This window comes from Proteus hauseri, assembly GCF_040139125.1.
Classification (GTDB): Bacteria; Pseudomonadota; Gammaproteobacteria; order Enterobacterales; family Enterobacteriaceae; genus Proteus; species Proteus hauseri_B.
Genome location: NZ_JBEEUB010000015.1, coordinates 1 through 46,870 on the forward strand (window position 1 = coordinate 1; position 46,870 = coordinate 46,870).

Genomic DNA, 46,870 nt, shown 5'->3' on the forward strand with positions numbered 1-46,870 from the left:
ATAATCCAATTGAGAACTTCACTATTAATAGTGAATATATAAATGTTCAGGTTAAGTTTATCAATAATAGAAACTAACCTTGTGGGGGAGTTATCCCCCGCAATTTTCTAAGCAAGTTATTACGTTTTAATCTAAGCACCCAATTTTATAATAAGAGGTAACGAATTCATGTTAGCTCTTATTTTATTCAACACGCCACTTAAAAAATCAATTATTTTATTTAAATAATAGAGAGTAATAGCTTTATTTATTATTAATAATAAATGTGTTGCTTCAATATCTTATTTTGTTATTCTCTGCGCGGGTGCTTGGATCAATCTGGTTCAAGCATTTCGCAAACGCCAGAAAGAGAAAAGCCCCGGAAAATATATTTAATATTAACCGAGGCGGAACTCAAACCTGAGAACTTGATTCTGCCTCCTTATAGAGGAACTGTCAAGGAAATGAATAAATATTCTCTGACTAGTGTGATTATTATTAGTATAAATATCACTGTATTACTGATTACTTTATTCTATAATAATCCAATTGAGAACTTCACTATTAATAGTGAATATATAAATGTTCAGGTTAAGTTTATCAATAATAAACACTAACCTTGTGGGGGAGCTATCCCCCACAATTTTCTAATCAAGTTATTACGTTTTAATCTAAGCACCCAATTTTATAATAAGAGGTAACAGATTCATGTTACCTCTTATTATTATAGTAAACATAAAAAAGCCGACCCTATTTTTTGGTCGGCATCCTAGATAGGAAAATATTGCGCGGAAGGCATGTAAAGCGCAAGAAAACAACAAAGCGTCAATATCAAAGTTCTAGCAATTTTACAAAAGATTTAAAACTTCACTTCCTGCTAATAAATAAGCACCAGCACCATAATCCATATTATGTTCGAACTTCACTTCACGAGGGTTAAATGCCGGAAGTTGAACCCAACCTATCATGCCATTGTCATGAATACAGGTTTGTAATGCTAACCATGCTCTGTTTAATACGGGGAAGTACACATCTTTCTCTAATATTCCCTGATTAATTCCCCACGCAAGTCCATAACAAAATAGCGCTGTTGCTGAACTTTCTGGTGCAGGAAAATTATCAGGATCGAGTAAACTTGTTCGCCAAAAACCATCTTCATGTTGATAATCTAGGATGGAAGTCGCTAGTTCTTTAAATAATGTGATATAACGTTCGCGACCATGATAATCATCAGGCATATATTGCAAAATACGAGGGATAGAGGCTAAAACCCAACCAATGCCACGGCTCCAAAAAACTTTTTCACCATTAGCTTCCCGTAATTCATTTCCCTGACCATCTGGAATATAGCGATGATCTCGGTAAATTAAACCCGTCTCAGGATCACGTAAATGATCTATCGCATCCCAATAAGCCGTATGCATATAATCCAAATAACGTCGCTCATCTGTAACTTCAGCTAATGCAGCAAAACCAGGAGGTGCCATAAATAACGCGTCGCACCACCACCAATCTTCACGACCAGCTTTAGGTTCATTAAGCATAATATCGAATGCTTTGATCGTAGGCTCAAGAATTTCAGATTGTTCAAACAGCGGGCTAATGGCGAGATAAGCTTGCGCACAAACATGATCATCAGCAAAACGTGCATTAGGTCCCGTTCTAAACCCTGTATGCAATGTGTAATTTAATACACCATTAAGGTATTCTTCATCTTGTGTTGCAAGCCACACAGTACTGACACAACTCCATAGAACACCACGTTCCCAATCTGTGTCTTTAATAAAACGTGTTTTGCCACTACGTCGAATAACACTGCGGACTTGATTAGCTGATTGATAACGATAAACGCGTTTCATATTTTGCAACACGGTATCTCTTTGCAAAGCCCCTGTATTAGCGTGTTCCATCCTATTTCTCCATGAAATTAACGAGCTAACCAACCACCATCTACTGCAATGGTATAACCATTAATATAATCACTGGCACTCGATGCTAAGAAAATAGCAGGACCGGCTAAATCTTCAGGTGTTCCCCAACGCGCCGCAGGAATTCGTTCTAAAATAGCCGCATTTCTAGCTTCATCAGCACGTAGAGCCGCGGTGTTATCCGTTGCCATATAACCTGGTGCTATCGCATTTACGTTAATATTGTATTGAGATAACTCCGTTGCTAATGCGCGGGTTAATCCCATTACCGCTGATTTACTTGCGGTATAAGATGGAACACGGATACCACCTTGATAAGAGAGCATCGAAGCAATATTAATTATTTTTCCACCATTACCTTGTTTGACAAACTGGCGAGCTACTTTTTGTGATAGGAAAAAGAGTGTTTTCTGATTAATATCAATAACGTCATCCCAATCTTTTTCATTAAATTCTAATAAGTCTTCACGACGAATAATACCCGCATTATTTACCAGAATATCAATACGTCCCATGACTGAAACGGCTTCATCCACCAGCGCTTGTAATCCATCTTGTTTCATTAAATCTTCTGTAATGTTATGGAAGCGGCGACCAAGGGATTCTACTTGTTGGCGAGTTTCTGGCGCATCTTGAATGCCAACACCGACAATATCAGCACCCGCTTGGGCTAAACCAATTGCCATCCCCTGACCTAAACCTGTATTGCAACCCGTTACTATTGCCACTTTGCCCGTTAAATCGAATAAATTCATCATAGAAGCCTCTATGATGTGGCAATGACTGCCACATCATTTTATATGTAGGGTAAAAATGTAAAATGCTATTTAGAAAGAGGTAGTTACTTCAGATCTTTCATTGCAACATGATCCATATCGTGGAATACCTGATTTTCACCAACCATTCCCCAAATAAAGGTATATGACGCAGAACCAACACCAGAGTGAATAGACCAACTAGGGCTTATGACGGCTTGTTCATTACGAACCACTAAGTGACGAGTTTCTGTTGGTTCACCCATATAATGGAAAACTACGTTGTCATCTTTCATATCAAAATAGAGATACACTTCCATACGACGCTCATGAGTGTGACATGGCATGGTATTCCATAAACTTCCAGGCTCAAGTACGGTCATTCCCATTGATAATTGACAGGTAGGTAGAACGGAAGGATGCAAAAATTTATAAATAGTACGCACGTTACAGTTTTCAGCATGACCAATTTTTTCTGGCGATGCTTGCTGTTGCGTAATTTTACGTGTTGGATAAGTATGATGAGCAGGTGCGCAGTTCATATAAAAACGTGCGGGTGTTTTTGCAGAATCACTAGTGAATTCAACCGTTTTAGCGCCCATTCCAATATAAATAGCTTCACGAGCGCCAATTTCAAACACTTCACCATCAACGGTAACTTTACCAGCACCACCGATATTGATCGCACCTAATTCTCGTCTTTCTAAAAAGAAATCAACACCTAATGCTTTACCCGCCATTAATGCTAAAGGCTGAGTTGTTGGAACAATGCCACCGACGATAATACGATCAATATGGCTATAAGTGAGATTCATTTCCCCTTCACAGAATAGGTTTTCAATCAGGAACTCCTTACGAAGTCCTTCTGTATCAAGCCTTTTAGCGTGTTCACTATGAATTGGCTGACGAATTTCCATTATAAATACCTCATTTTTACTAATGGGCGCATAACGATAAGGTTATGCGTTATCCCCGGATACAGAGTAAATATGCTTTCCTCTGATGAATGTATCGGTAAGATGAAAACACTCATCCACCACGGCAAAGCTAGCTTGTCTGCCAACTTTGATATAGCCTAATTTATCGCCAACACCGAGATATTCTGCTGGTATTGCTGATGCCATTTGAACAGCTTCCCATTCCGGCACATGAGCCAGTTGCACCATATTGCGCAATGCGCTATCCAAGCTACAGGTGCTTCCAGCCAAAGAACCATCCGCGGTTTTGGCTTGACCTTGAGTAACAGTGACGATTTGTGCGCCTAGAGCATAATCACCATCAGGTAATCCACCAGCACGCATACAATCTGTTATCAATGCAATTTTTTGATACCCTTTCATGCGATACGCTAATTGCATCATCACAGGATGGACATGAATGCCATCAGCAATTAGTTCAGCCAATACATCGTGATACAACACTGCACCGCAACATCCCGGTTCACGATGATGAAGCCCTGTCATGCCGTTATATAAATGCACACCACAATCAGCACCGTGTAAAAAAGCTTGCTGTGTTTGCTTATAATCGGCAGCAGTATGTGCCACACTTGGTTTAATTCCTTGAGTAACTAACCAATCTATCGCGTCAATTGCCCCTGGCGCTTCAGGTGCTACAGCAACACGCAACAAGCTATCACCCGCACTTTCTAGTAGGCTTTCCAACTCAGAAACCGTCGGTGCTTTTAAAAATTTCACAGGATGCGAACCACGATGGCGCTCGGTGAAATAAGGACCTTCAAGAAAACTACCAAGTAACAGAGCACCTGAAGTTTGTGGTTTAGATAAAAACGCTCGAACTTGTGATAACGCGAGGCGAATATCATCCATCGGCGCGGTAACCGTTGTTCCAACCCATGCAACAACGCCCGTTTTCACTAATGCATCTGCAATAATTTGTAACCCTTGTTGTGTTGCATCCATCACATCAGAACCTGCTCTGCCATGAATATGAATATCAACAAAACCGGGCAATAAAGTTTTACCTTTAAGTCGGATGATGGGGCAATCGCTGGGTGCTTCAGTGGTAATCGATTCTATTTTTTCATCGTTAACACGCACATAGCAGAGATAACGAATGCCATCTGGTGTAAAAGTTCTATCCGCTAAAATGGCATATTGCTGACTCATAAGCCGTCTTCTTCTTTTGCATCAGTACTGTCTATTTGTGCGAGTTGTTCACGGATATCTTGAATACTGTCATGACCGATTTCACGAAGTGTTTGAACAAGTTCTAATGTTGAGCACCCTTCTCGTTCAAAAGCGGCATTAACAATCATCGGTAAATTCACGCCAGCTAAAACCTCGACAGCAGGGTTTTGCATCATAATTGCCATTGCGCGATTGCAAGGGGTTCCACCAGGTAAATCAGTTAAAAATAGGTATTGCTGACAATCCATTGAATCGATAGCTTGGCGCATCTGCTTTTCAAGCTCATCAGGTGAAATTGATTCTACAAAATCAATAAAAACGATATCTTGCTGCTCTCCAGCAATAGCTTTTACTGCTGATGCCATACCTGATGCAAAATTAAGATGCCCTGAAACAATAAGACCTATCATGAGTCACTCCTTAACACAGGCAGCAGAACGCTCTCCTGCCTGTTTATAGCAAGTTAATAATCTATTACGGTTATCTATGGGTACGTTAAAAAGTGATTTTTATAAAAATCCTAATACATGCCCAACCACACCAAATGCGAGGGTAGAGAAAATCAATACTGGTGGCTTACCCCAAAATCCTGTGCTCTTAACCATCTTGTACATCAAGAAAACTAAACACAGAGGCAGTAAGTTCGGCATGATTTTGTCAAATAGCGCGCTTTGCAACTCAACCACCTTCCCGCCAAGTTCTAGCGAGGCGGTGGTTTGAACCTTGATAAAGGTTGCCGATAGCGCACCGATAACAAAGATCCCCATAATATTTGCCGCTTTAGCAAGCTTTTCAGTTGCATCGCTCATGTTAACCATCGCGGCGGTTCCAGCGCGGTATCCCATGAACATCAGGCCGAAATACACTAAAAAGTGCACGATTTGATATAAGAAGAAGAAAACAAAAGGACCCGCAATTGAGCCTTCCATTGCAATAGATGCACCTAATGCCAATGTCAGCGGCATCAATGTCATATGGTCAATGGCATCACCAATACCACCCGTCGGCCCCATACCAGCAACTTTCATTACGTTTACAGTAGAAGGTTTTTCTTTGTTCTCTTCCATTGCAACCGCAGTACCTAATAAGAAGGTAAACAGTTTTGGGCTAGCATTAAAAAATTGCAGATGGTTTTTCAGTGACGTGGCATAGTCTCGTTTATTATTTCCATGAATTTTTTTCAGCGCAGGAATAATTGAGAATGCAAATCCACCACCTTGCATACGTTCAAAGTTAAAGTTACCTTCCATAAACAGTCCACGGAATGCACACTTCCAAAGATCACCCTTGGTGATAACTTTCCTGACAGTGGTATCTTGGTACTCATCAATGCCATCAATCAAAGAACCTGTTTCTGGTTTATCCTGCGTTTTCAATGCGGTGTTGTTATCAGATACCATCTTCGAAATCCTCATTCTGCTGACTTGTATTTTTGTTATTACCACTAAAGAAGAAGTAAAGCGCTGCTGCTGATGCGCCTAAAATAGCCACTGCCATAATTGGAAGTTTCAAATAAGTCGTCATCACAAAACCAATAAAGAACACACCCGCAACTTCTTTCGACCACATAATTTTCAACAACATTGCAAAGCCGATAGCAGGAACCATCTTCGCGCCGATACCTAAGCCTTCGAGTAATACTTTTGGTGTATTCTCATCAATCCATTGCGCTGCATGTTCACCGAAATAGACCGTAACAAAAGCGACCAATGCATACAGGAGCGAACGAACTGTAATAGTTATTATCAGTAACCTAGAAATACCAGAGGCATCGGCTTTTTCGGCACAACGATCTGCTTTTCCCATGGTGAAAGCACTGACAGCAAAAAAACCAATAATCAGCATTTGCATTAATACAGCGATAGGCATCCCAATACCCATAGCAACTTCAGGGGATTGATTTGTCATAACAGCAAAAGCAACTGCGGCAATAGTACCTAACGTTACATCAGGTGGTTGTGCACCGGCATTTGGCACTAAACCTAACCATGCAAGTTCTAATGTTGCACCTGCAATTAACCCAATTTGCATATCACCCATAATCAAGCCAACAACAGGTCCTGTTATTAAGGGGCGATGAATGTTTAGTGCAACGTCATACTTATCGATACCGCAAAAAAAGGCCCATAAAGCCACTAAAGAAGCTTCAAAAATCATAAATAATCCTCAAACCTAAATTATTATTTAGGTTTTTTTTGCTCAGGAAAATATCAAGCTGTTGCCAGTGCTAGCACATCAACAGGTGACTGATCAGGGGTGTTTTGAATGGTGCATGTCACGCCATTTGCAACAAGGCTCTTAAAAGCCTCAATATCTTTCTCATTCACTGAGACTGTTTTAGCAATTTGGCGCTTACCCTCATGAAAATGCATATTGCCGACGTTACAGTGAGTAATCGGCACACCGCCGTCCACTAAACGAGCAACATCAATTGGGTTATTGCACAGCACAAAAATTTTCTGGCGAGGAGAAGCTTTACTAATCACTTCTATGGTTTTTTGAATAGAAAAAAAGCGCACAGCATATTCACCGCCTGCTGATGCTTTCATTCCAGCTTGCATGAAGGCGGAGTTAGGACCTTCTGCTGCATCATCATTAGCAACTAAAATCAGGTTAGCTTCAGTATGTTTACCCCAAGTAATGCGGATTTGACCATGGAGTAAACGCTCATCAATGCGGGTCCAGACAATATTAGGTGTGTTCATGATTAGCTCTCTTATTATATTTTATTAACTTAAAGCAGACTGTGTGTCGTCTTTTTTGTATGAGAACGGATAAATAGTGACGCCTTGTACAACCCGGTTTATCTCTCCTGTTGGAGAAGGGTTATCAGGCGTATTCCCCAGTGCAATAGAACTGTGAAACGCGAATGATTGCGCCAACATCAAGTACGGAAACAATAGCGCCACATCCGAACAGTTCTCTAGAGCAGGAATATAAACAAAACTCTCTTTTGAAAAAGAATTATCATTTCGTGCGGTGATCGCGATCACCTTGCCTGATGCATTATCGTGAATAATCTCTCGTAATAAGTCAGTCTCATATTGACGCGTGTAGGGATCGTTAGAGAAAAACATAACGACTAACGTTTCTTTATTTACGATAGATTTAGGACCATGTCGAAAGCCCAATGGGGTATCAAAACTAGCAACAACTTTACCCGCCGTTAGCTCTAACATTTTTAATGATGCTTCTTGAGCTAAACCCTGTAATCCACCACTGCCAAGATAAATAACGCGCTTAAATTTCCCGGCATATTCATTGCGAATAACAAGATTTGCTTTTTCAAATTGGGTTTTATAGTCAATAAAGAAAGGGGCTATTGCGTCACGAAAAACACTATCACCCAAAAAGATGGTTACCGCAGCCATCATCATGGATGAAAAACTTGAAGTCATTGCCAAGGAGCGATCATTAGACTCTTCAGGCATTAACAGTGCCAATGCACTCTGATTGTTTTGGCAATATTCGTACAGTTTGCCATTAGGATTGCACGTCAATACTAAGTGATAACATTGGGATAAACATTCAGCCGCAACATCTAATGAGGCAACACTTTCTGGACTGTTACCCGAACGTGCAAAAGAGATTAATAATGTTGGTACATCTTCGGCTAAATACTCTTGTGGATCGGCAACTAAATCAGTTGTTGCAATAGCATCAACACGGCGTTTTGTATGACCACTTAACATCGGCGCTAATGCTCTACCTGCAAATGCGGAAGTACCAGCACCCGTTAGAATAATTCTGGCATTAGGCGCAGCGAGCGCCTTATTAAGAAATGCTTGAATATCCGCACGTTTTTCTTGAATTGACTGCCATGTTTTCTTCCAGCATTCTGGTTGTTGCTCAATTTCTTTCGCTGTCCAAAATGCATTCAATTGCTCTAATTGAGCGGTCTGATAACTTAAATATTCCATGGTTTCCCCTCAATTAATGGACATAACAAGCATCGGCATAAACCGACAACACGTCGCGAATTTTCGCAATGACAAAGGATTCTGGAGTGCCGTCGATCACGCCTTCTCTTAATTGAGTAAATTGATACGGCAAATATTGGCTAAGCAGGGGCAATGGAATTGGCTTTATCGATAAATTATCCATTAATGTATCGATAGCGGCATTAATTTCAGCATCAGGCCAATAATAACGAATGCGATCACTAAAGCTGTAAACTCGAGCAAAGGCTTGCTGACGCTCTTCACCGTGGTAATACTTTTGCCAAAATTCCGGCTCACGGCACATCAACTGTTCCATTTTTTCGCGTAAATTTGAACACTGTTCTGGCATAAATAGCGTCTCTTCAATGGCGCATAATGCATATAGCCCTTCACGCATCGCAAACGTTAGTGCAGGTCCTACTTTTAAAATGGCAAAGTGATCATTTACAAGCTGTTTATAAGCACCTTTTGTTTGATAGTCGGTAGAGTGTGCTTCAAAAATAAGATGAGGATAATCATTAACAACTTGGCTTAATGCCTGTGCTTTTTCAGTTTGATAATCAATAACACCAGTGTGATCAAATTCAACGCCGGGTTGAACGACTAAACCAACAACGCGAGTCCAGCACGCCCCCACGCCTGCATCATAAAAAGCTTGGCGGTGGCACTCTAAGGTTTTTCTGGCGGCTTCTGGTGAAGTCACTTCTACGGTATCTAACTCTTCAGCTGCGCCACCGGGAACAGGCACTTCAGTACCAACAACATATACAATGTCGCTAGTGCCGAATGTTGCTTTAGCTGTATTTTCAGCGATAACCGCTAAACGAGCAGCACGTGATGCAACAATTTCATCTGTTAATGGAGTGGGATCACCAGCACAAGACATACTGCAATCGAGGTGGATTTTTTTAAAGCCCGCAGCAACATAATGTGCAATGAGCACATCTGCATTTTTCATCGCTTCTTCTGCAGTGAGATGTTGCCAACGATTGGGACCGAGATGATCGCCACCAAGAATTAACTTCTCAGTAGAAAAACCGACATTTTCAGCTTGTTCAATGACATATTGGTAGAAGTCAGCAGGGGTCATACCGGTATAACCACCAAACTGATCAACCTGATTAGAGGTGGCTTCAATCAGCAGAAAGGAATCATTATCCAGCGCTTGTAATAAAGCTGCTTCTATTACTAAAGGGTGGGCAGAACAAACAGAATAAATACCATTCTGTTTGCCTGATTTATGTTGCTGAACAATCTTTTCTAAAGGATGCATTTAAATACTAACTCCATAATCAACACCGGCGGTGCTGCTAATGGAGTTAGCAAATTACGATGCCTTATCGTTGACGATAATCACTTCGATTTTGTGATCTTTCAGCTCCTGAATATACTCTTCAGGAATACCAGAATCGGTCACTAACACATCAATTTCACCAAAATCTCTGATCATATGACAGCTGCGTTTACTGAATTTCGTAGAATCTGCAACCGCAATAATCGTTTCTGAGATATCACACATTAAACGGTTAAGACTGGCTTCCTGTTCATTGTGAGTGGTAATACCGACACGTAAATCAAATCCGTCAACCCCTAGAAAAACCTTATCAAAACGGAAATTTCTAAGGCTATTTTCAGCTTGCGAGCCTGAAAAAGACAAAGCACTTTTGCGCAAAACACCACCGGTCATTAATACTTCTACACCTGTGGTATTTGCTAACTCCATTGCGACATCCAGACCGTTTGTCATGACCACTACATTTTCGCGCGACTTTAAATGTGTCGCTATTTCGCGAGTAGTTGTCCCCGAGTCAAGAATGACGGTGTCTCCATCCTTTATCAGCGTTGCGGCAGCTTTCCCGATTAATGATTTTATGCCCGCGTTTTGTCCACGTTTTTCGTGGATACTCAGTTCAGCAATAAACCCTGTATTAGGAATTGCTGCGCCATGAGAACGGACGATATAACCATTTTTCTCAAGAAAACTTAGATCGCTGCGGATGGTGACACTTGAGACTTTAAATAATTCAGCGAGATCTTCGACTCGGGCTTTACCTTTTTGGTTTACCATGTCGAGGATTTCCATACGCCTCTCAACTGCCGCTTTCACTTTCGTCTCCTTACGAAACCAAAGGACTTAACTTTCGATTGGTTTCGAATGTAGTTTACTACGCCAAATTTAACCGACAACGCAAAAAAACAAAACTTTTGATCTCTTTCACAAACTTTCGATTTATTGTCGGTTGCTTACGAATATTTTCGTGTCGAATCAATAATAGCCTTGAGGCAATCAGTTTCCAATCAATAAAATGGTATAACCCAACGCTATACTTATGATTACACTATATACAGAAAGACAAAACACAAAAAACCAGCGTTAACCCCCCTATATTTCACCATAAATAGATTAAAAATCTTTTTCGTTAGCTGCTTTCGAATTATAAATAAAAACAAATAGCTCAAAAAATCAAAAAACAATGAAATAGTGTCATATTGAAAGTAACTAAAGTGAAAACTATCACTTTATTCTTTCGAAAAATACTTTCATTTACTTTCGTTATTTTGTATTTGTGATTTTAATCTCTTTTGTTTTTATAAAATTTGCGTAATGTAAAAGAATAAAAAGAGACTAGGGAAATGAACCAATGGCACAAAATCAACCTGCCTATTTTCATATGATGGCAAAACCTACAAGCTACCACTGTAATATTAAGTGTGAATACTGCTTTTATCTTGAAAAAGAAAATATTTTTCAAGACGACGTAAAAGAGGCAGGACATATCGTTATGGCTGACGGTGTGCTACGTCGCTATATTAAAGATTATATTCAATCTCATAGCGGCGATCAGGTTGATTTCTCTTGGCAAGGTGGAGAACCAACGCTTGCTGGACTCTCGTTCTTCCAACAAGTTGTTAAATACCAGAAACAGTTTGCACAAGGAAAAACCATTACCAACAGCGTGCAAACTAATGCGATAGCAATTAACCGTCAATGGGCTCAATTCTTTGCAGATAACCATTTTCTATTAGGTGTATCTATTGATGGACTTGAAGCTGTTCATGATAAATATCGTATTTCAGTTAACGGAAGCCCTACATTTGAAAGAGTAAAGCGCGCCATTCAGTTATTAATTGAATACGGTGTTGAATTTAATACGTTAACTGTTGTTAATGACCAAAACTGGAACAAAGGCAAAGAAACCTATCAAGCGTTAAAAGAGCTAGGTTCCGTTTTCTTTCAATTTATTCCCATTGTCGAAGTAGACCGACGCTTTCCACATACTCATGGTGGACATTATGCTCCGGGTCCTAATGCTCAATTAGCCCCTTTTTCAGTACCTGCTGAAGGTTATGGGCAGTTTATGACCGATGTCTTCAATGAATGGGTTCGCCAAGGTGATATTGGAAAAATCTATATTCGTTTATTTGATAGCTTATTGGGCACATGGATGGGATACCCCGCCTCTACCTGTATTCAATCTAAAACCTGTGGTCAGGCATTAATTATTGAATCTAACGGTGATGTCTATTCTTGTGATCACTATGTTTATCCTGCTAATAATTTAGGCAATATCCATCAAAATAATCTTGCCCGTTTAGTCACCTCAAAACAGCAACAACGTTTTGGTCAGAATAAATACGACAAGCTCACCGATCTTTGTAAACAGTGTGAAGTACAAAGCCTATGTTATGGCGGCTGCCCCAAACATCGCATTATTGCCGTTGAAGGTGAAAAGTATCGTCACAATTACCTTTGTCGCTCTTATAAAGAAATATTTCACCATACAGCAATGGGAATGCAGCTAATGCATCAGGCAATCTCTCGTGGAGGTTTAGCCAGCGACGCCCTTCCCGCTCTGCAAAAAAACTATATCAAATAATGTTGAATATCTAATTTTACTCATTTGGAGACAATCCGTGACGCTACCTTTTATTAAAAAAAATTTACTTGCTGGGTTAATCGCAACATCTTGCCTCAGCATACCTTTAGCAGCTAATGCAGGAGGAACGCCTGAAAAACCGAATGTTCTGCTGATAATAATGGACGATTTGGGTACGGGGCAGCTCGATTTTGTACTTGATAGTTTAGATGTTGAGGCATTATCTCAAAGACCAACACCGTCGCGTTATAACGGTGAGATAAATAAAATGGTAGAAGCTGCGCGTATTGCCATGCCAAATGTCAGTGAGATGGCAAAGGGTGGTGCAAAAATGACCAATGCATTTGTTGCCCATCCGGTTTGTGGTCCTTCAAGAGCGGGTATTTTTACAGGACGCTCTCCGGCAAGTTTTGGCACCTATAGCAATGACGATGCTATTTTAGGTATCCCTCAAGATATCAAGCTATTACCTTCTCTTTTTCAAGAAAATGGCTATGCAACGGCGAGCATTGGTAAATGGCACAACGCCAAAGTAATAAGAAAACCGAAAATTGATGCAAGTAAACAAACTCGTGACTATCACGACAATATGATTTCAACCCCAGAAGCAGGTTATGCCCCTTATGAACGCGGTTTTGATCATGATTTTAGCTACTATGCTTCAGGTGTTGCTTTATGGAATTCTCCCGCTTTTTGGCGTAATGGCGTTAATGTAGCTGCACCGGGTTATACCACGCACCTTCTTACAGATGAAACACTGACATTTATTGATGAACATAAAGATAAACCATTCTTTATTAATCTCTCGTATAGCGTTCCTCATATTCCTTTAGAGCAAGCATCTCCAGCTAAATATATGGAGAAGTTTGATACTGGCAATGTAGAAGCAGATAAATATTTTGCAGCATTAAATGCAGCTGATGAAGGTATAGGTCAAATCCTTGCTAAATTAAAAGAAAATGGTGAGCTAGAAAATACGCTTATTTTTTTCTTATCAGATAATGGTGCTGTTAATGAATCACCTATGCCAATGAATGCAATGGATAGAGGCTTTAAAGGACAAATGTTTAATGGCGGTGTCAGAGTACCTTTTATTGCTTATCGCCCTAATCATATTCCAGCAGGTACAAAAAGCGATGTAATGATTTCCGCGTTAGATATTTTACCGACTGCATTACAAAGTGCTGGTATTGCTATTCCTGACAATCTTAATGTTGAAGGCAGAGATATTATGCCGTTGCTAAAAGGCGAAACTACAACACCGCCTCATCAATATTTATTTTGGGCAGGTCCAGGAACAAAGCATTACAGTGAAGAAAATCAAGAATTTTGGCATGGTTATCATCAATGGATAACCTATCAACGCAAAACACCACCAACAAATCCTAATTTAGAAAAACTCTCCAAAGGCGCTTGGGCGGTTCGCGATGGTGAGTGGGCACTCTATTTTTATGATGATGGTAAAAATCAGCCACAGTTATTTAACGACAAAGCCAATCCCGATGAATCCGTTGATCTTGCCAAACAAAATCCACAAAAAGTACAGGAGTTAAAAAATGCCTATTATCAGTGGATAAAAGATAAACCAAAACCGGTTTTATGGGGTCAAGATCACTATCAAATATTAGTGGACTCGGCAAAACCTTAATACTCTATTTCCGTTTTGTTTCGCAAGGATGCGTCTTTTTTCTGAGATACGAAAATGGCTATTGAAATTGCGTCTTCGCCACGCCCAAAATTACCTTACGAACACCCTAACGTAAAAATTTATCAGCGTTTGTTTAAAGAAAATATTATTCGGCGATTAGTCAGAAAATCGGCTTATCGTCGCAATGATAAAACGATTGCTGATTGCTTTAATGATGATACTCAGTCTCTTTTTTCTTTATGTGAAAGGCTAACGCAATATGTCACCGAATCCTTTCATCACTATCAAGTATGGGGATATTCTCATGCCTATTATCCCGGCAGCCCAGGACAACAAACGGTAAGAACCGATGCGCTTGAAGGCGTTAGCCGTGTACTTCCCTTATTAGCGGCATGGGTTGTAAATAGTAAAAAAAGCACATTAACGGGGCTTAATCAGCAAGTCTTTAATTTACCATTAATTATTAAGCAGAGTTTTATTCATGGAACAGATCCCCTACATAAAGGTTATTGGGGAAAATTAGAAAACTATGACCAACGCATTTGTGAAGCATCTGATTTAGCGCTCACGCTATGGATGAGCCGCGAATGGGTTTGGAATACACTAAATCCAGCCATAAAACAGCAAATTATCACTTGGTTTGAACAAGTCAATCAATGTGAAATTGTTGATAACAATTGGCATTTTTTTCCTTTAACAGTGCAATTTGTTATCAAGGCACTTACAGGGAAAGATACTATTGCACACTGGCGTTATGAACGATTAAAAGCGTTCTATGTCGGTGATGGTTGGTTTCGTGATGGCGCCAAAGGAAACTATGATTACTACAATGCTTGGGGATTTTACTACTCTCTTTACTGGCTAAATCAAATTGATCCTGATTTTGAAACAGAGTTTATTACTCAATCACTTAATCATTTCAACCAACACTATTTGCATTTTATTACACCGACAGGTATCCCTTTTTTTGGTCGCAGTGCTTGCTATCGCCTTGCTGTTTCAGCGCCGCTACTTGCAGGTGTCGATTTACATTGTCCGTCAGTAAAGGTTGGTGAAGCTAAACGAGCCTTAGAAACAAGCTTACGTTATTTCATTTCGCAAGGCGCATTAAAAAACGGCTCACCTACACAAGGGCTTTTTGGGCATGATGCACGCCTTGTTGATAACTACAGTGGCCCTGCTAGTAGTTTTTGGTCATTACGTGCAGTGATTATTGCACTGTATTGCGCAGAGCGGATCCATCTTTGGCAAACACCAAGTTTACCTTTACCTATAGAAAAACAAGACTTTCGTTTCGAAATACCAGCAATTAAAGCTTACGTAGTTGGAACGAAAGCCACACAAGAAGTAAATGTTATTTTTTGCGAAGAATATACCCAACAACAGTCCCCCAAAAGCCGTTGTTTAGAGAAGCAAACATTCTCACAAAAAATCACTGAAATAGTTATTGGGCAGTCTAGAAGGCCCAAAAATAATCTATTGCGCAAAGGGATCACCAGTTACAGTTCTAAAATGTCACACTTTTTCTAGTTTCTTTCATTTGCTTTCAGTGCGAAGGGAATAAAAATGTGATTTAGATCTTTTACCTTTCCTTTGCTTTCGTTTATTATGATTCGTAATTAAACGAAAGATGAGAGGCAAACATGTATCTGGTTTCTACTCGTAATATGCTAAATAAAGCACAGCGTGGCGGTTATGCTGTACCTGCTTTTAATATTCATAATCTGGAAACCATTCAGGTTGTGATGGAAACAGCCGCTGAAATGGCATCCCCCGTCATTTTAGCGGGCACACCAAGTACGTTTGCTTATGCAGGTAGTGATTATTTAATCTCTATTTGCCAACAAGCCGCTGAGCACTACCGTATTCCAGTTGCTCTGCACTTAGATCACCATGAAGATATTCCTGATATCTGCAACAAAGTGATTTCAGGTGTGCGATCCGCGATGATTGATGCCTCTCATTTCCCATTTGAGGAAAATATTCGGATCGTCAAAGAAGTTGTCACATTCTGCCACCACTGGGATTGTACGGTAGAAGCTGAACTTGGTCGTCTAGGTGGACAAGAAGATGATTTAGTCGTTGATGCAAAAGACGCACTGTTTACTGATCCCGATTCTGCGGTTCAATTTATTAAAGCAACTGGCATTGACTCACTTGCCGTTGCAATAGGTACAGCGCATGGCATGTATAAACATGAACCTAAATTGGATTTTGATCGTTTAAACATTATTCGTCAAAGAACAGATATTCCATTAGTTCTTCATGGCGCATCGGGTATTCCTGATGCAGATGTTCGTCATTGTATTGATTTAGGTATTTGCAAAGTCAATGTTGCAACTGAACTAAAAATCGCCTTTTCCAATGCTATTAAGCAATATTTCTTAGATAATCCAGATGCCAGTGATCCTCGCCATTATCTTGTCCCCGGTAAAGCAGCAATGAAAGCCGTGGTTGCAGATAAAATTCGTGTCTGTAAAAGTGATGGGAAACTGTGAAAATAAATAGAACTGTCGCCATTATTGGTGAATGCATGATAGAACTTAGTGGGCAACCATTTCAGCCACAACAGCAACGCTTTGGTGGTGACACACTAAATACGGCACTCTATTTATCGCGATTAATACCGGCTCTCCATCCTGCTTATATCACAGGGCTGGGCACAGATAGCTATAGCAATCTAATGCAACAAGCTTGGCAAAAAGAGGGGATCAATTGCCAAGCAATTATTACTATTCCTGAAAAACGACCAGGCTTATACGCTATTGAAATCGATGCTCAAGGTGAACGCAGTTTTCATTATTGGCGTAACGATGCCGCAGCGCGTTATATCGCAACAGATAAACGCTTCTCTACACATCTTAGTAATTTACCTGACCACTCAGTTATCTATCTTAGCGGGATTTCTCTGGCGATTTTAACCCAAGCAGGGAAAGAAGCTTTACTTACACATTTATCTGAGCTTAAAAAACGAGGGATCACATTAATTGTTGATTCTAATTATCGAGCTCGTTTATGGGACTCTATTGAAGAGGCTCAAGTGTGGTTTGAAAAGCTATACCAATTGAGTGATATCGCACTGGTCACTGGTGATGATGAACAACTACTTTGGCAACAAGAATCGCTCTCAGAAAATGCGATAGCTCAACGGCTACATCAGCAAGGCAATCACAGTGTAATTGTAAAACTAGGCTCACGTGGGGCTTTTTGGTCTAAAGATGGCAGCTCTGGTTATAGCATCCCAAAACCTATTAGCAACGTGATTGACACAACCGCTGCTGGCGACTCTTTTAATGCCGCATTTATCGCTGCATGGTTACAAAAACAGAATTTATCTACTTGTTGTTTATGGGGAAATACCCTCGCGGGGCTCGTTATCCAACATCATGGTGCCATTATTCCTCATGCAGTCACCGATTCATTCCACTTACTTATCAAGGACAATTATGACACAGTCAATTGTTGATACTCTTTCATCTTTGAAAGTGATCCCCGTGATCCAAATTAATCGCGCTGAAGATGCAATTTGGCTGGGTGAAATTCTAACCCAAAATCAATTACCTGTTGCCGAAATTACCTTTCGTACTCCTGCGGCAGCTAAAGCTATTAAACTAATGCATGAGCACTTTCCTGAGCTTATTCTCTGTGCGGGTACGGTATTAACTGCACGACAAGCCGATATGGCAAAAGAAGCAGGCGCAAGCTTTGTTATTTCTCCTGGTTATAACCCAAGTACTGTCGATTATTGCCTTAATAATGGCATTGATATTGTGCCCGGAATTAACAATCCAAGCCAAATCGAGGTTGCTCTTGAAAGAGGTCTAACCTTACTTAAATTCTTCCCCGCAGAAGCGTCTGGTGGCGTAAAAATGCTTAAAGCATTGGCATCGCCTTATGCTCAAGTACAGTTTATGCCAACGGGGGGAATTAGCTTAAATAATGTCAGTGATTATCTTGCGATCCCGCAAGTTATTGCTTGTGGTGGCAGTTGGATTGCCAGCGCTGAATCTATTGATAAACAAGATAAGAAAACTATTGCTAATCATATTCAAAGCATTCATTCATTACTAAAAACAATTAAGGGATAAATGAGATGAAACAGGTTGCCGTTTTATTAGCTGATGGCTTTGAAGAAGGCGAAGCCGTTGTTTTTATTGATATCATGCGCCGTCTTGATATCCATGTTGATGTTCTTTCTTGTATGGATACAACCGTTCTAAATACCTATTTTGGCACTAAAATTAGTGCTGATTATTTATTAACAGAAAAGTACACACACAGTTATGACGCAATAATGATGCCGGGTGGTCCTAAAGGGACCGACCGCTTATGTGCAAATGAGCAAGTGATTGGCTTTATTAAACGCCATATTACTGAAGATAAATATATTTGTGCTCTCTGTTCTTCTGGTGCAAAAGTATTAGCGGCGCACCACCTGCTTGAAGGACGTAATTACAGTACTGGCGATAAACTGGCAGATAAATATGATGATGGTAATTATCTTGATCAAGACGTTGTAATTGATGGTAAATTTATTAGTGCAAAGGGCTTAGGTGTTAGCTTTGAATTTGCTTTTACTGTTGCACGCCATCTGTTAAGCGACAATACCGAAAAAGTAGATTGGCAAGCTAATCATATCTATTTTAAACATTGGCCGTTGTCTTATCTTGCCTAACCGTTTCTATCTTTATTAAGTAAAAAACAAATTAATCGATTAAAAAATAAAAAATGCCCTACTAAATAAGTAGGGCAAGCTTTAATAATATGTAACTTAGTCTATTAATGCTTAATGCTAGAAAAATCCCACTCTTTTAACGCACTAATCGCGCTTTCGTCTTGATATTTTGCCGCTAACTGTAAATTGTCATACGCTTTTTGCAGATCTTCTTGGCTCTTAGTACCAATCAAGCCTTCATAATACATATAAGCGAGTTTATATTTTGCTAATCCATGATGCACACCCTGAGTTAAATCAGTTTGCTCATAATATTGAGCCGCTTTAATATAATCTTTCTCAAGTTTTGCTTGACCTAAATACAACATATCTCCCGCAAGGTGAGCGGTATTACTATCACCTAATTGAGCACCTAAATCATAATAATAGAGTGCTTTTTTACCATCTTGCTTAATGTTGTGGTCTTTTCCCTCACGATATAATCGACCCAATGCATTATATCCCCAAGGGTTACCAGACTTACCCGCTAACTCATAAAAATAGAGCATTTTAGCGGTATCTTTAGGAATAACGTCATCTTTAGAATAAAAGTTTGCTAAAAAATAAGCCGATTTTCCATCACCAGCTTCAGCTGCTTTTGTTTCTTTTTCTATCATTTCACGATAGGGTTCAAATTTTAACGCTTGACGATAATCTTCTACTCGTTTTTCTATCTCATGTTTCTCATTTTCACTGAGTTCATTCATCAGCTTATTATCTGGTACTTTATCCTCTTGTAATAAAGCATAATAATAGGCCTCTTTAGCATCACCTTTCTCTAAATATGCTTTATAAAGCCCATCAAAACCCATTGATTGGTTATATTTTAACGACTCTTGATACCAATATATTGCTTTATCAAGTTCTGGTTCTGCCTTACAGACATTATATAAATAAGCATCACCTAGCATATTCATCAACACGCCAGCATGATAGTTTAATCCTGTTTTTGATTCGTCATTTTCTTGGCTTTTTTCTAGCCATTTAGATAAATATTGAGAAGCTTTTTCAATATCACTGTAGGCATTACATCTGTTTATTGGCACGGTAAACTCAAATAATCTACGTGTTGCCGTTAAACTTCCTCGCTCATCTGCGGTATATAAATAAGGTAATGCTTTATCAATTTCATTGACTGCATAATAATCAAACAAGCGAATAAGTGCTTCATTACGATTATTTGATTCGGTTTCTAATAGATTTAAATATTTTGGTATATCTTTTAAAATAATCGCTGTTCTATCTTTGTTAGATGTTCCTCTTCCATAGAGATCAGCCAACGCATCAAAGGCTAATAAAGATAATTGATTATCACTATCTCGTAACCCTTTTTCTAAATACTCAATAGCTAGTTTATAATTAGCTGAATCTATAGTTGTTTCTGGTTCAAATAAATAAATTTTAGCTAATTGAATTTCAGAATAGAGATCACCTTTTTTAGCACCTAAAATATACCATTGTCTCTTTTCTTTATCGTCTTCAGTAATATCAGTTAAACCCTTAATTGCGGCTAAATTACCTGTATTTAAACTTTTCTCATACCACAATTTTGCAGCAAAGAGTTTTCTATCATCACGATACTTATTCGCTACCGCTAAAATAGCATCAGTGTCCCCTTTTAGAGCAAGAGTCACTGTTGACTCATAAAACTGAATTTCTTTATTAAACTGATCTTTATTTGGATATTTTTTTAGCCAAATAATTGCTTCATTCCAATTCGGCTCAATAACCCATTTTTTGGCATTCTCATCATAAGAACCTGACATTAGCAACTTAGCATAAGCATAAATAGCATCTTTGTGTCCCTGTTCACTTGCCGCTTTTAAATAAATAAGCGCTTTAACTGCATCTTGCTTAACACCATTACCTGCTAAATAGGCATTACCTACCTGATATTGGGCAATAACACTTTCATTAGAGAGTTGTAAATTAAGATCAAACTCATCCATACGCCTTAAGTAGTAGTTATCACTCTCATTCATCTTAATAAAATAGGCTCTTGCTTTAGCTCTATTTGCTTCAACAAGTAAGCTACCTTGCAAATATTGTTCAGCTAAATCTCTTGTATATCTTCGATTACCTACATTAACCAGTTGCTCATAATACTTAAGTAATTTAGCTTTATTGGTTTTTATTAATTCATCTTTACTATAATAATCAATACTCTCTTCTAATGCTTCTTCGTAACCTGCATTTGCACTTTTTTCTAAATAAGATAACCATTTTTTATCATCTTGTTCTAATCCTAACCGTCCATATTTATAGGCTTGAGAGAATTTATAATAGGCTTGTGCATCACCATTTTCTGCGTCTTTAATAATATCATTACGTTCATTAATGCCTTTTTTAATTTCATCTAGACGCCATTTTAAGAAACTAAAATCAGGATCTTTTATCTGATTATAGTAATAAAGAGCCTTATCAAAATCAGGCTTAATATCATAGTTTCCTTTCTGGTAAATTTCCCCAAGATCATACAAGCATTGCGGCTCACCCGCATTGGCACATTTTTCATACCAGTTAATAATCTGATTAGGTTGAATACCTGTTAAATATCTAAACTTGTCTTTAAAGTACAGATTACCACCGATATAGTTGGTATTATTAAGATTTTCAATCACATATATTATTGCATCAGCATTATTTAAATTAGCCGAAGATAAAATATAATCATAATAAGATTTCAGTTTTTCATCTTTAACCGAATCAATATCTTTTATTCTGTTTATATTTGCTATCGCATATTCATAAGCAATAATAGGATCTTTATCTAACAATGAATCAACTAATTTTTGTGCCTCACTATTATTCTCACTTAGTGCAAAATAGACCCAATATTTTTTCGCCTCATCATTATCAGCGCCATATTTGAATAATATTGATTTAACATCTTCTTTTTCTTGTTTAGTCAAAGAGTTATAGTATCTCTCTTTAGATAAGATATTAACAATAACATTAATTGCTTCAAGCTTTTGATCTTCTTTATATTGAACAATGGCTTTTGCATAATGAGCCAGAGAATTATACGACTCTTCATTAGCTTTTAGATAGATATCAAATGCTTCACTCTTATTTTTCTCAGCATTTTCTTTTAGTAATTCATCGGCATAGTAATATGCAAAACGGTAATCATTTTGATTTTCTATATCATTTTTAATAAATGACATAATCTCTTTTTTATCAATATACTTATTAATATCATAACGATAATATAGAACAATAAGATTTTTATGATATGACTTTCTAATATCATCCTTATTTATTAATTCTTTATATAAGGTTACTGCTTTTTCTAAATCTTGTTTAGTGCCTAAACCATAGCCATACTTATATGCAAGCTCACTTTTATTATAGTCATTTGTTGATAACTCACTTGCTTTTAAATTTAATTCAAAGGATTTATTTAAATCATAAAGCGCACTATCGCTATTCTCACTATAGACCAGACTTGCTAACATTAATGCTTTAGCATCATTAGAATAGTTTTCTAATAAATATCCTGTATATTTTTCAAGTAATTTATCTAACTCTTCATCTTTTTCATCATAATAACGTCTTAATCCATTATTAATAATCCCAAATAACGCCTCTTTATGTTTTAAATCAGCCGCTATTGTTAAATACTTATCAGCTAATTCCATATCATAATCAAGTTTTTCATCAAGATAGGTATTCGAATATATCTGATAAAGACGATAGACAGCATCAGGATAATTTTGTTTCGCAGCTTCAAGCAGATAATCGGTATTCTTTTTTGTTGTTATATAATGCAAATAGAGTGCTTTAGGATCTTTTTTATCAATCAGAGGTTGAAGATAAGAGAGTGCTTTTACCTCACTTTTTTTAACACCATCACCCGTGGTATATTTTTCAAATAGTGCATAAATCGCATTCTCATTACCTTTATTAGCCAGAAGGACAAGATTATCAATAATTTTTTGCTTTTCTTCTTCGGTTTGATAACCATAAAAAGAGAGTGCGGTTGGTTCTAAACTTGACATCACATCAAACATATTAGAAAAGTACTTAATGCTAAGCATTTTGTATTTTTCTGCCAGAAAATCATCTTTTTCAACACCTTTTCCGCCATCTTGATAAATACTCGCCAATAAGAGTGCTGGGAAAGGAAATTCGGGTGTTAATAGCTTTTCAGATATCTCAATTGCTTTTTTAGCATCATCCTCATGCTTATAAGCAATAGCAGCAAGCGCTAATTTAGCAATTTTTGAATTTTGTTCCGCGGCTTGAGTAAATAAGGCTTTTGATTTTGGTATGTTGATTTCAACTTTATTATCATCCCCCTCGAAATACTTTTCACCTAGAAGAACTTGAGCGTTAACAAGACCTAACTCTGCCGCTTTATTAAGTGAAACCAATCCATGTAAATCTTCCGGCGTGTCTTTTAACTTATCGTGATAACGAAAATAACCTAAATTATACAATGCATTTCGGTTACCACTGTTTGCCGATTTAACTAACCAATATTCTGCTTTTGATTTATCAGCAATGGTATTTTCCCCATCCCAATAGATCATTGCCAAGCTAAACGCAGCTTGAGCATTATCATCTGCTTTTGATAAAAAATAGTCATGAGCTTTTTGATACTCTCCTTGCTCATAAAAATCGTATCCTTTTTGAATATTATTCATAGAATTAAATGAACTATTTTTAATAAAAAACACACCAGCAGAAATTAGAATAATTATAAAAAAAACAAGCCAAAGTTTAATTTTTCTAGTCATAACATCCCTTTGAAATCGTTTATAATAAATAAATTGCCTTTGTTAAGTAATAATACCTAATCAGTATTCAAGGTTACCAATGAAAATACTACCAGTTCTTTCTTAAACAACAGTTTTACGATATTCAACTATCTTATTATTTTTATATTACTCAAAAAAGTGAACAAAATAGTATCAACAACCTGTTTTAAATGAAAGTCACGGTTAGTTTGATTAATCTTATAATCGCACTATTAATACTTATTTTGTGCAGTAAATTCCACTTTTACTCATCGTATTATGACAATGGAAGTAAAAACAAAAAATTTACTCCTCTTCCTTTTAGAGAAATAAATTTTTAATATGCTGAATAATAGAAAATGAAAAATTTAACTAAACAATATTTAACGATAAATAATCGTAAATCCCATCGTAGTTTGAATTTTTCCTTCCCGTATTTCTTCATCAACTTGGTAATAGCGCCCCGTAACTGAAAAAGTATAAATACCTCTTAATGCTTGATTACTATAACCAACTAGGTCCCATTGTGTATCGTCATCAACATAAGCATAGCTATCATTTCCTAACGGTTTCACCTTATTATCAATCAGTACTTGAACGCCAATTCCTTTCGCCGCATTTTGATCTTTTAAATTATTCATTAACACACCTTGGCGTCTTAATTCTTGACTCGCTGGTGTTATTTCTTCCGATTCAAAGATAGAGGCTCTGATATTGCGAATAAATAATGAATTATTACAATCAATGGTAATATCTACTTTTTTATGCCCATTATCACCATATGCTGTACTACCGATCCCTCTAAACTCACCTGAACCCACTTTTCCCAGATTTAATAGATGCTCTTTATTATTAAATTGATAACGACAAGACTCTTTCATATATTTAACAGCAACATTACTTGTCTTTTTCAATACTTGAGTAAACTCCCCCACTAACACTAAATTATTTTGGTTATCATATATTTGAAGTGAAGAGGGAAACGGTGTTGATACATTAATAGGATGATAATTTACCGCCCTATCATCTTCTATATTTTCATTTGTTCTTACCAGCGTAACCTTAATTGACATTGTAAATTCACTGCCAGAAAGACAAGGTATATCAATATTAGAAGCACCAAAACTACTAACAGGCACCCACGATTGAATTTTTGGGTTAGTATAATTACCACTAATTAACGCACCAATATCCAATCGATAACCGATACCAGGGAGATCAGATTTAATAATGGCATAACCATCTTTTTCACCCAATACAACGCCAATACCTTCTGGAGAAATAACACCTCGATAAGTTCCATTTTTATCGCAACGAAATCGAGGTGTTGATCTAGCCAAATGAAAATGAGGAATATATTCAGTTTCTATTAATTGCCCTGTTGTATCTCGTATTAGCTCACCAAATTGATATGTACCTGGCAATATTGCACCTATTGTAGCTTGTATATTTTTATTTCCTCGCCAAATAGGTGCCACATGACCCGTTGAATCCGTTACTGTGCTATATGAATACGAACTAAGACTAGTGAGTAGCAAAGAAAAAAAGAGAATTAGTTTAATTAAATAGTTTTTTTTCATTATTGAATTGCCTCTTCACAAGATACTTGTAGCGTTATTATTTTTTCATTATCACGATTATTTTTAATAATATTCTCTAAATTAACTATACAGATATCATCATCGCCATAATTAGTATAAATATAAATATTTTTTAGCTTATCATTGAGGTTTAAGAATATCTTTCCACCCTGACCAACAAACGTTAATGATTCATCATTATTACTATAAACTGTCGCGCCAAGAGGTAAGAAGTCGTTATCTTTATCTGTTACTTTTAATATTATTGGTGTGCCAATTTGGGTTTTTAAATTGACAAAAACAGCACTTCCTGATCGAGGAATTACCCTATTTTGGGATTCTTCTAACGTATAATTTTGCCCTAAGTTTCTAGTATCTACACCGACAAAATTTTTACGATAAGGTACTAAATTAGGCTGTATTGCATAACCAGAAGCATTCGTTTTATTATCTCCACCCAATACTTGTGCATCCTCAACACCATCTACTTTTACTATCGCAAAGGTATTACCCAATGTATTTGATAATAATATTCCATCTGAATGCACGACAATCGCGCCAGAGCCACTAAAGTTTAGAGTTTTAGAATCTTGATAATGACTATAGTCAACCGATAGATTAGCAATAGAGGTTCGATAACCAAGACTGGCTGAACCATGATCTATTTTTTCGCCTTCAGATCTATCTTGCCCAACAGAAACAGAATAGTCGATATCTTCCCCCAGACCACCATTAACACCAAGAGCAAAGTTATCCATTTTATTTGCAGATAAATAATTTGAAGTTAAATAGGCACTATAGTTATCTGAAAATAGAGGGATACTTGCTGATAATGAAAATAGCGTATCATTGGTGAAACGATTATTTATTTTTTGTAGTGACGTAATTAAACCAACACTATGGATATTAGTTGTATAGGTCGCTGTATATTGCTTGCTGGTATCATCAGCATTCCAGTAATTAGCTAATGAACCACTTAAGCTAATGCTTCCATAATCATAAGGAAGCCGTTGGCTCATAGATAATGTATATTGCGTTTTTAATTTATAATTATTGCTTTCGTCTTCAGTATCATAATGGTAATTGCCATTATTAATCTGCATTGCATTATATATGGGCAAGTAATTCTTAGTATCATACTGAATAGATGAGAGGTTAATGTAAGTATTTGTTTTTGAAAATGATTTACTGTAACTTAGCTTATATGATGTTCCTTCTACAGTTTTATTATCATTCACAAGTTTCGCCTTTGCACGAATAACTTCAGCATTAAAAGCACCTACATTTGTATTTACCGTTAATCCCAATCCATTAGATAAATAGTCTTTACTTGCCACACTGCCAAACGAGCCTGAAAGGGCATTATTAATGCCATAACGTAAAGAGGCATCTAAAATTGGTTTTCCAAATACACTATTTTTGTAACGTAATTTTCCGATGCCAATATCAAAATCGAATTGCCCTGGGCGAGTAAAAGATAAACCACTCTGAACAGGAACAATCATCGTTTGGACTTCACCATTTGATTCAATAATTTCAACAATTAAATCGCCAGAATAGTAGATGGGTAATAAGTCATTTATCTCAAAGGGACCCGCAGGAACAACGGTATTATAAATTTCACTTTTTGAGTTTGATAAATACACTTTTACTTGGGCTTGTGATTTTGCAATACCTTGGATTGTTGGTGCAAAGCCTGATTCTCGTATAGAAAGCATACTGTTATCATTGCGAAAACGAAGACCTCGCAATGAACTACCATTAGAAAAAATCGAACCCGAATAAAAATCACCAACTAATACTTTTCCTTTAACAGTATCAATATCTCGTTCAAGGTAGGTCATAATTGCAGTATATTCATTATCATAAAGCTGACTATCGTGACGAAGCCGCCATTTAAAGAAATTAAAACCAGAATTTAAATTTAAAGAATTAAAAGTATTATCTTTACCATCAACTCGTGAAGTATAACGATTGAAATAGTAATTACTGTATAAAACTGTTTCACCTTCATTCCAATTAATAGGATTATTTTCAGGTAAAATAATTCGTAGTAAGTCACGTTGAGGAATAGAAATAGAGAGTTGCTGTTGAGAGAAATTGAAATCAAAAGATGAATCAGGGATCAAGCTATTAAGAAAGATACATTGATCATCATTGTTTTTTTTCTGCTGCTCTAAATAAGACTTTTTTATTTCGTTAGAGAATTCGACTGAGTTGACCATGTCCTCAGATAAACAAATCTGTAATTGATCTGCTTTTTTCTCTAGTTTGACGAGGAAGTTTCCAATATCTTGACCATTAATATCAATATCTAAGCTATATAATCCAGCAGGATTATCACCATCATTAGTAAAAACCTTTAAATCAACAGAGCTACCTGTTGCATAACTTCTAATAAATGCGGGATCGAAATCATAATCTTCACTTTCTTCAGCTATAGCTATGCTAGAAAAAAACAAAAGAGTAATCAATATTAAAATAGCTTGTGATATAGCCTTTTTCATCTAAGATACCAGATGTTGCTAATTAATTATTTTTTGTGAGTTAGTACTCCCACCAGAATCATTAATATAACTAAATTGTATTTCTAATTTTTGATTAGGGAGAGTGTTTAATTGTTCTACTTTACTGCTCGTCGTTCCACTAAATGGTTCCATCATATAAAAATTGGGAGATACCAAATACTCTTTTTCTTGTATAATTATTTTTGCTTTATTTAGCGTTATATAAAAACCACTATTATTTTTGGCAAATAAATAAATTCCATCAGATTGTTTTTTTATTATCCATTCTATTTTATCAATCGCCATAGAAGCCTGTTTTTCAATTTCCACAGGTCGATAAAAAAATTTAAATTTGGATAAAACAGAAATTTGTAAGTTATTTTCTACCTCTTTACTCTTAGGTGGAATATCAAGAATATTTAATGTGAAAATTGTTTCTCGATCTCTGGCTAAAGCTTCTCCTGTATGAAGAACTCGCACAGTCTGAACATTGCTAGGTTTTATTTTAAATAATGGAGGAAGCACAATAAAAGGAACGTCTTCTATATCTGCCCTTGTCGTTTCTTTATCTACTCGCTTCTCTGAAAATCCTGTAGTCAACCATATCTGACTCAGTGCAGTTTTTTCTCCCGTATTTTCTATATTAATAGAAATTTCTTTATTTTCAGATGGATATATAAAACGAGTACCAGTAACGACGATACTTGCATAGGTAGGAATAGCAATACAAGAGATAAGTACAACAAAAAATTTTTTGATCATCGCAGATTTCATTTTATATGATAAATAGATAGGAATAAGTTAATTAATAATCAACTTATTCCTAAGAAAATATATAAATTAGGCTTACTTATAAATAACCTCAAAATCGACATTAGTTTCAACAAGACCTGGCTTAGATTCATCTAATGCATAATATTTGGCAAAATAGTTTAATTGAGCTTTATCACTAGTAATTTTGGTATAACTCACATTTTGACTTTCATGCTCTAAACCTAGTTGAATAAAAGAATCATCTTGATTATAGAGTGCAATATTTACATTTTCAGCAGTTGTTCCACCGATTCCCGCTGTATTTAATGTTTTTGTCGCTAAATCAATATTAGGACCTACAAAACTTAAACCAACATCGGTTATTGTTTCACTTGCATCACAATTAGAAAGTTCAATAGTAAAAGGTGTTGTTCCTGTTATATCACCGAGTGCTTTTAAAGATGTAGAACTTACTTTTGGTAATGAAACCTTTTTATCTTTGTCACCACTATCTACTGTACAGCTCTGTTTTACAACTTCACCAGTAAAAGTAATTTTACCATCAGCAGCCATTATATTAGTTGAAGCAGCAGTGAATAATAATGCAGTTATTAAACTTATTTTTCTCATGAGGTTATTTCCCATTCATTTAGTTCAAGAGAGATTGATTAAGATTAGAATAAATATTTTTGTATTAACTAACTCTAGCACAATAGAATTAATTTATTATTTAACTAAAAATCAACTTTAGACACAAAACAGAACAAAAAACCAAATAAGTTAAATTGATAAAATTATCAATCACAACAAAATAGATAAATAAAAATAAACGCCAAATAAATCAAATAATAAAATTTTTTATCCAAAATAGGAAATAATACTCTTAATTAGGACAGAATATTAATTCCAATATTAAAATAAAAGCTATAAAAATAGAATTTCATTTAATTTAATTAATCAAAAAAACGACTACACTTAAATTAAAAACCAACAAATAACATTACTAACTGATTTTTAAGGGTTTATAAATTAAAAATAACATCAGATTAATATTATCAATATAAAACAAGTAAAAACACTAATATACCAAAGAAGCAATTCATTAACGAAACTAAACCAACAACAAGTCAGAAAAAGAGCGATTACTCTTATTATGTTTAATTATATGCTTTAAAATATACTCATTATTTGAATAAAATAAATCTTTTTATGACATACCTTTAATGAAGTTAATTTTATTTTTTCTTCTCATTTAAATTATAAATAAAAATAATTAGCACTATTTTTAAATCAAAATGTGATTAAAAATCACTTAAAAACGCTTTTTAAGCGTAATTAAGCAATATAAAAAAGATAAAAATATGCATAAATACTTAGTTGTTATCAAATAAATTTTATTACTTTTTTCATATTAAAAATGGAACAATTTTAATTTTATTGATTCTGTTTTCCTTCCTTTCCACACTACGTTTTATTACTTATTTTTAATATAAGTATCACTCTCTTTAGCTATCTATCTCACTGTATTTCTATCAAATTATCTAACTGCATCAAAAAAATACGTAAAATTTAGTAACAAATAGTTATTGCAACATATAGTTATAAATTAATATAACTTCTAGGTGTATATACTCATGAAAACAATAACAAAAGATGAAACATCTAAAAACACAATAAAAGAAAAATAATAACAAAGAGAAAGTCTAATTATGACTATGTTTTTAGATTATAATCACTGAATAGATAATATCTATTAATGTATATTACATTTTATTTTTCGAGATGCCTCCTAAAAAAGTTAAGATAAATTGATTTATTCAGCTTTATTTAATATAAGAAGGAATGGCTTAAGTTAAATTTCTTGGGATGTACCAATTGTTCACTTGTATCACGCTCAAGAGCACTTTTATCCGTTTCAATATAAGGATTTTGTTATGTCGGATAGCTTTCAAAACGAAGTTCCTAAAGCTCGTGTAAATATCAAGCTCGATTTACATACTGGTGGTGCTCAGAAAAAAGTTGAGTTACCGCTAAAACTGCTAGCGATAGGTGATTACAGCAATGGGCAAGATAAACGTGTCCTTTCAGAAAGAGAAAAAGTAAACATTAATAAAAACAACTTTAATAATGTTCTTACTGAATTATCTCCATCGATCAATCTCACCGTAAAAAATACGTTAACTAAGGATGGCGCTGAAGAAAGCATTAACTTGTCATTTAAAGAGATGGCAGATTTTGAGCCAGAACAGGTCGCTCGCCAAATTCCTCAATTACGTGCAATGCTGGCAATGCGTAATCTCTTACGTGATTTGAAATCCAACCTACTCGATAACATTACTTTCCGCCGTGAACTAGAAAATATTCTAAAAGATCCCGCATTGAGTGATGAATTACGCGAAGAGTTAGCTCAGCTAGCGCCTAAAAAAGACTAATTGGATCTTTAAATTACAGGATTATGCTTATGTCAGTTAACAGCGAAAGTATTGCAAAAAATACCACTACCGTACTTGATGAAGCGGGAAACTCAGGTGTCTACGCCTCATTATTTGAAAAGATCAATCTCACTCCTGTCACCGAAATCAGTGATATAAACACTTTTCAAGACAATGGAGCACTTGCTGATGCAACGGCAGACGAACGCGTTACTGTTGCTGTTCAGGTTTTTCTAGACTGCCTGAAATCTTCAGGACAAAAAGTTGAACGTTTAGACAGAAACTTACTTGATCATCATATTGCTGATTTAGATAGACAAATTAGCGAACAACTTGATGAAGTTATGCATCATGAAAATTTTCAAAAAATAGAATCCGCATGGCGTGGATTAAAGTTTCTTGTTGATCGTACCGATTTTCGCCAAAACGTAAAAATAGAGTTACTTGATATTGCTAAGGATGATTTACGCCAAGACTTTGAAGATTGTCCAGAAACTATTCAAAGTGGTCTTTATCATCACACCTATATCGAAGAATATGACACCCCCGGTGGTGAACCTATTGCCGCGATTATCTCTAACTATGAATTTGATCGCAGCCCTCAAGATATTGCTCTACTGCGTAATATCGCGAAAATATCAGCCTCTGCCCATATGCCTTTTGTTGGCTCTGTTGGTCCTGCTTTTTTCGGTAAAGCGTCAATGGAAGAAGTTGCCGCGATTAAAGATATTAGTAACTATTTTGATCGTGCTGAATATATTAAATGGAAATCTTTCCGCGACTCTGATGATGCAAGATATATCGGCTTAACGATGCCTCGTGTCCTAGGTCGCTTGCCTTATGGACCAGATACCATCCCAGTGCGTAGTTTTAATTACGTAGAAGAAGTAAAAGGTCCTGATCATGAAAAATATCTATGGACTAACGCCACCTTCTCTTTTGCAGCCAATATGGTTAAAAGCTTTATCAACAATGGTTGGTGTGTGCAAATACGTGGTCCACAAGCCGGAGGCGCAGTAAAAGATCTTCCTATTCATCTTTATGATTTAGGTACTGGTAGCCAAGTTAAAATTCCATCTGAAGTGATGATCCCTGAAACAAGAGAATTTGAATTTGCTAATCTTGGTTTTATTCCTTTGTCTTACTATAAAAACCGCGACTACTCTTGTTTCTTCTCAGCTAATTCAGCACAAAAACCCGCTATTTATGATACCGCTGATGCAACGGCAAATAGCCGTATTAATGCGCGTTTACCTTATATCTTCCTGCTTTCGCGTATTGCTCATTACCTAAAATTAATTCAACGTGAAAATATTGGTACAACCAAAGATCGTCGTTTATTAGAACTTGAATTAAATAACTGGGTACGTGGGCTAGTTACCGAAATGACTGATCCTAGCGACGATTTACAAGCTTCACATCCACTTCGTGATGCAAAAGTCGTTGTTGAAGATATCGAAGATAATCCAGGTTTTTTCAGAGTGAAATTATATGCGGTTCCACACTTCCAAGTGGAAGGAATGGACGTTGATCTCTCGTTAGTATCACAAATGCCAAAAGCGAAAGCATAAGGTAAAGCAAGGATGAAAATATATCGCCCCTTATGGAATGAGGGGGCCTTTTTGGCTCCTCAACAATTCCAACAACAAGCCCGATGGGATAGTTATACTGTTAGTGTTATCGCCAATATGACCATTGCTTCCACATGGGGCGTTATTCGTGCTGAATTTGATGAAAGCGCCCTCGCCATATCCAGATTAAGTGCACAAAAACTTATTGTCCGTTTTCCTGATGGCACACTGATTGACACTACACTTGCCGATAACTTACCGCCAGTTAATGAACTTAGTCATTATTCTCAACTGCAAACTCTTGATATCGTTTTGGCATTACCATTATTACAAGCTAATGGTGGAAATTTAATGCAAGAAGGTCGTTCTGATAGACCTCAGCAGTTTTATCAAGAGTGGATGAAAGTACAAGATTTAGTAGGACAAGAACAAACTGATATTGCTGTTTTACGTCACGCGATTACCTTGCGTTATGCCCATGAAGAAAATAGCGCTTATATGACCTGCCCTGTTGCAAGATTAATTCGTAATACTCAAGGCGCATGGGAGATTGATAAACATTTTATTCCCCCTTTACTGAGCTGTGATGCAAGTACTGAATTAACTACGCTATTTTCTGAGTTTATGCATCGTTTAGTCGCCAAACGACGCCGATTAATGACGATGCGCAGAGAAAACAGTGAGCAAATGGCAGATTTTGCCGTTGCTGATGTCTCCCTTTTTTGGTTATTAAATGCCATTAACAGTGCAGAACCTGTATTAAACGAATTACTTTCATCAATGGGACGTCATCCTGAATTTCTTTATCGTGAATTAGTCCGTTTAGCAGGAGGCTTACTTACTTTTTCTCTCGACCATGAAAATAGAGATGTTCCTCTTTATCAGCATGTTTTTCCTGAAAAAGTATTTCCACCGCTATTTTCATTACTCAATACTTTGTTAGAAGCAAGCCTACCTTCACGAGTTATTACCATTGATTTAATAAAAGAAGGTCCTTTCTGGCGTGGCGAGTTACATGATAGTCGCTTACGTGAAGATGCTGATTTTTATCTTTCTGTTCGCTCTGCATTACCTGCACACTTACTGATAACTCAGTTCCCATTGTTATGTAAAGCTGGCAGTAATGATGATGTCGCAAGTGTTGTTAATGTTGCTTTAAACGGCATTCCTTTACAGCCATTAACTCATGTACCTGCTGCTATCCCTTTGCGATTAGAAAATCACTATTTTGCACTGGAATTAAATAACCCAGCAGGTCAAGCGATGCTCTCTTCGGGTCACTGTGCTTTCTATGTACCGGGAACATTAGGTGAAATTCAACTCGAACTTTTCGCGGTATTGCGCTCATGATAAATAAAACCAAAACATTAAATAACAACACAATAGATATGCTTTTTGCTGATACTTGGCTAATGGTATGTCAACTTCGTCAAGGTGCTGAAATATCTGATGGTAAAACGTTTTATCGTCGAGTCTGTGAGCATATTGATAAAACTCGCCAGCAATTAATTGAACAAAGCTATTCCACATTATCAATAGAAAACATGTTATATGCTCAATGCGCCTTAATCGATGAAAGTGTGATGAATCGTAATACACGAGATGACGGTTACTTACAGTGGATCCAATCGCCTCTACAAGCTAAATATTTCAATACCTTAGAAGCGGGTGACAAATTATGGGATAGATTGCGAGATCTGTTAAATGAACCATCGCCAAATCAAGATGTACTTATCTGTTTTCATCGCGTTATTACGCTCGGTTTTGTGGGGAAATATCGCCAAGTCAGTGCCCCTGAACGAGAACAAATTGTTGAACAACTAAATTCTCAGCTCCCCCCTTATGCCTTATCGAGTCAACTCCCCCTTGTAACCAAACCTAAATATCGAATCAGTCGTCGTCGCCTGTATTGGTTTGGCTGGATTGGTGGATTTTTATTACTCGCCGCGTTGTGGTGGGGGTTTTCAGCTTCATTAGAACATTTACTTCAACAATGGGTAATTCAGGGACAGTGATGCAAACAAATAGAATAAAGCTGTGTATCTCTTTCTTTTCAGCGGGTCTGTTTTTATGGCTGATATGGGGATTTTGGTCTTTTGGTCAGGAGATATCTCTTTTCCTTACTGTTTTTATTCTGGTTATTACACTTAGTTTATCTATTTGGTATTTTCGTCAACAAAAAAATAGTATTGCAAAAAAATCTTCTTTATCTGGTTTATTGCCGCCAGAAAGTTACCAAGAAGCTGTTATTATTGTTTGTGGTCAGTCTCAAGTTCTATTTCAGCAAGAGAATCAATATCGAGAAACCGCCAAAGGTTGGTATATCTGTGCTGAATCACCAACAAGCTTACTCAATATTATTCAGCAAATTGTGGAAAATGCGCCCTCTCAACTTTGCCGCTTATCACTTTTGTACAGTTTATTCCCTGAACAACTGACTCAGTTAGATGATTTTAATCGAGATATTTTAAACTGGCGTAAAGCTATTCATCATTGCCATAAAAAAGTAGGAAAAAACCTCCCTTTTTGGATCTCCCTTTATTTAAATTCTCCCATTAATAACCCTAAAACAACACTTAATAGTGCAGAAGAAACCACTTGGTTAACCTATTTAAGCCACCAGCAGGAACTACAAGTTATATCAAATAGTTTAACGGATCAGCCTCTATCAATTTGGCTCGCTAAATATGTTCATCATCAAGATAATCAACTAGCAATAACATTATGGTTAGACCAACTATTATTATGGATTAATGAAAGCGTTATTCCTCAATTTACTATTACTCAAACCGGAACATCTGCATTAATACCTATTGCTTGGGCATTACAATTTACTTCAGTACCTTCCATTCCTAATAATTGCTGGGCTCAATTTATTCAAAATAAAACAACATTAATCCCTGTTATTTATCAACCAGAAAATTTTGCAGAATTAAATCAAGCATTACCACTTCCTGATGTATTAATTAATAAGTTAAGCCATCAAGTTAATCTGCTTCAAATAGAGACTCTATTTGGCATTAGCGGAATACTTTGTGGCATTTTTCTTATAGGTGCATTACTGGGAAGTTATCACCATAACAAGCAGCTAATTTATGATATTGGTAATGATATTACTCTATTCAAACATATCTCTTCTGAAAATTTAGAACCTAAAAAAGTGGCTTACCAACAGCTATTATCCGATGCCACATCTCTTTCTCTTTGGCAACGCGAAGGTATTCCAGCCCGTTACTCATTAGCTCTATATCAAGGTAATCGTATTTTACCTTATTTACATGCGGTATTGAGTTCATGGGCGCCACCACAACCACCCGCTCCGATTATTGTACAAGAAGCGCCAGAAATGGTGACTTTAGATAGCCTTGCGCTATTTGCTAGTGGGCAATATGAACTAAAAACAGATGCCACCAAAGTGCTAGTAGATGCGCTTATCAATATTAAAGCCAAACCAGGATGGTTAATTGTCATTTCAGGTTACACCGATAACACGGGCAACACCGAACTTAACCAAAAGCTATCACTTAAACGTGCTGAATCAGTGCGTGATTGGATGATAAAAACCAGCGATATCGCACCATCTTGCTTTGCAGTGCGTGGCTACGGTCAATATCAGCCTGTTGCCGATAATTCAACGCTCGATGGACGCGCTCGCAATCGTCGAGTTGAAATTCGCCTAATACCACAAGCTGATGCTTGTCAGGTATTAGCTGATGACCTTACGCCACTGATGGATGGTGGCAATTAAACCTTATAAAGGAGATCTAACCATGGCTATTCCTGTATACCTCTGGCTAAAAGATGACGGTAATGCGGATATCAAAGGCTCTGTAAATGTTCAGGATCGTGAAGGGAGTATCGAAGTCGTCGCTCAAGATCACAACTTATACATTCCTACAGACAACAATACTGGCAAATTAACGGGTACTCGTATCCATACGCCATTTGTTTTCGTCAAAGAGATCGATGCTTCAAGCCCTTATTTATACAAAGCAGTTACTACAGGACAAACCTTGAAAAAGGCAGAGTTTAAGTGGTATCGCATTGATGATGCAGGTCAAGAAGTAGAGTACTTCAATACAACGCTTGAAAACGTCAAAGTCGTAAAAGTGGCTCCTAAGATGCATAACATCAAAGATCCAACCAAAGAGAAACACAATCACCTCGAAGAGATTGAATTGCGTTACGAAAAAATCACTTGGACATATAAAGACGGAAATATCATTCATTCAGATTCATGGAATGAACGCGCTACTGCGTAGTACTAAAACAAACAGGCGGTTAACCGCCTGTTTTAGCAACGCTTTTATTAAAATGCCATTACCTATTTACACTCTAAGTAATCAAGGTGTAGCTAGGCGACAACGTAAAGCACGACAAGTAAATACTCTAAATAATCAAGACCTAGCCAAGCAACAACTTAAAGTACAACAAGTAAATACTCTAAATAATTCAAGGTGTAGCTAGGCGACAAATGAATGAGTCGCTAGGAGCATACATAAGTATGTGACTAGTGCGAATGAATGCAGTCAACAACGCTACAACTTGAAGTACGACAAGTAAATACTCTAAATAATTCAAGGTGTAGCTAGGCGACAAATGAATGAGTCACTAGGAGCATACATAAGTATGTGACTAGTGCGAATGAATGCAGTCAACAACGCTACAACTTGAAGTATGACGAGTATGACCTTATGAGCCTCGGTCTATGGCTAAGGGCGGTAGCGTACCTAAATCCCCTCAGACATTGACCTAATTACTGGGAGAGAAAATGGAAAATCAATCTATCATGCTATTGCGCCGATTAAATCCTTATTGTGCAAAAGCCCTTGAAGCAGCGGCATCATTATGCCAAACACGTGCCCATGCTGAGGTTACTATTGAACATTGGCTATTAAAAATATTAGAGCAGGGTGAAAGTGATATCACCGTATTAGCGCATCGTTATGAATGGGATTTATCTGCGCTGTGGCAAAGCTTATTAGATTCTATCGACAAACTTCCTCGCTCAGTTCGCAGCCGACCTCAATTATCGAAGCCTTTACTTGAACTGATTAAAAATGCGTGGGTCATTGCCTCATTAGATGAAGATATCGAGCAAATTCGTAGTGTCCATTTACTGACTACAATGACTCGCCATCCAACATTAGTACAATTAGATGCCCTCTGGCCTTTAATGACATTAGGTGAAACACAACTACAACGATTAAGACCTTTACTTGATGCCCAATCAGATGAAAGACCTGAAGTTCAACAACTTGCGGCGCATAATCATACCGCTGAAAATAACCTAGACCACGAAAATAACGATCAACCATCAACTTCCTCTGACAACGCCATTATTGGTCATACATTAAGTGAAGCTCTACTAGCTGTATTAAATAAGTTCACGATTGATGTCACTGAAAAAGCGCGTCTTGGTGAGATTGATCCTGTATTTGGTCGTGACGATGAAATTCGTCAAATGGTCGATATTCTCTCTCGTCGTCGTAAAAACAACCCCATTTTAGTTGGTGAACCTGGTGTAGGTAAAACGGCACTTGTTGAAGGGCTTGCACTGCGTATTGCTGAAAAAAATGTCCCTATTAGTTTGCAAGCTACTGCACTACGAACATTAGATTTAGGTCTATTACAAGCTGGTGCTGGTGTAAAAGGTGAATTTGAACAACGGCTAAAAAATGTAATTGATGCAGTTCAGCAATCACCCACCCCTATTTTATTATTTATTGATGAAGCACATACCATTATTGGTGCAGGTAACCAAGCCGGTGGCGCTGATGCCGCTAACTTATTAAAACCAGCATTAGCACGCGGTGAATTACGCACAATTGCAGCAACCACTTGGTCGGAATACAAACAATATTTTGAACGTGATGCCGCATTAGAACGCCGTTTCCAAATCGTAAAAGTTGATGAACCCGATGATGAAAAAGCCTTTTTAATGTTACGAGGGCTTAAATCTCGTTATGCAAAATACCATGGTGTACATATTACCGATGATGCCGTAAAAGCCGCAGTAACGTTATCGCGTCGTTATTTAACCGGTAGACAACTCCCTGATAAAGCGGTTGATTTACTTGATACCGCAAGTGCAAGAATTCGCATGAGTTTAGATACCTTGCCTGAAGAGTTAACACGCATTAAAGCTAAACGTTATGCATTAGAACTGGAACAAAAAGCGATTTTTGATGATATCACTATTGGTAATTTAGCGAATCAAACCAAACTACCCGATTTATCTACTCAAGATGCCCAACTTGCTATTCAACTCGAAACATTAGAACAACGATTTGAACAAGAAAAAAAGATTATCTATGAGTTAATTGAAAGTCGTCGAGATCCTGAAAATGCAGAGTTTTCAGCACAACTTCAGCAACAACTTATTCAGTTACAACAAGACGCTCCGTTATTAAATCCCGATGTTGATGTTCGTACGGTAGCAACTGTTATTGCGGATTGGACTGGCGTTCCGCTTTCAAGCCTACTTAAAGATGAACAAATTGGTTTATTAGAGTTAGAAAAAAACCTAGCACAACAAGTTGTAGGACAAGATAACGCGCTGTTAGCGTTAGCTCAGCGTTTACGAGCATCAAGAACCGGATTAGTTTCTGAAAATGGACCTCAAGGTGTCTTTTTATTAGTGGGTCCTAGTGGTGTTGGTAAAACTGAGACTGCTTTAGCACTTGCGAACGCTCTCTTTGGTGGTCAAAAATCTTTAATCACTATTAATATGTCAGAGTATCAAGAAGCCCATACTGTCAGCCAATTAAAGGGGTCACCTCCGGGTTATGTGGGATATGGTCAAGGTGGCGTATTAACCGAAGCTGTAAGAAAACGCCCTTATAGTATTGTATTACTTGATGAAGTTGAAAAGGCTCATCGAGATATTCTTAACCTATTTTACCAAGTTTTTGATCGCGGATTTATGCGAGATGGCGAAGGTCGTGAGATTGATTTTCGTAATACTGTTATTTTAATGACGGCAAATTTAGGCAGTGATTATTTAATGCAGCAGCTGGAAGAGTCGCCATTAAGTACAGATAGCGATTTACACGAAACGCTTCGCCCTATTTTGCGTGAACATTTCCAACCTGCACTACTGGCACGCTTTCAAACATTAATTTATCGCCCTCTTGATGCCATCGCATTACGTACCATTGTTGAGATGAAGTTAAAGAGTGTTATTAAACGGCTTTATACCCACTATCGATTAACCGGTATTGTTGAAGAAACGCTCTACGATACCATTGTAGATGCCTGCCTATTACCAGACACAGGCGCTCGAAATATCGATAGTCTACTTAATCAACAAATCCTGCCTATATTGAGTCAACAGTTACTATTACGCCAAGCCAACGCTGAAAAATCACACTATGTCATTTTGGGCTATAACGATGAAGATGGAATAACACTGAGCTTTAGTGATGAGTTGCCACAAAAAGCCCAGTCTTTAAATAAAGAAGTGGGAGTTGAATAATGAGTATCACCAGTCTCACTAAAAATCTGCTAAACGGACAAAATCGCTATCACCTTAATGTACAAGGTTGTGATATTTTATTTGATGTTGAACATTTCACGGGTCGTGAAGCGATTAGCGATACCTATCATTATCAAATTACCTTTACCTGCCAAGCTCAAGATTTACAACCGCAACAACTGTTGCGTCGTAGTGCGACACTTTCTTTTACTCCTCCACTCAATAGCATTGCAGAATTAGCAACTCAAGAGCCCATCACCAAGCAAGTTCACGGCGTTGTCACACAATTTCGGCGCCTATCTGGATCAGTAGATGAAGCCCGTTATCAATTAGTCATTGAGCCCGTATTTGCATTATTACGCCATCAGATACGTTCTCATCGCTTCTTCCTCAATCAGTCAGTCCCTGATGTCGTTAGTCAAATTTTACGTGAGCATAATTTTAAAGATTGGGAGTTTGAATTTACACTGAAAAATGAATATCCCAAACGGGAACAAATAAACCAATATAATGAAAGTGATCGCCAATTTATCGAACGACTATTAAGTGAAGTTGGTATCTTTTATTCATTTTACTTACAAGAACAAACTCAGACTGAAGTGATCCGTTTTGCTGATCGCCAAAGCGCCTATATTTTTGATAAAAAACTTCCCCTTAACAGCCCTTCTGGCATGAACGATAATCACCAAGAAAGTATTTGGGGGTTATCTCTGCGTCATCAAGTTGTCGAACAAAATGTATTAACCAAAGATTATAACCATCGTCAAGCACAAGATACGTTGCTCTCTGCCGTTGCTGATATGACTCGCGGTGAAGGTGAGGATATACATTATGGTGAAGTTTATCATTATCAGGCTCGACATCTTTCTCGCGGTGATAAACTTACCCCCGAAACTGAAACCGCCAACTTTTGGGCAAGATTAGATCATGAACGTTTTCTTTCAAAACAAACCTTACTAAAAGGTGAAAGTAATGCTGATTCCCTCACTCCGCTCTTAGTGCTTTCGATTACAGATAACTCTTTATCTTCGTCATTACCTTCAGTTTTTCAATCACCGATCCTTATTACTCGTTTACGCTTTAGCGGTGGTCGAGAAAAATCCCTACAAGTACGTTTTAATGCTGTACCTTACAGTGAAACCCTTTGCTGGCGACCTACGGTTAAGCCTCGCCCCATTATCACAGGCACACTCACCGCACGTATTACCAGTGCTAAAGATAACGATATTTATGCGCATCAAAATGAAGACGGCTTTTATTGGGTAAAATTTGATGCCGATCGTGATGAAAAACCCATGGGTTACGAAAGCATGCCAGTACGCCTTGCAAAACCTTATGCTGGTGACACTTACGGGATGCACTTTCCTCTAATCCAAGGGACAGAAGTCGCTATCGCCTTTCATGAAGGCGACCCTGACAGACCTTATATCGCCCATGCACTTCACGATTCACGTCGCCCAGACCATGTAACCGACAAAAATAATACTCGTAATGTTATTCGTACACCGGCTAATAATAAGCTGCGTATGGAAGATAAACGAGGTGAAGAACATATCAAAATCAGCACTGAATATGGCGGTAAATCACAATTAAATTTAGGGCATATTGTTGATGCCAATCGAGATAAACGCGGTGAGGGTTTTGAGTTACGCACAGATAGCTGGGGTGCAATAAGAGCCGGTAAAGGATTATTTATTAGTGCAGATAATCAAGCCAAAGCAGGCGGTGAAGTGCTGGCGATGGAAGAGGCTATTGAACAATTAGAACAGGCACTGTCACTTGCTAGAAATCTACAAAAAGCAGCTATGGTAGCTCATGCCAGTAGCAATGATTTAGAAAGCCAATCAAGTTTAAATACAACTTTAAAACATTTATCCTCCGCAGGTATGCTTTTACATGCACCAAAAGGTATCGGTATTTTAAGCCCTAGAGCTATTATGCTTTCTTCTGGAGTTGAGAGCATTGGGATCATATCGGGTCATAATACGGATATTAGTGCAGAAAACTCAATAACAGCAACAGCGAGTGAAAAAATAAGTTTGTTTGCTAGAAAATCAGGAATGAAATTATTTGCAGGACAAGGAAAATTAGAATTACAGGCTCAGGATGATGAATTAAATGCCATTGCGTTAAGCAATATATTATTAAGTAGTGAGCAAGGTAAGGTTCTTATTAAAGCTGAACAAGAGCTTACTTTAACTTGTGGCGATGCTTATATAACGCTTAAAAATGGAAACATTGAGCTGGGTTGTCCTAAAAATATTCTATTAAGATCATCGAATGTCCAAAAAATGGGAGCGGCTTCCTTATCAACTCCAATTAATGAACTTCCTCGAGGTTTTAGTGGTGAATATCTATTAACGAGTGAACAAACAGGAGAACCATTACCTTTCACTTCTTATAAAATCACAACAGAGGAAGGAGAAGAATATAATGGAGTTTCTGATAAAGATGGGAAAACACTAACTATCTATACGTCTTATCCTAACTCATTAGAAATTGAATTTCCTGATACCATTCACGATGAGCAATTCAAAGCAACTAATATATCAACAGGAAAACCTATTCCTAATTATCCTTATTATATGACATCAAATAGCGGCATCGTTTTATTTGGATATACAGATAATCAGGGTTTGACAGAGCGGATTGAAACCGCTGTTGAGTCTGATATTCAAATTTTATGGGGAGATGAGGCACTAGAAAAAATAGAACAAGGAGAAGAAAATGCCCAATAAAGAAACAACGGCTAAAACTAATGGGAACTCAAATTCGATCAAAACAATCACACTCAATGTCTTACAATTTGAGCAATTATGGGATGCCTATCCATCTTCAACAATAGAGCACAAAGATCCTAAAACAAGGGATGATGTTTTTTCAGATCATTGTGCAATACATGTCAGTGAAGCACTGTACCAATGTGGAATACTCATGAGGAGTTTTCGTGGTACTCGTTGTTGGTATTGCCCAACAACTGACGATAAAACAAAAAAAGGTATACATGCAATTAGGGCACAAGAATTAAGTGATTATTTACAAAATCAACCTTTTGCAGGTTGTCCTAAAGCAATAGAATTAACTGTGAGCTCATACGAAAGTGTAATATCAGATAAAACTGGCATTATATTCTTTCAGGATTATTGGTTACGGGCTGGAGAAAAAATAGCAACAGGTGATCATATTGATTTATGGAATAAAGGCGAATTAGCAGGTAGTGGAACAATAGGCTCTTTTTTTAGAGTAACATTTCCTGATTTTACAGAAAGTATTACCAATTTATTTGGCTCAAGTAATCGTATCACCTCTCTTAAAAAAGCAAAAAAAATTCTTTTTTGGGAGGTATTATGATTAAGCGATTTTTAATTTTTTTATCCATACTAATTACCTCATTTTATACACTAATTTTATTTCTATCGTTAGATGGTTTTCAAAAAAATGGTATAGTAAATATAGTATTAGATAAACTTCCAACATCAAACCCCAGCCATTCCTTTATCTTGCTTATAGTTTTCATTCTATTGTTAAACATAGCAATATACAAAGTTATAATTAAACAAAAACACATCACCATAATTAAATATAATATATTACTTTCATTTTTAACTGGAGCCACTATTACTATTTTCTTAGCCACTATTCCTGGGCTATCTAATTATCTGTATGATAAATACATTTTATTATTTTACAATGGTATTAATTATGATAACGAGGAACGCACACAACAAATGTTTTCTTTTATCTTTAGATCACTCAGTTTAATTTTTATTCTTGGAGAGGTGATTTCATATTTAATTATAAAAGTAAGAATGAGAAAATAAAGATTATAAGGAGATTTGCATGTTTTCAAACAATACCTCATCAGCTTGTAATTCCAAAACTGTTGCTATTAATAAAAATCAAAGAAAATATTATATTGAAATACAACTCGTTGATGAGTTAAACAAGCCTATTTCTGGTATATCATGGTATGCTGAAAATGAATCAACCCGTTGTGGACATAATAAGATTTATAAAGGAAAAAGTGATAAAGATGGAATAATTTCCATTAAAAATTTACATAAACTGGAACTTTCTCTTTTTCTAGAAGCTCAGACATTTGCTGATGAAATGGAAAAACGACAACTTAGATTAAGCCGATACGATGAAAGTTCAACAGTCAAATATTATACAGATAAGAACCATATTTATCACTATGCAAAAATTGGGGAACTATGTAATCAAGCGCCTGTCATTGAAAATTGGAATGAAAAAGAATTACCTTTTTATCACTTCCCAAATGGAAATAAATTTGATGGATATAAAATATCCGATCAACAGTTAGATAAGCGTCATATTATTGAAGTTTGCCCTTTTCGTGCATGGTCATTAATTCTTCATCATATTCCTGAATATTCCCTAGTTAATGCCTATAATCTCGCTGTTATATCTGATTTATCCTACCTTGATGAACCTGATTTACTTAAATTTTTCAATCATGATTTTCAAGATTTATCGACTATTCCACAACTCACAAAATCCACGATTATGCCCTATACCGTAGTTAATGATGTTCCATTTAGTGAACGTTACTATCCTCCTATTTTTATGGATACTCGCCAAGCAGCTACTTCTGTCGGTAATACGCAACTTTTTTATGTTGAAAATAAACAACATATTATTGTTTCTTGGCGAGGGACACAGGAGTTTCCCGATTGGCTTACTGATGTTAGTTATGCTCCAAGTATTTGCCCTAAAGAGATTGCCTCTGAGGGGAAAATACATGGGGGTTTTTTAGAAGCCTATAATATATCGAAAGTAAGTTTTGAAGATAAATTTAAAAATATAAATGATAAATTGAGAGGTAAAAAGCTTTTCATTTGTGGACATAGTTTAGGCGGTGCGCTTGGTCTAGCTTATGCCGCTGAAATGAAAGATTACAACCCTTTACTATATACCTATGGTATGCCGCGTATTTTTTCAGCTAAAGCTATTCAAACAATGACAAGCTTTGTTCATTACCGACATATTAATGATTCCGATACTATCACCAGTGTTCCACCTGACGCCGATTTAGATAACTGGCTATATGGTAAATTTGGTTACTTGGGTAATACTTTTGGTTTTATTTGGGCTGGTTTAGTTCAACTTCCGTTAGATAAAATAGGTGCTATATCAGGAGATCCTTTTTGGCATCATGGTGAATTAGTTTGCTTTTTTAAAATAACACAATCCGTTGAATGGCAAGAATGTACTATTGATAACAATCCATCTAGTTGCCGCACTTTAAGATATCCGCTTCCTATTAAGATCAAACTTTTTCTTGTTCCTTCTATAGCAAAATTAGAAAACCAACAAGCACATTTAAATCAAGAAGTCTTTATGAAGGAACATAGTATAAACGATGTTCAACGCCTTTTTCCCCCTAATACCAATCCATTATTAGATAGTTTCACAAATCCTAAAAATCATTCTATGTCTGGAAGGTATGTTCCCTATTTAAATAATGAATTATTAGAAGCGTCTTGGCCTGAAATTCAATTACAACGTAAGCTTAAACGACTAGAATTTATAGAGCAAATGGAGAAAAACAGCCATAGACACGATAATGCAGGGATTTCTCCTGAAGAATTAGAAAGAGATAAATCATTTTTAAATATGCAAGAATTGGTTTCAAGTACCCTTAATATCACAAAATCAATTCCAGGAGGCGAAAATGCCCTTATCCGTTTTAGAAATAAAGCAGTGGAAGAATATGAACCATTATAAATGGATCTTCTTATTTTTTTTCATTATTATTCAAGGCTGTGCACCTCGCAGTGATAAAAATAAAACACTGTCTCCCCCTGCTGATACTGAGTGGGTTACCGTCGGGATTAAACTTCCAGCAGGCATTGAGGCATTACCTTTAAATGTGCTTTATCGTTCCGATATTTGCCAACGAGCTCAATATAACTCTGCGGGTAAGAAAGAGTATATTCCGGGTTTTAACCCTAATACCGTAGCACTTAAACAACAGGGTAACAGTAATATCTATCAAACAAAAATTGCTCTTAATGGGGGTGGTTCATGTCAATGGCAATTAAGTGAAGTTTGGATATCAATCGTTTACAAAAAAACATTAAATACTTATAGTGACTTTGAAACGATACCATCAGATAAACTTATTTTAATCTTTAAGGAGCATAATTTTCGGCCACCAGAACTGATAAGAAATTTAATAAAAAATGAAAAAATAGAACTGAATTACTATCCGGTATTTATTAATAACAAAGTATCAAATGAGAAAAAAATAACTTTGTTTAACCATTGGAATAGATCTCAATATATATTAGTCAATAATGAAAGAAATATATTATTCACCCCTATCTATCATAAGGATAATATCACGAGGGTTGACATGCCTAAAGAGCTAGAAAAAGATATTATTATTTATTATTCAGATGGTACTATAGAAAAAGTCAAATATTGGAGACTAAATTTTAATAAATTAAAAAGTATTAATTGAATATAACTTCAATTACAATCCAGGAGGTTATTTGAACTTATTTGTTTCAAATATAAGGCAAGAGAAGAATATGAACCGTTATAAATGGATCTTCTTATTTTTTTTCATTATTATTCAAGGCTGTGCACCTCGCAGTGATAAAAATAAAACACTGTCTCCCCCTGCTGATACTGAGTGGGTTACCGTCGGGATTAAACTTCCAGCAGGCATTGAGGCATTACCTTTAAATGTACTTTATCGTTCCGACATTTGCCAACGTGCTCAGTATAACTCTGCGGGTGAGAAAGAGTATATATCTGGTTTTAACCCTAATACCGTGGCACTTAAA

Annotated in this window: 35 protein-coding genes and 1 pseudogene; 20 read left to right on the plus strand and 16 right to left on the minus strand. The window is 36.8% G+C overall.

Translation table 11 applies throughout. From position 1 onward, the window contains the following. Nucleotides 1–827 precede the first annotated feature (827 nt). From ABN099_RS18045 to agaR, 11 genes are all read right to left on the minus strand, one after another. Complete coding sequence (locus ABN099_RS18045; protein WP_349465771.1) at nt 828–1,889, minus strand: glycoside hydrolase family 88/105 protein; 1,062 nt, start codon at nt 1,887–1,889, stop codon at nt 828–830. A gap of 17 nt (nt 1,890–1,906) precedes the next feature. Next, complete coding sequence (kduD, locus tag ABN099_RS18050; RefSeq protein WP_349465838.1) at nt 1,907–2,662, minus strand: 2-dehydro-3-deoxy-D-gluconate 5-dehydrogenase KduD; 756 nt, start codon at nt 2,660–2,662, stop codon at nt 1,907–1,909. 86 nt (nt 2,663–2,748) lie between these two features. Next, on the minus strand, nt 2,749–3,579 hold the full coding sequence (gene kduI, locus ABN099_RS18055) for a 5-dehydro-4-deoxy-D-glucuronate isomerase (protein ID WP_349465773.1): 831 nt from the start codon (nt 3,577–3,579) through the stop codon (nt 2,749–2,751). A gap of 42 nt (nt 3,580–3,621) precedes the next feature. After that, entirely contained in the window at nt 3,622–4,791 is a 1,170-nt protein-coding gene (nagA, locus tag ABN099_RS18060; RefSeq protein WP_349465775.1) for an N-acetylglucosamine-6-phosphate deacetylase, read from the minus strand. Then, entirely contained in the window at nt 4,788–5,222 is a 435-nt protein-coding gene (agaF, locus tag ABN099_RS18065; RefSeq protein ID WP_349465777.1) for a PTS galactosamine/N-acetylgalactosamine transporter subunit IIA, read from the minus strand. The genes nagA and agaF overlap by 4 nt, the downstream gene beginning before the upstream one ends. A gap of 99 nt (nt 5,223–5,321) precedes the next feature. Beyond that, nucleotides 5,322–6,212 (minus strand): PTS system mannose/fructose/sorbose family transporter subunit IID, encoded by an 891-nt coding sequence (locus ABN099_RS18070; RefSeq protein WP_349465779.1) that lies wholly within the window; start codon nt 6,210–6,212, stop codon nt 5,322–5,324. Continuing rightward, nucleotides 6,202–6,969: a PTS N-acetylgalactosamine transporter subunit IIC gene (gene agaW, locus ABN099_RS18075; protein ID WP_064720796.1), complete on the minus strand. Its 768-nt coding sequence runs from the start codon at nt 6,967–6,969 to the stop codon at nt 6,202–6,204. Before agaW ends, ABN099_RS18070 begins: the two co-directional genes overlap by 11 nt. Nucleotides 6,970–7,022: 53 nt before the next feature. Then, nucleotides 7,023–7,517: a PTS N-acetylgalactosamine transporter subunit IIB gene (gene agaV / locus ABN099_RS18080; protein WP_349465782.1), complete on the minus strand. Its 495-nt coding sequence runs from the start codon at nt 7,515–7,517 to the stop codon at nt 7,023–7,025. A gap of 24 nt (nt 7,518–7,541) precedes the next feature. Next, the gene (locus tag ABN099_RS18085) at nt 7,542–8,732 is read right to left on the minus strand and encodes an SIS domain-containing protein (protein WP_349465784.1); all 1,191 of its coding nucleotides are present in this window, start codon (nt 8,730–8,732) and stop codon (nt 7,542–7,544) included. A 13-nt stretch (nt 8,733–8,745) separates the two neighbouring features. Continuing rightward, nucleotides 8,746–10,026, minus strand: a complete 1,281-nt coding sequence (kbaZ, locus tag ABN099_RS18090; RefSeq protein ID WP_349465786.1) for a tagatose-bisphosphate aldolase subunit KbaZ — start codon at nt 10,024–10,026, stop codon at nt 8,746–8,748. 54 nt (nt 10,027–10,080) lie between these two features. Beyond that, nucleotides 10,081–10,860, minus strand: a complete 780-nt coding sequence (gene agaR / locus ABN099_RS18095) for a transcriptional repressor AgaR (protein ID WP_349465788.1) — start codon at nt 10,858–10,860, stop codon at nt 10,081–10,083. 535 nt (nt 10,861–11,395) lie between these two features. Between agaR and ABN099_RS18100 the strand changes: the two genes are divergently transcribed. The 7 genes from ABN099_RS18100 (at nt 11,396) to ABN099_RS18130 (ending at nt 18,954) form a co-directional block, all read left to right on the plus strand. Further along, a complete protein-coding gene (locus ABN099_RS18100) occupies nt 11,396–12,631 on the plus strand; it encodes an anaerobic sulfatase maturase (protein WP_349465790.1) in 1,236 nt (411 codons plus the stop codon). Nucleotides 12,632–12,668: 37 nt separating this feature from the next. Further along, entirely contained in the window at nt 12,669–14,279 is a 1,611-nt protein-coding gene (locus ABN099_RS18105; protein WP_349465792.1) for a sulfatase family protein, read from the plus strand. Between the two features lie 54 nt (nt 14,280–14,333). Continuing rightward, a complete protein-coding gene (locus ABN099_RS18110) occupies nt 14,334–15,809 on the plus strand; it encodes a DUF2264 domain-containing protein (RefSeq protein ID WP_349465794.1) in 1,476 nt (491 codons plus the stop codon). Nucleotides 15,810–15,922: 113 nt separating this feature from the next. Beyond that, nucleotides 15,923–16,777, plus strand: coding sequence for a tagatose bisphosphate family class II aldolase (locus ABN099_RS18115; protein ID WP_349465796.1), 855 nt, complete (start codon nt 15,923–15,925; stop codon nt 16,775–16,777). After that, complete coding sequence (locus ABN099_RS18120) at nt 16,774–17,745, plus strand: sugar kinase (protein WP_349465798.1); 972 nt, start codon at nt 16,774–16,776, stop codon at nt 17,743–17,745. The genes ABN099_RS18115 and ABN099_RS18120 overlap by 4 nt, the downstream gene beginning before the upstream one ends. Next, nucleotides 17,726–18,367: a bifunctional 4-hydroxy-2-oxoglutarate aldolase/2-dehydro-3-deoxy-phosphogluconate aldolase gene (locus ABN099_RS18125; RefSeq protein WP_349465800.1), complete on the plus strand. Its 642-nt coding sequence runs from the start codon at nt 17,726–17,728 to the stop codon at nt 18,365–18,367. Before ABN099_RS18120 ends, ABN099_RS18125 begins: the two co-directional genes overlap by 20 nt. 5 nt (nt 18,368–18,372) lie before the next feature. Next, a complete protein-coding gene (locus ABN099_RS18130; protein ID WP_349465802.1) occupies nt 18,373–18,954 on the plus strand; it encodes a DJ-1/PfpI family protein in 582 nt (193 codons plus the stop codon). 104 nt (nt 18,955–19,058) lie between these two features. On the opposite strand, the gene ABN099_RS18135 is transcribed toward ABN099_RS18130, so the two are convergent. The 5 genes from ABN099_RS18135 to ABN099_RS18155 all read right to left on the minus strand — a co-directional run bounded on the left by ABN099_RS18135 (nt 19,059) and on the right by ABN099_RS18155 (nt 29,205). Next, nucleotides 19,059–23,642 carry a tetratricopeptide repeat protein gene (locus ABN099_RS18135; RefSeq protein WP_349465804.1) on the minus strand — a complete coding sequence of 1,528 codons (4,584 nt, stop codon included), beginning with the start codon at nt 23,640–23,642 and terminating at the stop codon, nt 19,059–19,061. A gap of 476 nt (nt 23,643–24,118) precedes the next feature. Continuing rightward, entirely contained in the window at nt 24,119–25,315 is a 1,197-nt protein-coding gene (locus tag ABN099_RS18140; protein WP_349465806.1) for a fimbrial protein, read from the minus strand. Then, the gene (locus ABN099_RS18145; RefSeq protein ID WP_349465808.1) at nt 25,315–27,822 is read right to left on the minus strand and encodes a fimbria/pilus outer membrane usher protein; all 2,508 of its coding nucleotides are present in this window, start codon (nt 27,820–27,822) and stop codon (nt 25,315–25,317) included. The genes ABN099_RS18140 and ABN099_RS18145 overlap by 1 nt, the downstream gene beginning before the upstream one ends. A gap of 18 nt (nt 27,823–27,840) precedes the next feature. After that, the gene (locus ABN099_RS18150) at nt 27,841–28,584 is read right to left on the minus strand and encodes a fimbrial biogenesis chaperone (protein ID WP_349465810.1); all 744 of its coding nucleotides are present in this window, start codon (nt 28,582–28,584) and stop codon (nt 27,841–27,843) included. Between the two features lie 84 nt (nt 28,585–28,668). Continuing rightward, nucleotides 28,669–29,205, minus strand: coding sequence for a fimbrial protein (locus tag ABN099_RS18155; RefSeq protein ID WP_349465812.1), 537 nt, complete (start codon nt 29,203–29,205; stop codon nt 28,669–28,671). A 1,304-nt stretch (nt 29,206–30,509) separates the two neighbouring features. Between ABN099_RS18155 and tssB the strand changes: the two genes are divergently transcribed. The 13 genes and pseudogenes from tssB to ABN099_RS18220 form a co-directional block, all read left to right on the plus strand. Then, on the plus strand, nt 30,510–31,007 hold the full coding sequence (gene tssB, locus ABN099_RS18160; RefSeq protein WP_349465814.1) for a type VI secretion system contractile sheath small subunit: 498 nt from the start codon (nt 30,510–30,512) through the stop codon (nt 31,005–31,007). 23 nt (nt 31,008–31,030) lie between these two features. Beyond that, complete coding sequence (tssC, locus tag ABN099_RS18165; protein WP_349465816.1) at nt 31,031–32,578, plus strand: type VI secretion system contractile sheath large subunit; 1,548 nt, start codon at nt 31,031–31,033, stop codon at nt 32,576–32,578. Between the two features lie 12 nt (nt 32,579–32,590). Beyond that, a complete protein-coding gene (tssK, locus tag ABN099_RS18170; RefSeq protein ID WP_349465818.1) occupies nt 32,591–33,928 on the plus strand; it encodes a type VI secretion system baseplate subunit TssK in 1,338 nt (445 codons plus the stop codon). Next, complete coding sequence (gene tssL, locus ABN099_RS18175) at nt 33,925–34,593, plus strand: type VI secretion system protein TssL, short form (RefSeq protein ID WP_349465820.1); 669 nt, start codon at nt 33,925–33,927, stop codon at nt 34,591–34,593. The genes tssK and tssL overlap by 4 nt, the downstream gene beginning before the upstream one ends. Next, the gene (locus ABN099_RS18180; protein WP_349465822.1) at nt 34,593–36,326 is read left to right on the plus strand and encodes an OmpA family protein; all 1,734 of its coding nucleotides are present in this window, start codon (nt 34,593–34,595) and stop codon (nt 36,324–36,326) included. The genes tssL and ABN099_RS18180 overlap by 1 nt, the downstream gene beginning before the upstream one ends. Nucleotides 36,327–36,348: 22 nt before the next feature. Further along, entirely contained in the window at nt 36,349–36,840 is a 492-nt protein-coding gene (locus ABN099_RS18185) for an Hcp family type VI secretion system effector (RefSeq protein WP_349465824.1), read from the plus strand. Nucleotides 36,841–37,349: 509 nt separating this feature from the next. Further along, nucleotides 37,350–40,055 carry a type VI secretion system ATPase TssH gene (gene tssH / locus ABN099_RS18190; RefSeq protein WP_349465826.1) on the plus strand — a complete coding sequence of 902 codons (2,706 nt, stop codon included), beginning with the start codon at nt 37,350–37,352 and terminating at the stop codon, nt 40,053–40,055. Next, nucleotides 40,055–42,793 (plus strand): type VI secretion system Vgr family protein, encoded by a 2,739-nt coding sequence (locus tag ABN099_RS18195; protein WP_349465828.1) that lies wholly within the window; start codon nt 40,055–40,057, stop codon nt 42,791–42,793. Before tssH ends, ABN099_RS18195 begins: the two co-directional genes overlap by 1 nt. After that, nucleotides 42,783–43,406, plus strand: coding sequence for a T6SS effector amidase Tae4 family protein (locus ABN099_RS18200; protein ID WP_349465830.1), 624 nt, complete (start codon nt 42,783–42,785; stop codon nt 43,404–43,406). Before ABN099_RS18195 ends, ABN099_RS18200 begins: the two co-directional genes overlap by 11 nt. Continuing rightward, complete coding sequence (locus ABN099_RS18205) at nt 43,403–43,876, plus strand: hypothetical protein (protein WP_349465832.1); 474 nt, start codon at nt 43,403–43,405, stop codon at nt 43,874–43,876. The genes ABN099_RS18200 and ABN099_RS18205 overlap by 4 nt, the downstream gene beginning before the upstream one ends. A gap of 19 nt (nt 43,877–43,895) precedes the next feature. Continuing rightward, on the plus strand, nt 43,896–45,803 hold the full coding sequence (locus tag ABN099_RS18210) for a lipase family protein (RefSeq protein ID WP_349465834.1): 1,908 nt from the start codon (nt 43,896–43,898) through the stop codon (nt 45,801–45,803). Beyond that, nucleotides 45,751–46,542: a hypothetical protein gene (locus ABN099_RS18215; protein ID WP_349465836.1), complete on the plus strand. Its 792-nt coding sequence runs from the start codon at nt 45,751–45,753 to the stop codon at nt 46,540–46,542. Before ABN099_RS18210 ends, ABN099_RS18215 begins: the two co-directional genes overlap by 53 nt. A 70-nt stretch (nt 46,543–46,612) precedes the next feature. Next, nucleotides 46,613–46,870 (plus strand): annotated as a pseudogene (locus ABN099_RS18220) (hypothetical protein); the annotation flags it as partial.

Bases quoted from the DNA above. Each gene is read 5' to 3' on its own strand.
- ABN099_RS18045 (WP_349465771.1), bottom strand. From the start codon at position 1,889: ATGGAACACGCTAATACAGGGGCTTTGCAAAGAGATACCGTGTTGCAA.
- kduD (WP_349465838.1), bottom strand. From the start codon at position 2,662: ATGAATTTATTCGATTTAACGGGCAAAGTGGCAATAGTAACGGGTTGC.
- kduI (WP_349465773.1), bottom strand. From the start codon at position 3,579: ATGGAAATTCGTCAGCCAATTCATAGTGAACACGCTAAAAGGCTTGAT.
- nagA (WP_349465775.1), bottom strand. From the start codon at position 4,791: ATGAGTCAGCAATATGCCATTTTAGCGGATAGAACTTTTACACCAGAT.
- agaF (WP_349465777.1), bottom strand. From the start codon at position 5,222: ATGATAGGTCTTATTGTTTCAGGGCATCTTAATTTTGCATCAGGTATG.
- ABN099_RS18070 (WP_349465779.1), bottom strand. From the start codon at position 6,212: ATGGTATCTGATAACAACACCGCATTGAAAACGCAGGATAAACCAGAA.
- agaW (WP_064720796.1), bottom strand. From the start codon at position 6,969: ATGATTTTTGAAGCTTCTTTAGTGGCTTTATGGGCCTTTTTTTGCGGT.
- agaV (WP_349465782.1), bottom strand. From the start codon at position 7,517: ATGAACACACCTAATATTGTCTGGACCCGCATTGATGAGCGTTTACTC.
- ABN099_RS18085 (WP_349465784.1), bottom strand. From the start codon at position 8,732: ATGGAATATTTAAGTTATCAGACCGCTCAATTAGAGCAATTGAATGCA.
- kbaZ (WP_349465786.1), bottom strand. From the start codon at position 10,026: ATGCATCCTTTAGAAAAGATTGTTCAGCAACATAAATCAGGCAAACAG.
- ABN099_RS18100 (WP_349465790.1), top strand. From the start codon at position 11,396: ATGGCACAAAATCAACCTGCCTATTTTCATATGATGGCAAAACCTACA.
- ABN099_RS18110 (WP_349465794.1), top strand. From the start codon at position 14,334: ATGGCTATTGAAATTGCGTCTTCGCCACGCCCAAAATTACCTTACGAA.
- ABN099_RS18115 (WP_349465796.1), top strand. From the start codon at position 15,923: ATGTATCTGGTTTCTACTCGTAATATGCTAAATAAAGCACAGCGTGGC.
- ABN099_RS18125 (WP_349465800.1), top strand. From the start codon at position 17,726: ATGACACAGTCAATTGTTGATACTCTTTCATCTTTGAAAGTGATCCCC.
- ABN099_RS18130 (WP_349465802.1), top strand. From the start codon at position 18,373: ATGAAACAGGTTGCCGTTTTATTAGCTGATGGCTTTGAAGAAGGCGAA.
- ABN099_RS18135 (WP_349465804.1), bottom strand. From the start codon at position 23,642: ATGAATAATATTCAAAAAGGATACGATTTTTATGAGCAAGGAGAGTAT.
- ABN099_RS18140 (WP_349465806.1), bottom strand. From the start codon at position 25,315: ATGAAAAAAAACTATTTAATTAAACTAATTCTCTTTTTTTCTTTGCTA.
- ABN099_RS18145 (WP_349465808.1), bottom strand. From the start codon at position 27,822: ATGAAAAAGGCTATATCACAAGCTATTTTAATATTGATTACTCTTTTG.
- ABN099_RS18150 (WP_349465810.1), bottom strand. From the start codon at position 28,584: ATGATCAAAAAATTTTTTGTTGTACTTATCTCTTGTATTGCTATTCCT.
- ABN099_RS18155 (WP_349465812.1), bottom strand. From the start codon at position 29,205: ATGAGAAAAATAAGTTTAATAACTGCATTATTATTCACTGCTGCTTCA.
- tssB (WP_349465814.1), top strand. From the start codon at position 30,510: ATGTCGGATAGCTTTCAAAACGAAGTTCCTAAAGCTCGTGTAAATATC.
- tssC (WP_349465816.1), top strand. From the start codon at position 31,031: ATGCTTATGTCAGTTAACAGCGAAAGTATTGCAAAAAATACCACTACC.
- tssK (WP_349465818.1), top strand. From the start codon at position 32,591: ATGAAAATATATCGCCCCTTATGGAATGAGGGGGCCTTTTTGGCTCCT.
- tssL (WP_349465820.1), top strand. From the start codon at position 33,925: ATGATAAATAAAACCAAAACATTAAATAACAACACAATAGATATGCTT.
- ABN099_RS18180 (WP_349465822.1), top strand. From the start codon at position 34,593: ATGCAAACAAATAGAATAAAGCTGTGTATCTCTTTCTTTTCAGCGGGT.
- ABN099_RS18185 (WP_349465824.1), top strand. From the start codon at position 36,349: ATGGCTATTCCTGTATACCTCTGGCTAAAAGATGACGGTAATGCGGAT.
- tssH (WP_349465826.1), top strand. From the start codon at position 37,350: ATGGAAAATCAATCTATCATGCTATTGCGCCGATTAAATCCTTATTGT.
- ABN099_RS18195 (WP_349465828.1), top strand. From the start codon at position 40,055: ATGAGTATCACCAGTCTCACTAAAAATCTGCTAAACGGACAAAATCGC.
- ABN099_RS18200 (WP_349465830.1), top strand. From the start codon at position 42,783: ATGCCCAATAAAGAAACAACGGCTAAAACTAATGGGAACTCAAATTCG.
- ABN099_RS18205 (WP_349465832.1), top strand. From the start codon at position 43,403: ATGATTAAGCGATTTTTAATTTTTTTATCCATACTAATTACCTCATTT.
- ABN099_RS18210 (WP_349465834.1), top strand. From the start codon at position 43,896: ATGTTTTCAAACAATACCTCATCAGCTTGTAATTCCAAAACTGTTGCT.
- ABN099_RS18215 (WP_349465836.1), top strand. From the start codon at position 45,751: ATGCCCTTATCCGTTTTAGAAATAAAGCAGTGGAAGAATATGAACCAT.